We start from the raw sequence: 57,671 nt of genomic DNA, 5'->3' as shown, positions 1-57,671 counted from the left end.
TTTAATGCTGTAACCATCTATTTGTATATCTTCACGTGCTTGACGCCCAAATAGCCAAAGAGGCGGATACAGCCTCATGCTTTCAGCAATTATTTTGCGCATATAGGTCAAATTTTTGGTTGAAAGTGATTCACCGCTAGCATAGGCTTGAATTTCTTTATGCAGCTGAAGGTGCTCCCTAATATTTTGAGACAGTAAATGAATAGACCAGCTGCATACGTGCGTAATCATTTCATACATCGAAAGGAATATAGAATTTAGCTGTTCGTATATTTCTCTTTCATCGATGTCTTCCCCGTGAGAATTTAATACACACTGCAGTAAGTCATTTCCTTCGGTTTTGTTTTGAACACGCATTTGAACGCGTTCAAAAAGGAGTTGTTCTAGCTGCTCATCTGAGTCAGGCTGGTGCAAGGGTAGACGAATATAAATTTTGCCTAACTTTTCTTTTTTTCTCATAAGTGCTTGAACATAGTGAATTTTGTCTTTATCCTCAATCGAAATGCCAAATACAAGTTGAAGGAGTACAGCTACGACTATCTGTCTTATGTCTTTTACTATCGTTCGAAGCTGCCCTTCTTCCCACGTTTCCGTATGCTTTTCAATTATTTTTGCGATTGCTTCCTTATTATAAGTTAGATGTTGTTTAAGTTGTGAGGGTTGAATGGGGCTCATGTGTAATGCTTCATCTGTCCATAACATTTCTTCACCCAGCAGCGTTTTAAACATATGCGTTAGTTTAATTTTTTGAAACGCCTTGCTGTTTGTAATGACTACATCTTTAATAAGTTGAGGGTCTCTCGTTACATAAAAGCGTTTGTGCGCAACTCTAAATGTTGCAATTTCTCCATACTGAGTCAAGTTTTCCAAAAAACCCAATGGGTTCTCTCTAAACTTTTGCAGGTGACCGGTAAGCTTATACGACGAGGGGCCCTGTATAACCGGCAATGTTATCACTCCTTTTCTAAAAATGCGGGACTTAAACAAATAAAAGAGTAGTCCACTAAAGACTACTCTTTTTCACACAAAGATATGCTATTGATTTTCACAAAAAATCTTACTTATTATTCCATATTGATCCATACGCTTTTCACTTCAGTGTAATTATCAAGCGCATAGCTTCCCATTTCACGACCAATTCCCGACTGCTTATAACCTCCAAACGGGCTTGCTGCATCAAATACGTTGTAACAGTTCACCCAAACTGTACCCGCTTTAATACCATGAGCAATATAGTGTGCTTTCTTTAAATCCTGTGTCCAGACGCCTGCTGCTAGACCATATGCTGTATCATTTGCTTTGGCAATCAAATCATCAAGATCGTCAAACGGCATAGCAGCTACAACCGGACCAAAGATTTCTTCACGAGCAATCGTCATCGAATGATCGACATCTGCAAAGATAGTCGGTTCTACGAAATAGCCTTGATCAAACGGTATGTTTCCTCCTGCGAGTACTTCCGCTCCTTCTTCAATTCCTTTATCAATATAGGTTTTCACTCGTTTTTGCTGCTGCGCAGATACAAGCGGACCCATTGTTGTCTCATCAGCTAATCCATTTCCTTGTTTAATAGATTTCGTTTGAGAAACTAAATCAGCTACGACATTATCATATAAGCTTTTTTGGACATACAGACGACTTCCAGCACAACATACTTGTCCCTGGTTAAACATAATACCTGAAAGCGCACCAGGAACAGCTTTTGTTAAGTCTGCATCCGGGAGGATAATGTTTGGTGATTTTCCTCCAAGCTCTAACGTCACACGCTTTAAAGAGTCGCTAGCTTGTTTCATAATTGCTTTTCCGACAGCAGTAGATCCTGTAAAAGCAATTTTATCGACAAGATCATGATGAACGAGCGGTTCACCTGCTGTTTTCCCGTAGCCTGGCACAATGTTTAGCACGCCTTTTGGGAATCCTGCTTCATCGGCTAGTCGAGCTAAGTAAAGTGCAGAAAGAGGCGTTTGCTCGGCTGGCTTGAGCACAATTGTACATCCAGTTGCCAAAGCGGCTCCGAGCTTCCAAGCGGCCATTAAAAGCGGGAAGTTCCACGGAATAATTTGGCCAACAACTCCTACTGGTTCATATCTCGTATAGTTAAAATACGCTCCTTGCACAGGAATAGTTTGTCCAACCATTTTAGTTGACCACCCTGCAAAGTAGCGGAAATGTTCGATGGCTAATGGAATGTCTGCATTTGATGTTTCACGAATTGGTTTTCCGTTATCAAGCGTTTCAAGCTGCGCAAGTTCCAATTGATGTGTTTCCATTAAATCAGCTAATTTATAAATAAGTCGACTTCTTTCAGCTGCTGACATCTTTGTCCAAGGTCCATGATCAAAGGCTTCTCTAGCCGCTCTGACGGCGCGATCAATATCCTCTGGATTTGCTTCAGCTACATCTGCCAACTTTTCACCCGTTGCTGGATTTACTGTTTCAAACGTTTTTCCTGAAACAGAGTCTACCCATTCGCCATTAATGTATAGCTGTTTAACTCCTTTTAAAAACTCCACTACTTTCGGACTCATTTCAACTTTTTTCGCTCCAAGATTTTGCATCAAATACATACCTCCCCACGAATTTTGAAAACGCTAACAATGAATATTTTACCATGTTATCTAGTAAAATCAACAATTTTGCATACAATATTCTGAATTTTTCTACATGCATTCTAGCTATCTAAAACTTATCTTACTAGTACAAATGTCGAAAGAGGCGAAACGTTTATTGTATTTCCTTTCACCGTACGGAGCGGAGCGTTTTTGTTCCGGCCCGCTCGCCGTCAACAAGTAATCTCCACGTTCTGTTAGAAGGCAAATGAACCGTTTGAGCTTGTTTATTTGCATTATGAATCACCATTATTTCGTTTGCTTTATCTTTATTAGCTTTAGCATTTAACGTATAACCTACTACGTTTGCTGGTGCATCAACAAAGCGTAAATTTTGATGAATAGCCTGTGCACTCGTCATTCTAAATGACGAATATTGCTTTCGAAGCGCAATAAGTCCCTTCATGTAATTTACTTCTTGGCTGAAAGCTGCTCGGCGCTTCCAATCTAGCTGATTGACAGAATCGGGTGACTGATAGCTGTTATGGTCTCCGCCTTTTGTTCTCATAAACTCTTGACCTGCATGTATAAAGTTCATTCCTTGAGATGTTAAAATAATAGAAGAAGCAAGCTTGTGCATTTGCTTTTTCGTTTGCTCGGTGTCAGCAGGGTTCGTCAGCTGAAGCTTATCCCATAACGTATGGTTATCGTGCGCTTCTACATACGTAACAACTTGATCTGGATCTTCATACGTGGCAGTTGAACGATCATAATCAATTCCAGCTGCTATACTTTGCTGTATGAGTTTTTCTTGTCCTTGCTTTCCATTCACAAATCCGTTGTCATGATCAAAAAATACGCTGCCTTTAAGACCATCCCGCATACCGTCATTAAAGTGAGCGATGCGCTTCATATCCTGAGCGTTTTTCTGGTTAGCTTTGAGCTTAGCGTGAAGCTCGGTTCCTAGATCCCAGCCCTCTCCTAAGACGATAATGGAAGGATCAAGTTCATCTAATTTCTTTCTCACTTCATTCATTGTCTTTGTATCGTGAATCCCCATTAAATCAAACCGAAACCCGTCAATGTGGTACTCTTTTGCCCAATACGCAACAGAATCTACGATAAACTTCCGAACCATTTTCCGTTCAGACGCCGTGTCGTTTCCAACACCTGTTCCGTTGGATAGAGTTCCATCTTCTTTATAACGGAAGTAGTAGCCTGGAACTAGTTTATCAAAGCTATGCTCACTCACTGCATACACGTGATTATAAACAACGTCCATTACCATGCGAAGCTGCTTGTCATGAAGCGTTTGAATCATTTGTTTGAGCTCAATAATTCTAGTCTTAGGATTATATGGGTTTGTTGAATAGGAGCCTTCTGGGACGTTATAATTTTTCGGATCATATCCCCAGTTAAACTGCGGCTCGTTTAATTTCGTTTCATCCACCGTACGATAATCGTAAATAGGCAGGAACTGGACGTGCGTTACACCTAAATCTTTAATATGACTGAGTCCTGTTTTTACTCCATTTGGTCCTTTCGTATTCCACTCCGCTACGCCTAAATATTTTCCTTTGTTTTTGATACCGCTCTCTTTTTGAGACGATAAATCTCGTACGTGCAGTTCATAGATAATGGCATCTTCTGGATTTTTAAATTTCGGCTTATTTGTACTCCACTTTCTCGGATTTGTTTTAGCCAAATCTACGACGACTCCGCGATCTCCATTGACCGTTGTTGCTCGTACATATGGATCAACCGCTTCATTCCAGACGTTCCCAATTTTTACTTTGTACGTATAAATTAGTTCATCTTGATTTCCTTTTAACTCCGCTTTCCACGTTCCTTTTTCACTTTTAGTCATAGAAATTTCTTTTAAAGCTTTCGAGTTCCATGACGAATAAGTCACTAGCTTGGCTTCGCTTGCAGTTGGAGCCCATACGCGAAAATTTGTTTGTTTCTTAGAATATGTGTTTCCTAAATCGTTTCCGCTATATGCATACTTTTCGTCAAATTCTTTCGTACGCACGACACTTCCATTGACTACATCAGCTGATCCGTATCCTTTTTGCTTAACTCTATACGTTTGTGTAACGTCCAAAGGCCGTTTTGTTATGATTTTAATTTTAGTAGTAACAGCGTCTCCTCCCTCTTTATAAGGTGTCACTTTCTCAATTTGAGCTCCGTCAATTTCAATGTCTCCTAAACTCTTAGAAGAGTCAAACGGCACGTTTGTTTCTAAGGTGATTTGATTAAATGTATCCATCGTCGCCTTCATGATTTTCCGAGTGAGATCTACTCCAGCTCTATCGTAATAAATTCGATTTTGCCCTTGAACAATCCATACTTCTACATTCCCATCTTTACCAACCTTGGTAATAAAGCGGTTTCCTCCGTCTTTATTTTCCCAATCGCTATCACTAGTAGAATGGCGTACAATAAAACCAATTTTGTCAAATAAATTACCACTTCCACTGTTAATTGTGTAAGTTGCTTTCTTCCCAAAATTCGTGTCTTCCGTAAATTCGATTTGCTTGCCTTCTTTTTCATCACCTGGCCATGTCCAAATGTTCCACCCGCTATAATCTCCATCGTACCGATGATAGTTTAAGGTAACGTTTACTTTATCAAATTCCGGTAAATCTCGATATTCACCGTCAGGAGGAGACGTATATGTATGTTCATCTCCACTTTTTACCCATACTTCTCCTTCACCGTTCTCCACTGACACGAAGCGGTCTCCTCCATCTTTTTCCCACGACTCTGTTCGTACAATAAAACCTACTTTGTCATAAGTACCGGGTAGTTCAACTTCCGCTACTTTTCCAAATTGATCTTCCCCTGTAAATGCGTAAGGCTTCCCTTCTCCTCCTTCAGGAAAAACCCATAATCCCCATTCTTTTGTATCGTTTGAAGCAGGCTGATAGTGAATCGTGAGTTTTGTGGTATCCGCTGCAGATGCAAACGATTGCATAAACGGGCTAAAAAAAGAGCTTACTAGTAAGAGTAAAGCCGTCAGTACCATTGCATATTTAGTCCAACTACGTTTCAATTAAAACCCTCCCGTAAAATAAAGTACGTACACATTTTTCACTATAACCTTTTTTGAAAGCGTTATCATAAGTATTTTTTCCTATTTTATGCGGATAAAGAAAAAAAATCCATAGTTAACAATGTTAACTATGGATACCGTATCTCTTTTACACTTCTGCTGTTTCAGGTGAGATGGTTTGATCGTTGTATACGTTTGTATCTAACTCTTTTGTTAGTTTACTAGTTACGACTCCGGCTGTCATGCTTCCACTTACATTAAGTGCCGTACGTCCCATATCAATCAGTGGTTCTACTGAAATTAATAAGCCTGCTAGCGCTACGGGCAAATTCATAGAAGATAATACAAGTAAAGCCGCAAATGTCGCTCCTCCGCCAACCCCTGCTACGCCAAACGAACTAATTGCTACAATGGCAATCAACGTGAAAATAAATGAAGGCGTTAAAGGATCAATACCTACCGTTGGTGCAATCATAACGGCTAACATAGCTGGATATATTCCAGCACATCCGTTTTGACCGATTGTAAGACCAAATGAACCTGCAAAATTCGCAATTCCTTCTGGAACCCCTAACTGTCTTGTTTGTGTGTTAACATTCAAAGGCAATGCTCCAGCACTCGTACGAGAAGTAAAGGCAAACGCCAATACAGGAAATACTTTCTTAACATATGTGATCGGATTTACACCGATGATTGTTAGAATAACTAAGTGAACGATAAACATAGCTGCCAATGCGACATATGATGCTACAACAAATTTTCCAAGTTTAACAATTGCATCAATATCACTCGTTGCTACTGTTTTGGTCATAATTGCAAGTACCCCATAAGGAGTTAAACGAAGAATTAGCGTCACTACACGCATGACAATTGCATAAAGCGTATCAATAATTTTTGAAAATAACGCCGCTTCCTCAGCTTTTTTACGCTTCACGCCTAAATACGCAATTCCAACAAATGCGGCAAAGATGACAACGCCAATCGTGGAAGTTGATCGTGCGCCTGTTAAATCAAGAAACGGGTTAGCAGGTAATAATTCTACTACTTGCTGCGGAATTGTTTTTGCTTCTAAACTAGATAAATTGTTTTCCAAGTCCTCTCCGCGCTGAAGTTCCGCTTCCCCTTTTGTGATTTGGACAGATTCTAAATTAAAGCTCGTTGTTGTAAAAATACCAATTGCAGCTGCTATCGCTGTTGTGACAAGCAAAATCCCAATAATTAAACTACTAATCTTTCCAATATTGCTCGTCAATTTCAAACGAGTGAATGCCGCTACAATCGATACAAATACAAGCGGCATGACAATCATTTGAAGAAACTTCACATATCCGCTTCCTACAATGCTAAACCAATCGGCGGTCGCTATCGTTACTTCATGAGTCGGACCATACACCCACTGAAGAGCAAAACCAAAAATAATCCCTAGGCCAAGCGCCGTGAACACACGCTTTGAAAATGATACATGTTTTTTCTGCATCATAAACAGCCCCGCAAGCAGTGCCAGCATAATAAGGATGTTTAGAATGACTAATAAGTTATTCATAGATGTTCCCCCTGTAATTTTTCCATAATTTATGTCTCTATTACTTATAATACAACAATACCAATAAGTCAACTAGGTTTTATGTTTTTTCCTAAAGACAGTTTTTTTGAATAATTTTGACAAAACAAAAAAGCTAAGGATTTTCCTTAGCTTTCTATTTTACGCTTGTATGTACTTCAGTGGTCTTTTGCTCCGTTACCAGAGATGGCCTTTCTTTCATCAGACCGGATGTACTACAATTCATATATAGGATTACATTTCATATAATTCATTTAGCCATTTTACAAACAAATGTCTGGGTAATTCTAGTTCGTGAAGCTCGACATATTGAATATCAGATAGCGTCGTTCCTCTAGCCATATAAAAGTACCACTGCCAGCCAATATCTTTAGCAATGGCATAGGATTTAGCTAGATCTTGCCTATTATCTGTCTGCTGCATATCATTCATCCACTGCGTTTCATCCGCTTCATACTCATAATAATGGAGAGTATATTTATCACACCAATACGCAAGGTCTTGATGGGAAAACGGATTTTCTCCGTCACATACTTGAAGCAATAGCATTCTTAAATTTTCCGGTGTATACGGTAATATAATTTTTTGATCTGCACGTCTCATTTTGCTACCTTCCTGACATGTTCGTTTCTTTTATTACATCATGTACAGCTGCGTTTAGCAATAAGAAATGGATGACGTTTTCATTACTTTTCGTTTACAACATTTCATTTGCTTGCAAAAACCGCCGTATCTTCGATATACAGAGGCAGTCGGATTTTAACAATCGTCCCTTTTTTCTGTTCACTCTCAATCTGCAGGGTACCGTGATGATCATGAATAATTTTAGAGCTGATTGTTAATCCAAGCCCCATTCCTTTTTCTTTTAAAGTAAAAAACGGTTCTCCTATATGTTCTAGACGGTCTTTAGAAATTCCTACTCCTTCATCTCTAACTTCTATAAAAATATGGTCATCCTGCGCTGTTTTGATTGTGATATAAATATTTCCAGGCTTATCCATGGCTTCAATTGCGTTTTTAAAAACATTAAGTAATACTTGGATAAGGTGATTTTTATTTCCATATACACTAGCGTTATTTGTTTGTTCATCGTATAAGAAGTCAATATTTTTCAATAAAGCTTCATGGGAAGTTAGACTCATTACATACTTAACCGCTTCTGTAAGAGAAAACACGCGAAAATGTTCACTTTCAGGTTTTGACAACAGGAGCATTTCACTAACAATACCATTAATTCGTTCCAGCTCATCAAGCATGATATTAGCATACCCTACCGCGGATCGGTCTGTTTCTTTCATGAGCTGAACAAACCCTTTAATACTCGTAAGCGGATTTCTAATTTCATGGGCAATTCCAGCAGCTAATTCGCCTACTACAGAAAGCTTTTCCTTTTTTATCAGAAGCGCTTCTGCAAGCTTTTGCTGAGTGATATCTCGTCCAATCGTAATAAGAGCTTTTCTTGAGCCATCATCAAAAAACACAGGTACTTTAATGACGTCAAATGTTTTGACCTCGCCGTTTGGTATTTCAAATGCTTCTTCCATGCGTACCTTTTCCTTTTTTCTCCAAGCTTCTTCATCCGATGAAATACAGTGTAAGAAAGCCGCTTGAAAGAAAGGCACAAGCTCCCCAAGCTCTGCATCGGTTTTACCCCTGTAATCAATACCCTTTAAATGATAAAGTTCTCTTCCAAAATCGTTCACCGCCACCCATTTGCCAGCTCCATCTTTAAAACAAATAAAATCTGGCATTGAGTTTATTAATGTAGCAAGCTGATACTGTTCATCAGACACCTGGGTATAAACCGAACGCTTATGAAGTAAATAAAACGTGCCAGCCGTTATGCCCACTAGTAAACTATCTTTTATCAAACTGCTAAGAGCATATGCTCCTTTAAAAAATGCCATTGTTTGAAAGACGGTGTACACCCCTAAAAGCAGAAGACCCGTTACCGCCGCTGCTTTTCGTACACCCTCCCTATTTTTTATCAATATTTCCCACCAGCCTTTGTTTTTTATGTGAATACTCTCTATGTTTCATCAATTAAGTTCTGAATATTCTTCTTACTTTTAAACTAGTTTACCTTATTTTTTTATTCTTATCTAATACCTTTTCTTATTACTTTTGACACAGTTTCTTTTATCCTCTTTATTTGTTTCCGCATTTTCATTTTATTTGAATTATTTTCTCTATTAAAATAGGAATTTAGATACGGAATATCCTGGAACATTTAGGTAATAATACTCTTTTTTGTATTTTCTTAATATTGTAAATTCGAATAGTACCAACTACATCGATAAATTTAGGGGGATTTTAATGAAAAAAACCGTGATTTCTTTGGCTGTAGCCACAAGTTTGACTTTATCTTTTACAAGTGTACAAGCTTCTACTTCTGCAAATGCTTCTCACCATCAAAGTTCTGAACAAAAAGTATTAAAAAAAATCAATGCTGAGAAAATTTATCAAGACATTGCGTATCTCTCAAAAAAACCTCGTGTGGCAGGAACTGAAGCTGAACGCGAAGCTGCTACATTTGTTCAAAAGCGTTTGTCTAAACTAGGCTATGAGAGCGAAGTGGAACCTTTTACCTTTACCGGTTACACACCAGCAGCTAGTTTTTCACTAAGCGTAAACGGTACCGGCTACTCTCCAACAACTTTTACTTATAGCACCAATGGAAATGTCACAGCTGAAATTGTCGATGGAGGCCTGGGTACAAAAGATAATTTAGCAAACAAAGATGTGACAGGTAAAATTGTATTAGTTCAGCGAGGCACTATTACTTTTGGTGAAAAAGTATTAAATGCTGCTGAAAAAGGGGCTGCAGCCGTCATTATTTTTAATAATACAGACGGTGAGCTAAACGGAACGCTTGGCGGCGCTAATGATAACTACATTCCGTCTCTTGCTGTTACCAAAGAAGAAGGTGAAAAGATTCTTACTTCTATTCAAAAAGGCGAAAAGCCTTCAGGTACAGTAAAAATTGAAGGAGCTGTCGTAAGTGAGCGAACATCTTATAATGTAACCGCTGCTAAACCTTCTACTTTTAAGAAAAAAGGAACAAATGATATTATTGTAGTAGGTGCTCATCATGATTCTGTGGCCGGAGCACCTGGGGCAAATGACGATGCTTCTGGAACAGCAATGGTGCTTGAATTAGCTCGCGTATTTAAAACTCTTCCTACCGATACAGAACTGCGATTTGTTACATTCGGAGCTGAAGAAGTAGGCTTACTAGGATCCGAGCATTATGTTAGTGAGCTATCTGAAAATGAGAAAAATCGTATTGTTGGAATGTTTAATTTAGACATGGTAGGAAGTCGAGATGCGGGAGATTTGGTGATGAATACAGCTGATGGAACACCAAATCTTGTTACAGAATTAGCTCAAGCTTCAAGTACAAGATTAAATGGATCACCTACGCCATTCCAAGCTGGCGGCCGCAGTGATCACGTTCCTTTTGCAGAGGCAGGAATACCGGCTGCTCTATTTATTCACAGTCCGTCTGAACCTTGGTATCATACGCCTGAAGATACCCTTGATAAAATAAGCAAAGAAAAACTTCAAGATGTGGCTGAGATTGTTGGAACAGCTATTTACGATCGTTCCCGTCCAGACCAACAAGGTTCTTCCGTTAAAAAGAAAGCAACATTTAAAGCTCCTCATCTTTATCACGAGCAAGATGTTAAATAAGAATCTATCCCTGTTATTCATACATGACCAAAAAAGAGATGTTTATGCATCTCTTTTTTTGATAAGCAGATTTCTCAAGGTTTTAAATCCATTATGCTACAATTATTATAGAGGAACCTCACTTATTGCTTACATAAAAATTTTGAACAAAAGAGGTGTATTTTTTGGATTTTACGGTAGACCATTCAATTCTCTTATTATCCATTCTCCTTGTCATAGGGGTACTTACTGCAAAGTTCTCTACTCGCCTTGGGGTCCCTTCGCTTGTACTCTTTATTATTGTAGGAATGGTTGTTAGCCACTACATCTACTTTGACAATGCTCTTTTAACACAAGGATTCGGAATATTAGCGCTTATCATTATTCTTTTTGATGGAGGCGTGCAGACCAAATGGAAAGATGTTAAACGCGTTGTTCGCCCTTCCGTTTCATTAGCTACTTTCGGAGTCCTCATTACGACAGTTTTAACGGGTGTACTTGCCAAATATATTTTAGGTGTTACTTGGCTTGAAGGCTTTTTATTTGGGGCAATCGTTGGCTCTACAGATGCTGCAGCCGTGTTCTCTGTGCTAGGGACACAGAACATCCGCCAAAAACTAAACTCCACGCTAGAAGCAGAATCTGGTTCCAACGATCCGATGGCCATTTTCTTAACCGTTTCTATTATTGAATTAATTCAACATCCAGACTCTCCTATCCTCTCATTAATCTTTAATTTCTTTTGGCAAATGGGAATCGGGCTGGTACTTGGTTTAGTACTTGGAAAAGCATCCGTTTGGATTATTAATCGAATTAATTTGGATTCTTCTGGGCTTTACCCTGTGCTTACATTGTCATTGGCCGCCTTAACCTATGGAATTTCCACATTTGTAGAGGCAAGCGGTCTACTTGCTGTATACGTAATGGCAGTGGTAGTAGGAAATGCAGATCTAACTTATCGTCACACAATTGTTCGCTTTAACGAAGGTTTTGCATGGATGATGCAAATTTTAATGTTTATTTTACTCGGCCTCCTTGTCTTTCCTAATCAACTGCTAGATATCATTTGGCAGGGTATACTGTTATCTCTTTTACTTATGTTTGTCGCTCGTCCGCTCGGCGTATTTATTTCGATGATGTTTGCTAAATACTCATCCAAAGAAAAACTGTTTATTTCTTGGGCCGGTTTAAAAGGAGCTGTTCCAATTGTATTGGCTACTTATCCTATGATGGCAGGTTTGGAGAACAGCACGCTCATTTTTAACGTCGTTTTCTTTGTGGTCTTAACTTCCGCTCTTCTTCAAGGAGCAACAATCGCTCCTTTAGCCAAATTTCTAAACCTTTCTCAAGGTGAAAAAGAGACGGTTCCTCACAGTCTCGAGCTTGTTTCAATGGGCAAAACCAAAAATGAAATGATTGAGTTGAAGCTCGTGGAACATGCAGATATATCTGGAAAATCGCTTGAAGAACTTCACCTCCCTGAAGATATTTTAGTGACTGCTGTTATTCGAGATGATAAATTACTTACACCTAGAGGAAATACACAAATTTTTGCAGGTGATACATTATATATTCTTATTTCGAAGAAAAAACGAGATAAAGTAAAAGCATTTTTCCAAAAAAATACGTCTGATGGGGACGAAAGAGAAGGAAAAACCAGTTAAAAGATTGGCTAAAGCTTTTACTAGAAAAACAGCACCCGCTTATTGAACGGAGTGCTGTTTTTGCTGTTGCATCAAATAAAGAGATTTATAATTGGGATGATGTTTTAAAAGTTCTGAGACCGTTACAAATTTATACCCCTCTTCCTTTAACTTCGGTAAAATTTGTTTTAATGCTTCAATGGTTTGAGTTCGATCTCCTCCCGTATCATGAAACAATACAATATCTCCTGACCTGGCATGGTTAAGCACTTGACTTACAATTTTACCGACGCCTGGATTTCTCCAATCAAATGTATCTTGATGCCAAGACCAAAGAATAATCGTATACTGCTGATTTTTAGCAGCTTTTACTACCCGATCGTCATAATAACCAGTAGGTGGACGAAACAGGTAAGGTTTTATTCCTGTAATAGCTTGTATACGTTCATCCGCTTTTTCAATTTCTTGTTCAATTCTCTCTACTTCCTGGCCCCTTACTTTCAAATGGCTATATGTATGATTAGCAAGTTCATGACCTTCACGAACTTCTCTTTGAGCAAGCTTGGGAAATGACGTTATTCGATCGCCGACTACAAAAAAAGTTGCTTTGGCACCGTATTTTTGCAATAAATTTAAAATAGTCGGCGTATATTTAGGATCTGGTCCATCATCAAATGTAAGCGCAATTAACTTCTCATCTTTCATGGGAACTTCCCACACGATATCTCCTTTTCTTTCATAATAAAATCTGCTCTTCTTTGCAGCATCCACCTGAATACCGTAGAAATTAATGGAAACAATAATAATAATTGACAAGCACCATTTCACTCAATGACCTCCTTTTTTGTCTAGGTGTGATTCATGCGTATTGTCAATAAACGCTTTAATACCAACTGCAAATAATCGTTCATCACCCAAACACACGCGCTGTTGACGGCGATTAGCTGCAGAAGTTGATTTACGGTTTTTCATAGTCTTCTCTCCATTACTAATTGATTGTGTTTTTAGCTTTACCAAAAAGTCAAAAATAAACCTACGGGTTCTAACATGGCGAAAACATTTTTATATAGTAATTACACGCTGTCTAGCGTTTTGAATAGGAGATATATACATGCGAAAATTTTATTTAGCGCTTCTGTTAATGATAAGCGGAACCATGGTTATACTGCCTTCTGTTAAAGCAATCAGTGAAAGCAACGAGAAACATCAGCAGCTCACCGTAAGCGAACAAGGATATTCTCTTTCATTGCCCGGTGAATATACGCTTCAAAAAGAAGAAGATGGAAAAGATATTCTTTTTTCAACCAAGACTCCCTATACGTGGATGCGAATTGAAGTCCTTTCCGGGAAAGAAAGTACAAGCACACCATATCTAGATCGTTCAAAAGAATTGTTTGATGACCAGTTTGGAAAATCGTTAAAAATTTCTTCTACATCCCCATTTATTCAACCCGTTGTGTTTGCATCTATGTCTGGGAGTAAAAAAGAAACGGCAAAACTATATGTATTAAGAGAAACAAAGGGGCACCCTGCTTTAAAAATCACGATGGTTACGGCTAAAAATTCCGATGATGAAAAAAAGTTAATTTCAATTGTTAACTCAGTAAAAACGCATGAATGAAAATAGATAAGGAAGCCAGCTATGAAAAAAAAGATATTTCTTGTTTGTTTTATATGTTTGATGAGTGGCTGTTCAACTGCTTTTCGCGAAGAGCTTATCAACACACAAAAAGAAATTCCAAGAGAACGCTTGCCACAGCAAAACTTCACCTATCCTTACAAAGGAAGCAGCAGAACAGATGTAGGTTATCTTAAAAGAAGCAGTAATCAAAACTATACGCTTTACGTACTAGAAGGATACGAGTTTACAGAAGAAGAGCCCCGAAAAGATGTCATTTACAATAAAAAAAATGATGCTTTGTGGATGCGGATTGAAGTGTTTCCCTCAAATAAAAGTGTAGAGGAGCTGAAGAAAGAAACAAAAGAAATTTTAAGAGCTGGCTTTTCGGAAGTGGCTTCCCTTGACACGCACCTCATTCAATCTAGCTTAGAGATAGAAGCTGCGTACAAAGCGTCCGATGATAAAAGTAATGCATACGGCTTTCTTGTTCGAAAACAAAATCAACACCCTACTTTCCGATTAACGATCTTTGCTCCTAAATCCGAAAGGGATTTAACTCCGTTTTTGGAAATGGCGAAAACACTTCAAAATGCATAAAACAGAAAAAAAGTCGGTTTACAAAGTGTGTAAACCGACTTTTTCTTTATTTCATATCTAACAGTTTAGTTTTTAAATCTTTTTCCATTTGATACAGCTCTGATTCTGCCTCGGTACGCTTCGTACGCCCTTCTTCTTGTATCTTTAATACTTCTTCTAACGTAGTAATCAAGTCGGACTGCGTTTTTTTCAATGTTTCGATATCGACAATCCCCGCCTCGTTTTCACGAGCTACTTCAATTGTATTCTGCTTGAGCAGCTCTGAATTTTTAGTAAGCAAGTCGTTTGTTGTCTTAGATACTTGTTTTTGGGCTTCCATTACTTTCTTTTGGCGCAATAAAGTGGTTGCGATGACTACTTGATTTTTCCAAAGTGGAATAGCTGTTAAAATAGAGCTTTGAATTTTTTCCACAAGGGTCTGATTGACTTCTTGAATTAATCGAATCTGCGGTGCACTTTGAATGGCAATTTGACGGCTCAGCTTTAAATCATGCACTCGTTTTTCTAGCCTATTGATAAATTGATTTAAATCATTGACCTCCTGAGCCATCAAGTAGTCATTTTTTTGAGAGGCTGTTTGCTGCAGCTGGGGCAGCGTTTCATTCTGCAGCGCCACTAACTTGTATTCTGCCGCTGCAATGTAGACGTTAAGCGCCTCGTAAAACTGTTTGTTTTTATCATATAAGCTATCTAACATTGTAATGTCTCGATACAGCATTTGTTTTGAGCGCTCTAACTTATCTGCAATTTTATCAATTTCAACATTAATGCTTTGATATTTTGTTAATAAATTTTGAATAGGTCTAGAGACTCCTGAAAACAATCGACCGATGACTCCTTTTTTCTTTGAAGAAAAGTCATCGGGATTTACTTGGCGAATCTTACTCATCAAATCTCCTATAATGTCTCCTACTGGTCCCGTATCTTTCGTTTGAACATGCTGTAGTACAGATTGAGAAAACTGAGATAGTTCTGACTGAGCTGCTACCCCGTACTGTAAGATAGCCTGCTGATTTTTATAATCAATTTGATTTGCGATTTTCTGTGCTTTTTCCTGATATTCCGGTGTCAAATCATCGTATGTGCTTCTTTTTGCAGCGCGAGTATCCGATTGTAACTGCGGGGTAGGCGAAGCAAAAGGATCATCAAGCAGCGCATCTAACGATTTATTTTGATCATATTCTTTCATCATAAAATCCCATCCTTTGCATTTACATTACTTTGTGCGATTAGTAGCTGTCGGTATATACGGCTGCTCTTCTTCAAATGCTTGCTTTAGCACTTTAAGCTCTACATCTAATGTCAGCTTATCTTGTGAAAGAGCATTTGTTAATAAATGCTCATACTTCCCTGATAACCCGCGCAGCATGTCTTCCGCTTCATGAAGACTTTCTTTTACTTCTATGCTTTTCGTTGGTTTTGATAATAAAAACATATACCTTTCAATGACGGTAACCGTTGATTGTAAGTAGTTCGTAAAAAAGGGCTGAACATCTTTATATCGTGCGGGCTCTTTTTCTACCATTTCAATGATGCTTTTGCCTACTTTGTATAGTTTAGAAAGTTCTGTCCACATATGAACAGACCGAATTTTAAAACGATAGCTTCCAATGGTTCTTAATTGCTTTCTTGCCTCTTTTACTTGATGACGCACGTATGCAATTTCTTCTCTATATGGATTTTGATAATGACGTCGAGCACTGCTCATAATAAAAAACAGGCTCATCACGACCATTACTCCTATACTAATGCCAACGGATTGAATCATCGTGGTACTGAATCCAAAATAGCTGACCGGAACGGCTACTGCTCCTGTTACCCAAATGGCAAGAATCTTTTTTATGATTCGAACGACTTTCATCGCTTTCACTCCTATCTTAAATGTGACCGAACTTTTAAACGTATACATATTATACCATTGTCTTCCCATCTCTTAAAACGATTACTGTTATAATTTATATACGGATAAATCCCTTAAAAGTTTCACAAAACAAAAAAACAGGCAGCTTTTATAGCTGCCTGTTTTTTATTGATCTTCGCGTTTGTTGTAATCATACTTCGAACGTTCAATTGGTTTGAACCCTTCTGGTGTATGAAAGCGGAGTAAGTCTCCGTAAACAAGTTTATCTGATAGTTCTAGCTTTTTCTTAACTAGTTCATCATACTTATCATACTGTTTCGCTTCCTTATCTGAAAGCTGCTTGCCCGTTGCGTTGTCATACACTTTCTGATCAACTTTTGTTACCTTCGGTGTAACAAAGTCACCGTTACGGAAAGGTACAACTTGCTGATGTTCTTTTGATAATAAGTCTGTACCAAAGTCAATATAGTCTTTTGTATCAAGACCTAATAAATGCATCACTGTTGGACGAACATCTACATCTCCACCATACGTATGATTTACGCCGCCTTTAAGGCCTGGTGAAGTAATAAATAATGGTACGCGCTGCAGTTGAGCTTGTTCAAAATCATTGATGTTTTTACCCATTACTTTGCCCATTGCACGCTTATGGTTTTCAGAAATACCATAGTGGTCACCGTACATCACAACCATCGTATTGTCTGCTAAGCCAGAGGCCTGTAAGTCCTCAAAGAATTGCTTAATTGATTCATCTAAATAACGAGCCGTTTGGAAGTATTGGTCAACTGACTTATCTCCCGTATTATGAGGTCCAATCGTTTGGTCTTCCTTATCTAATGGATAAGGGAAGTGGTTTGATAACGTAATGAACTTCGCGCTAAATGGCTGCTTTAAGCCTTTTAGGTACGGCATTGATTCTTTAAAGAAAGGTTTATCTTTTAAACCATAGTTCAGCGTATCTTCGTCTGACATATTGTAATAAGCTGAATCAAAGAATTTTTCTACACCCATTGATTTATACATCTCATCACGGTTCCAGAACGATTTTCCATTTCCGTGGAACACAGATGTTGTATAGCCTTGCTGATCTAGAATACCAGATAGCGACTGATAGGTGTTATTTGCTTTTGTTGTAAATACAGAACCTTGAGGTAAGCCGAATAATGAGTTCTCCATCATGAATTCAGCATCTGACGTTTTACCTTGCCCTGTTTGATGGAAGAAGTTATCGAAATACATTGTGTTCTGATCTTTTAATAGTGAATTTAAGAATGGCGTTACTTCTTCACCATTTAACTTATAACCAATCATAAATGACTGAAGTGACTCTAATGATATATAGATAACGTTTTTGCCTTTTGCTTGACCGAAATATTCTTTGTTCGGCTCAGCATATGTTGCTTTTGCATAGTTCTCTACCTCAGCCACATCACTGCTATCTGCTAGCGCGCGCTGTGCTGAAGACTTCGAGCTCTGGATAATGTCATAGATCGTATAGTTATACGTTCCTAAATATTTTACTAAATAGTTGCGGTCAAATGTTCTTGTTAATAGTTGAGGACGATCCATTTCCGCTAGTGCGATGTTGGCACTTAAGAATAAAATCCCTGATAAAAATACACCTGTCACAGTACGTCGACTAATTGTTGCTGGTAAGTCAACTTTTTTCCATAATACTAAAACTAAAAGAATAAAGAAATCTGTGAAGTATAAAATATCAGTTGGGCTAATTAAAGCCATAGCACTGCCGCCTAATTGACCAAAGTTGTTTGACTGAGTCAATACAGGAACAGTAATAAAATCATTAAAGAAGCGATAGTATACTACATTTGCGTACAGGATGAATGAAAGTAAAAAATTCATTCCAAGCAGTGCTCGTACTTTTCCGCGCCCTTTAAATAGTAATGCAATGGCAAAAAAGAAAATTGCCGAACCAATTGGGTTTATGAAAAGTAAGAACTTTTGCATAAAATTATCTAGCCCTAAGTTAAATTCGATACGATAAACGGTATACGTTTTAATCCAAAACAACAAAACTGCAATTAGAAATAACGGCAGTTGTTTCGAAAAAATATTTTTACCGTTTGTCATGAGCTGTTTCATATTCCCACCTCTGTCTCTATTGAAATTTAAGCTCACTTTTATTTTTATAGTAAATGTAAAAAGAAATCTCCCTTACAAAAAATGTAAGAGAGCTAATCTGTTCTTTCACATTTTAACTCTTTAAAAAAAATTGTCAACACCGCTACGTATAATTTTCACCAAACGTGAGAAAATAACTACTTTCTTATTCCCAGCTCTATCGGCTTTCAAACACAAATATATCCTGCGCTTTTTTCTTCTCACTATTTAATACGGACAGCTTCTCTTTAGGTTTCACTATTTTATATTTATTTTTTATTTTGTCCACTATACATATAAATTTAACACTTGCCTTAGTTTTCCTTCTGCTTTACAAGAGAATGCATAAAAGCACTTGTGAATATTTGTTATATCAATGCCTCTTATTTTCTTTTCTTTCTACAGTAAACCACATATTCTGAGTTATTTCTTTCTTTAAATATGAAAAAAATGTGTCAGTTTGCATCGAAAATTTTTATTTTTTTACCTTTTTGTTTATAATATAAATTATAAATATTATTTGAAATTTCAGATCTCTTTAATATTTGATCTAGAAAGTGCATTTTTTATATAAAATTGGAATGAGTACGGGCTACGTATACTTGTATACCTAGAAGTTTAAACGTCTTACATTTTTATAAAGGAGAAAAAATGAAAGAATGTATTGTTTTCATTACAAATATTATTAATGTATTGCACGATGGATTAATTTATATTTTTTATTTACTAGGATTTTCTCTTTCAGATAAAGAACTTCACTTCTGGATTATTGGCATTATTGGACTGCTCACGTTTTTAAGCGTTTATATGATCTTTAAATTATTGTCAAAATGGAAATTTAGTATTACAGCTATTTCTTTTATCTACACTCTTACGGTTATGCTTGTCTTAGTTTTTGCTATTGAAATTCAGCAAGGAATTACCACTCGAGGCAACATGGAATTTGATGATGCCATAGCAGGCTTATGGGGATTTTTAGTGTTTTTTAGTATTTATATCGCCTTTGCTTCTTTTTTTCTTTTATCCAAGAAATTATTGTCTTCAAATAAGGAGAAAAAGATAAAAACCGAGGCCCCTACTCGGAGCCAAAGGCATGTTAATTAATTTCGTTTGAGTTTTAAAACGACTTGATGAATCCGTATTCGATTATATCGTTGAACCAAAATAAACGGTACGTTTGCAATAATCGCATAAATAACCATCCAAACACCTATAGAAGGAGAGTTCCATATAAAAAAAAGAATAGAAGGAAGTATGCTGATCCAGTGAGTTAACTCTGCTCGATTTGTTTCCATTAAAAAAAGCTGTGCATATTCCTTCGTTCTACTCTCCCATTTCTTTTTATAAAACCCTCGTTTAAATAGCTTTCCTGCATCAGGAAGCCACGTTTTCCATCGGTGTACCCCGAATTTTTTATATATTCCAACTGTTTCCCAGCTGTGAACCTTAAACAGCGCAAGGTCTTTTTTTAAATAAAAGGCAGAAATTTTTGTGCACCTGTAGGCGATGAACATGTGAATCACAAACCATGCCATGATATTAATTAAGAGCTGAGCGCCTGTCATTTTATCACTTTCTTCTTTTTTTCTTCTTCTATAGATATGTTGCGTTCTTTCCATTTAACTTGCTTTCTCACCGCTGTTTGGATGAAAGACCATACGAATAGGCCCAGAAAAAACAGCATGTGAATAGGAAATAAGCACAAAGAAAAAAAAGTAAACGAACCTATTTTTCTTAAGCTATTAAATAAGAGACTGACATAGCAAACATAACTGCTAATTGCCAAGCCTGCATGTTGATTCCATAGAGTAGGTAAAAAAAGAACATAATTAATCATGCTAGTAAGCCATAAACTTACTAGAAATAAATAAATGGCTTCCGTTTTCCCCGCACCTGAAGCAAAGCTTTTACTCCACCCTCTTATCAGGCTTTTCATACCATCTGGATACATGCGCATGGAAAGAGCTCCTTGTCCACTCATACACGTAATAAATTCACCTTGTTTGCTCATTTTCTCAACCAGTGCCATATTTTCAACCACTTCTTTTTTTATCCCTTCGTGGCCTCCGCTTTGAAAGTAGGAGGCTGCGCTGCAAAGCAAGCACTGCCCGAAACCGACGGAAGGACTTTTCCAATTTTTAAAGGGGTGAAAAGCGCCAATCGATGCAAACGTAACATAGTGAAATAAAGCAGAAAACATTTCATAAGGCCTCTTAACAAGATGATAAGGATGAACCGACAGCACCCCCCCTTGCTGTTGATAGTAGAAAAATACTTTTTCAATTCCGTCTTTCTCTACTGTAAGATCAGCATCTAAAAACAAAAGCACCGAGCCTTTTGCTTCTCTTGCTCCATTCCAGCATGCCCATGACTTTCCTAACCATCCAGCTGGAAGTGTCCCCGGGTGCACTACTTTCACGCCAAATGCTTTGGCTACCCGCTCAGTATGATCTGTTGAGTTGTCATCTACAACAATCACTTCAAAGTCAGCGTTCTGTAACTGGAGTGACTGCAATAAAAAGGTAAGGTTTTTTTCTTCATTTCTAGCTGGAATAATAATGGACAAACATGACATATCGTTTCTTACTATTTTTACACGTTTAAATGTAGGGATAGTGATGACAAGCGTACCTGTCAAGACAAGAGCAACCAGTAAAAAAGACATCTCTTTCTCCTTTCCTTCACGTATGAAAATTAGCGAACTGGACAAAATAAAAAGTTGTAGACCTATTTTTATTTTGCGTGAAGTCATTTTATACACATTGTTGACAACTCGCTTTTGTTTTATAAGGAGGAAAAAGATGAAAAAGAAAGTAATTGTTGTAGGCGCAGGTTTAGGTGGTCTGTCAGCTGCTATTCGTCTGTCAGCTGATGGATATGATGTAACAGTCGTTGAAAAAAGCGAGCGAATTGGCGGTAAGTTAAATATTCGCAGCGGCAAAGGGTTTTCTTTCGATACGGGACCTTCTATTTTAACAATGCCGTGGGTGCTAGAGCAGCTGTTTGACAGTGCAGGCCGCAATATCCACGACTACTTGACAATAGAACGAATTGAGCCTCAGTGGAGAACTTTTTTCCAAGATGGAACACAAATTGATTTGACCAGTGACCTTCCTCGCATGCTTCAGCAGCTTCAAGAACTTGCTCCAGAAGACATTGAAGGTTTTTTTGACTATTTATCTTATGCAAATAAAATGTACGAATCGAACTTAAAAAGTTTTTATAAAAAAAGTTTATCTGGACTGCACGATTTACGAACGATGCACACGGTAAAAGAACTGCTTCAAATGGATCCAATGAGATCTATGGATGCTACTACACGCAAATATTTTTCAAACAAACATTTGCGTCAATTGTTTAATTTTTTAATTATGTACATCGGCTCTTCTCCTTATCATGCACCGGCTGTATTAACACAGCTTGCTCACGTTCAGCTAGGATTAGGTATTTATTACGTAAAAGGCGGAATGTACAAAATTGCTGAAGCGATGGATAAGCTCCTTCAAGAACTTGGCGTCACTGTGCATCTAAATACGCCGGTAAAAGAAATCACAACAAGCGGAGCAAAGGCAACTGGAATTACACTAGAAAACGGTGAAAGCCTATCAGCAGATGTTGTGGTATCTAATCTAGAAGCCATTCCAACTTACCGCTATTTATTAAAAAATCATGCGCAAGCAGCTAAGCAAACTCAGCAGCTTGCAAAATTTGAACCTACTGTTTCTGGCCTTGTTCTTTTATTAGGGGTTAACAAACAGTACAAACAGCTTCAACATCATAATTTCTTCTTCTCAAAGGATCAGAAAGAAGAGTTTGATACAATCTTTAACAAAGGTCAAGTAGCCATGGATCCGACAATTTACATTGGCGTATCGTCTAAATCAGACCCTACGCAAGCTCCTGAAGGAAAAGAAAACCTGTTCGTTCTTACTCATGTACCTCCTTTAAAAGAAGGCGACGACTGGGCTGCATTAAAAGACCGCTACCGTGATGTCGTACTAAAAAAGCTTGAGGCAATGGGATTAGAAGACTTACGTTCCAGCATTGAGTTTGAATATACGTTTACTCCTAACGATATCCAAGAGCTTTACGGCGCTAACGGTGGGTCCATTTATGGCGTAGCAACTGACCGTAAGAAAAATGGAGGGTTTAAAATTCCGGCAAGAAGTCAGCTTCTTTCTAACCTTTATTTTGTAGGAGGCTCTACACACCCTGGAGGCGGCGTGCCGATGGTGACATTATCAGGTCAGCTTACAGCGGACGCGATTAATGAAGATTTTCAAATTCCTCGTATGCAAAAAGATATTGGATAATGAAAAAGTGCAGGAAATTCCTGCACTTTTTTTAAAAGTTCATTTTTGACTGTCCACCGTCTACGTTTAATGTCGCACCTACTATCCATGAAGCTTGAGAAGATGCTAAAAAAACAACGGCGTTTGCCACTTCTTCTGGCTCTCCAAAGCGCCCTGCGGGTATTTCATTTTCAACAAACTGCTTAATCTTTTCCGGATTTTCATCCATTCTTTTTTTCCAATTACCCGTTTCATGCAAGATGCTTCCAGGCGCTACTCCATTTACACGAATTCCTTTAGAAATCATTTCATCTGCAAACGACTTTGTAAAGCTGATAAGCGCTGCTTTTGCGTTATTGTACGTGACTTTCCCTCCACTTTCTCTCCCAAAAATAGACGTAACATTAACGATTGCCGCATCTTTTGTCATACGAGCTGCTGCTAGCTTGCTCAAGTGGACAGCTGAAAAGTAGTTTAGCTCCATTGCTTCCTGAAAAAGAGATAAATCTGTTTCCATTGCCGTGCTTCCATTACTTCCTCCAGCGTTATTAATTAAAATATCAATACTCCCAAAGTCGTTAATGAATTTCTTAATTAACGCAACTCTATCCGCTTCGTTTGTTAGATCTGCTGTATATGTACGTACGTTTTCTAATTCTGACTGTGCATGCTGTAATGCTTCCTCTCCTCTTGCAGCAATTCCAACGTTTGCTCCTTCTTGAATAAACAAAGCAGCTATAGCTTTCCCAATCCCTTTTGATCCACCGGTAATGAGTACATTTTTATTTTGCAACTGTAAATCCACACGTATCCCTCCACGTTAAATGATAACTACTATACTTTCTATCATATCCCACCGCGTCTCAAAATTAAAATCATATACTACTTTACCTTTTACTTCCTTTCAAAGTGTGTTCTTTATGGATACATTCTTTGAATTTATTGTCAGAACTCTTAGCAAAAACAAGCCTTTGCGTGATATAATGCTTTTTGGTGTAAATGTTTTCAAATTGGGGGTTTTTTAATGCAACAAACGTTTTCAACGTCTCAAAAAGTTAAGCAGTTCGTTTTTATTTTATTTCCGATATTGGTCACCCAGTTTGGAATGTTTTCAATGACTTTCTTTGATACGATGATGTCAGGAAGAGTTAGTGCAGATGACTTGGCAGGGGTAGCAATTGGTTCGAGCTTATGGGTGCCTGTTTTTACAGGGCTAAGCGGAATTTTAATGTCTATTACACCAATTGTTGCACAGCTGGTGGGAGCTAATCAAAAGAAAAAAGTTCCGTTCTCTGTCATTCAAGGGCTTTATGTCTCCATTTTAATGGCCGCTGTTATCATTTTAATCGGCTTTTTTGTTGTTAGTCCTATCTTAAAAGGAATGAATTTAGAAGCAAACGTGATGCGCATTGCCAAACAGTATTTAATCGCTTTATCTTTTGGTATTATTCCGCTTTTTATTTATACGGTTTTACGAAACTTTATTGATGCTTTAGGGCAAACTCGTACGTCTATGCTGGTCACCATTTTAGGGCTTCCGATTAATGTGGCTTTAAACTATGTATTAATCTTCGGTAAGCTGGGCTTCCCTCACTTGGGTGGCGTAGGCTCTGGTTATGCAACGGCCATCACATATTGGTGCATACTTGTCATATCGATTTTAATTATTCATAAAAAAGAGCCTTTTTCTAGCTTCGGTTTATTTAAAAAATTTCACCGTATCTCATTTTCTGCCTGGAAAGAAATATTAAAAATTGGTTTACCTATCGGTTTTTCCGTATTTTTCGAAACAAGTATTTTTTCAGCTGTCACGCTGTTTATGAGCTCATATAATACCATTACAATCGCTTCTCACCAAGCAGCTATTAATTTTGCCTCATTTCTCTATATGATTCCACTGAGTATTTCGATGGCTTTAACAATCGTTGTAGGATTTGAAGCGGGTGCTAAACGGAATCAAGATGCACGAAGCTATAGCAGAATTGGTATAACAATTGCTGTTGGCATGGCTTTTGTTTGCGCAGGTCTTTTATTTACTCTTCGAGAATCCGTAGCATCTTTATATACAAAAGATGCAGAGGTGCTCGCATTAACTTCTCACTTTTTGATTTATGCAATTTTCTTTCAGCTTTCTGATGCTCTTCAAGCTCCTATTCAAGGTGCGCTGCGAGGATATAAGGATGTAAATGTAACCTTTTTAATGTCCTTGGTATCTTATTGGGTAATTGGTCTACCTTTAGGCATTGTGTTAGCAAAATACACCGATTTGCAGGCGTTTGGCTATTGGGTTGGACTAATTGCTGGGCTCGCTGCAGGAGCAACAGGACTTGCGTATCGTTTGATAAAAATACAAAAAAAGCAGCTGCTAGAGGAGGATAAATCTTCTCGAACGGCTTAAACCAAAAAAGAACGTTCTCAAAAGAACGTTCTTTTTTGGTTTAAAGATGGATGGATATTCTTCCTTATACTAAGACCTAAAACTTCTTATTTATTTAAGGTACGCTCTAACTCTTGTAAAAGCTGTTCCGCACCTTTTTTACTTAACACAACGTTTCCATTACCAAAGGTTAAGTTTTCACGCGTAATTTCCCCAGTTACTAAGCAAGCACCATACGGGCTATACTTTTGTAAAATAATAATATCTTCATCAACATATATTTCTACTGGATCACCTGTGTTGATATTTAAAATACGGCGCAATTCAATAGGAATTACTACGCGACCCAATTCATCTACTTTTCTTACAATTCCTGTAGACTTCATAAAATCCATTCCTTTCATAGTAAACAAATAATATCTTCTCGATACAAATCTAGTCAAATTCGTCAGAGTTGCTAAAACCAAAATGCTTGAATGATGGTCTGATAACGGTTTATAAGTTCTTAAAATATGGCAAATAACGTATTAAATAGATTTATATACACTTTGTATCATATCAATTCGTACACTATTTATGAATAGTGCATAATCTTTAAAATCGAATTCATCCATATATGTTAAAAGTGTGTATTTTATCCATAATATAACTATATATCCATCTTTTACACTACTTTGTACCCATTTTATAACTTTTATTCCGACATAAGACGACAAAATCAGCTATAGAAAAAACGTGTCTTTTCTAACTAAAGACACGTTCATTTGGACCCGAAGTTGTCACGAATAGCTTTTTGAATCATAGCTTCACACCGCTCCAGCTCTACTTTTAATTGTTTTTTATATAATTTAGCTTTCTCTTCTCCCTCATTTGTAAATGTATAATAAACCACTTCTTGAAGCTTCATTCCTTCTTTTTTACGCTTCACCTGTTTGAGGACACCGTCTTCAATCAAGTCATGAAGAGCTTTGTATACCTCAGAATGATTAGGTTTGAATCCAAAAGGTCGAAATTCATCTCTCAACACATCTAATAACCGAAGGCCATACAGACGCTCTTGCTCCGTCATTGTAATCATATATAATTTTAAGAAAGCACGTTGTTTTAATAGAAAACCACTGGATGTACGCTTTTCTCTCATCTCAACTTCCCCCTTCACATACTTGCTTTCATTTAGAATAATAGAAAGCTCTATACGTAATTATACTTTTTTTATTCTACATAATCCTTCTTTTTCATTCAAAATCTCTTTTTTTCCTCACATTTTTTCACTTATTTACGCATTTTTCTCATTCTTTGTAAGCAGGCATTGAATTTTCTTTTTTTCATATATATAGAAGGAATTTACGTGAATATAAGGAGGGGTTCCTTTGAGTAAAAAATATGAAGAGATTGATTGGGGTTCAATTCAGCATAAGGTAGAAGATATGCTTGGAAATCACTTTTGGAGCGATTTAAATCACATCTTGCCAAAGCGATTTCCAAACGTCGATTTATATGAAACCGATAAAGAAGGCATTATCGTCGTTGAAGTTCCTGGACTACATTCCACTAACGACATTCAAATTAAGTTGGACGCAAATATATTAACCGTTGAAGGGAACGTTCCTTATGCTTATGAAGCATCTAAACAAAAGCTAAAACTGAACGAACGCCATACAGGCGTATTTTCTCGCACGGTCAAACTTCCTTTTCACTACACGGACGAACCAGTTCGCGCTAAGTACAAAAATGGTTTATTGGAAATTCGACTGAATAAGATAGAAAATGATCAAACCATTGCTATACAGTTTGAAGATGATTAACTGCACGTAACAAAAACCCTTCTGCTAGCAGAAGGGTTTTTGTTAGAGCGCTGAACTTAACACAACGTTTCCTTTTGGCGTCTTATTATTCGCGTTCGGTTCTAAAGTAATGGCCATAACATCCCACTTTTCACTCTGTTCTTTTTGGCTCATCGTATAGACCACTGTCCCATTTCCATTTTTATCTGTTACAAAAGCACCTGCCGGGTGAGGCTTATCACCTTTTATGAGCCATACCTGATAGACTTCATTCCCTTTTACATTTTTCAAGTTATTCGCTTGAATGACCACATTTAAATTTCCACCTTTTTTCGTCAGAGATGCTGTTGCTTCACCAGAAACATTCGGCTCTGCCTGCAGCTTCATCGTTTTCTCAGATGTAAGAGGTTCATTTTGAGGAGCAACCGAAACATTTGGTTCTTGTTTGCCTTTGTCTCCATCTTTCAACAGAAAGTAGCTGTTTCCTACAAGGGATAAAATAAGTGCCGCAGCTAATCCAATAATGACGGATTTTTTATTTGATTTCTTAGACGCAGCATATTGTTTTTCATTTTTTAAAGCTATTGATTCTCTCTTTGTCTCACCTTGATCTTCTTCGAATACATTTGCAAGTATTCGCTGTTTCATTTCTGGAGGAGGAGATTGCTCTGGTGTCAAATACGTTAGATCTCCAAGAACTTCCTCCAGTTCTTTTAGTTCATCCTGACAGCTTTGACAGTTTTTCAAGTGCATTTCAAACTCTTTTTTCTCATGGGAAGTCAACTGATCATTATAGTAATCAATTAGTTTATCGCACATACTCATGAATCAGCTCTCCCTTCTGCATCGGTACCTAAATATGTTTTTAATTTCCGCAACGCTAATCGCACCCTACCCTTTACTGTTCCTAATGGGATTTGCTGCTCTTCTGCTACTTTTTGCTGCGTTAATCCCTTAAAATAAACGGATTGAATAATCTTTTTTTGGTCTTCAGACAATTTTGATACAGCGTGCCGTACTCTCTGCTGTTCTTCTTTCCACTGAAGATGCTCGTCAATCTGAGGATGATCATCTTCAATAAAATCAAAAATTTCTTCTGAGAAAATAGGATCGTTTTTTCTTTTTCTCACCATATCAATCGCGGTGTTTCTTGTAATCGTAAACAGCCATGATGAAAACTTCCCTTTTTCATCGCTGTAAACTCCCTTTCCTCTCCACAGCTTAATAAATACTTCTTGAACAGCTTCTTCAGCAATATCAGAGCTATTTGTTAACCGGTATACAAACGAATAAAGAATTCGCTCGTACTTGTCATACAGCAGTTCAAGGGCTTTTTTGTCTTGTTCTTTTATTCTATTGTATAAGACAACGTCGTTTTGCTCTTTCATACCCTTCTCCTTTAACTCTTATGAGTCCTTATTATATAATCGAATTACCTTTGCATTTGGATCACTTTCACATCTTTTAAACGTACCTTTATTTTTCAAAAATGACAAGTAATTATACTTTTTTTATGGAATAGGAGCGAAATTGTCCAATGAAACATTTGATTCTTTTTGATGGCATATGTAATTTATGTAACAGCAGTGTTCAATTTATTATTAAACATGATGAACAAGCTTTGTTTTCTTTCGCCTCTCTTCAATCAGATTTCGGAAAGCAGCAGCTCGCCTCTCACGGCTTACTTCCTGAGCAATTAGACAGCATTGTATATATCCATGGAAAACAAAGATATATAAAATCAACGGCTGCTTTAAAAATCGCCAAGCGCTTAGATGGACCCGTTAAATTTTTATATGCACTTATTATCATTCCTGCGCCTATTCGAGATATCGTATACAACTGGATCGCTCGCAACCGATATAAGTGGTTTGGCAAACAGCAGCACTGCATGCTCCCAACTTCTGATACAAAAAAGCGATTTGTCGATGACTAAAAAAGCTCGGCACATAGAGAAAAAACGATTCCAAAGAGGCATATTTTTATGTTAAGAAAGTCTATTCATAAAAAAATCCGAACTGATTCAACATTCTAATGAAAGAATGCTGAACTATAGTTCGGATTTTTTATCTAACATATGGTTGTATGAGCTTTTTTAGCTTCCACCCATTGCTTTTTTATTCGTTGCTTCAATTGCCTGCTTCATTGTTAAGAAAAAGTCTTGTTCTTTCATCACTTTTAATCCTTCGGCAGTAGCGCCGCCTGGAGTTGTTACTTGCTCTCTTAAAGACGCAGGATCTTTGGTTTCATGCAGCATTTGTACAGAGCCATACATCATTTGAATAACTAAATCTTTGGCTGTTTTTTCGTCCACACCGTAAGCAGTCGTTGCATCAATTAACGATTCTGCAAAATAATATAAAAACGCAGGTGCACTGCCAGTTACAGCCGTTAGCTCATGTACTTCTTTTTCTGAACACTCATGCGCTTCACCAATTCCTTTTAAAATCATTTGAAGCACTTCTTTATGCTCTTTTGTTGCAGAAGTTCCAAGTGTATACAGGGACATCGATTGCCCAATCATAGCAGCTGTATTTGGCATAATCCAAGCGACAGGCGTTTCCTGAGGAAGGTGGTTTTCTAAATAACTCGGACCAATTCCTGCAGCTAACGTTACAACAAATTGCTGATTTAAATGAGTCGAAAGTTCCTTGAGAACGGAAGGATGCGCCTCGGGAGGCATCGCTAAAATAATAACATCCGAATTGTCAACTTCTTGGCGCCAATTTTGCGTCGTTTGTACGCCGTACGTTTTTTCAACTCGCTGTAACCGACCGATATCTCCGTTGTTTGACATCACCACTGCCTCAATACTATCAGCGCTGCTCGTAACCAAGCCAGCCGCTACGGCTTCAGCCATTCGTCCTGCTCCAATAAATAAAATTCGCTGTTTTTTCATCTGTTACTCCCAGTTATATGTCCAGAATTCTTCTCTTGTTAATAGACGTTCCATTTGCGGATAGTCAGATAAGCGATCGAAGTCAATTGCGTTCATCATTCCTTCTGTTTGAGAACGATGGGCTTTTAACGCTTCAATTTTTTTATCTTTCATCGCTGTTACATCAAAAATAACATCTGGTTCTCCAATATGTTCAATACGATCTTTTGAAAACGCATGACACCAAACAACCGGACGCTTTTCTTTTGGCATACGTTTTACCGCTTGGATCGTAGCTGCTCCCGTGGCATTATGATCAGGGTGTACTGCAAAGCCAGGGTAATGCGTTAAAATGTGAGTCGGCTTTACATCGTTAATAATTTCTTCAATTTTATCTGCAAAAACATCAATATCAAGAAATTCTAGCGTTTTATCACGAAGCCCTAGCATACGCAAGTCTTGAATGTCTAAAACGTTTGCTAAATCTAAAAGTTCTTTTTTTCGGATTTGAGGTAGAGTTTCACGGTTAGCAAACAGCGGTCTACCCATGTTTCGTCCCATTTCACCTAGCGTAACACAAGCATATGTAACGGGCGTTCCTTTTTGTCTAGCTTGCGTGATCATTCCTGCTGCTCCATATGCTTCATCGTCAGGATGCGGAAATACAATTAATAATCTTTCTTCCATGTTCTATTCTCCTCTCTTTTCTGTTATGAAAACGGATGTTCACTTAATTGAAGGGCAACTGCTAAACGACCTTCAAAGTCATGCCCTGCTAAAAGAAGTCTGCCTTCTTCATCAATTTCCCAATCTGTTAATCCCTCTGCATAAATCCATCCTAAATCAATTTGAAGACCTACACGATAAGGACCTTCTCCAGTTATCTTTCCGTTTGAAATAGTGACTTTACCATTGCGAATAAAAGCCCCAACTGTCATTACTTTTTCATTTACGTGTGAAGCATATGCACCGTTTGTCGTTTCAAGGTGTACATATACGTCTTTATTTAAAAATGTTTGTATTTTTTTTTGAACTGTTTCTTTATGAATTGGTTGCACGCTTGTTACTCCTTTCTCATGTTCATAAATTGTATTGTACTAAAAATCAGGAGCGAATCCTAATGTTTAGTTCTAGACTTTGAATTTCTTTATTCCATCGTTCATAATCATACATAAATGTTAATTCTTCCCAATTCAACATACTGATTTCTTGAATGTCTATAATAATCTCAGCGAGTTCACGGCTAAGCATACCTAGTTCTTTTCCTTCTGCTAGCTTTTTTTTGTAACGATTAAAAGCTGGATCTAATTGTTCAATTTGTGCATAAATTTCATGGATAGAGCCATATTGTTGAATAAGAGGCAGTGCGGCTTTTTCTCCTACACCTGGAACGCCCGGAATATTATCAGATTTGTCACCAAGCAATGCTTTTACGTCCACCCATTGACGAGGATGAATATTATATTCTTCTTGAAAGTGCTTAAAGCCATAAACAAGATCGCCAACCTGCTTTTTAGCAATAATTTGCGAAATATGTTGATCTAGGAGCTGAAGCAAGTCTCGGTCGTTGCTATAGATGTACCCTGGACTTTGCTTTTCCTTACTCCACTTGCTTGCAAGTGCTCCAATTAAATCATCTGCTTCATAAGAAGACAATGACATTTGATAAATGCCTACTGTATCAAAAAATTGCTTTAACGTTTCGTACTGCTGAATCAGCGGATCAGGCAGCTCTGCTCTTGTTTGCTTATATAAAGCGTATGTATCTTTACGTTTTGTATCCTCGCGTTTAACATCCCAAGCGACGAAAATATGGCTTGGCTCATATTGGTGAATCAATGCATGCATTTTTTGAATCGTTACTCTCAGGGCATTCGTAAATTGGCCCTTACTGTTTCTTGTCAACGCTGCTTCATCTCTTCCATAAGAAGTAGCAAAATAACAGCGGCTTAATAAATTAAATCCATCAATTACTAATAGTGTTTCGTTCACATAGTCACGTCCTTTGAAAACTTTGCTCCTTTAGCTTTTAGAGCAAACATACTATAGCACTTGTTCTTTGCACGCGTCAATGAAGTGCACAAAGCTCAAAACCCGCCCATTTTTTTCTCTCAATGTAAATGTAGTATAAAGATGTTAAATTGTTGTTATGATTTATTCGTTTGACTTTTAGAACTTTTGACTATCCTATAAAATGAGGATGAAAGATCAATCCTACAAATGAAGGTGAAAAAAGTGAATAAAAACACGATGATTAAAACATTAAAAGTTATATCTGTTGTGTCGCTTCTCGCTTTGTTATTTATCATTGCTTATGATCGTTCCATGTCTACATCCATGATTATTTTGTTCAGTTCGCTCATTTTCTTTGTATTTGTACTTAGCGACTTTTTTTTCGATCGCAAGCCGTGGGGATTAAAAGGCCTTCAATTATATATATCACTGATGTTATTCATCATTGCCATTTTTGAAATGCATCAAGTTGTCAGTTCACTTTGCGTTATTTCCATTATGGCTCTACCAAAAGTTATTGACGAATTAGCTTAAGCGCGAATGATAAATGATAAAATCCATGATCACAATGATCATGGATTTTATTACGTTTTGAGTAATTTTTCAGAGATGCGAAGAGCTTCTTCTATGCCAAATTTACGCACTAAACTGATGGCTTCCTTTATTTCTCTCTTTTTCAAATCATGAGTCGGATTTAAATTTAACAACACTTGAATAACAACTAAATCCCGCATCGTAAACATCATATTCTTTTTCATATCTCGCTGAAATGTATACTGTTCTTTTAAGAGCCGGTCACTTATTGCTAACACTTTCGACTCCGGAAGATGTAGCTGCGCTCCTGCTTCTTGACAAGACCACAATTTTTTCACTCGATCTTCAGCATTCATATTTGCGACTCGTGCATATGTAATATCGCTGTTTTCTTGACGAATCTCTATCTCTTTTAACGTTGGCTTTAGCACCGTTTTTCGCTTAGAGACTTTTTTCTTGTTAACTCCTGTATCCCTGAGGACTCTGCCGTGAACGGTGTAAATGTCGTATTCATTTTCTCTTTTTACATCTTGTTTATTGTATTTTGGAAAATAACCATTCACAAGCATCGTTCTCAACATATCTAATTCTTTTTTTAATCCATGAACTTCAATATATCCAACCGCATGAATTTCTTTGTGGAATTTTTTTGTATTGCTAACACCTTTTCCTGCAACGTGAGCTCTTACTCTTTCTGATAGAGAGCCCGTCGTGGTTCCGATATACAAAAGCCGGCCGGGTTCATCAAAGAAAAAATAAATGCCAGGAGCGGAAGGTAATTGTCCCATTTCTGCTGTACTTAGCAGCTTTTGCAATACTTGCATGACTGCTAAATCAATTTTTGCTGTCATTATTTTTGATAACCTTTTAACATTTCTTCATATACTTTTAGATGCGTATGTACAGTTTGAAGAAGCGGTACGTGTATAGACGATTTTTCAGCTAACTTCAGCAAATATCCTTGAAGGTGGTCTCCTTCAATTTGAGAGCTTTTTTCCATGTCGCGCTGCATCGATGACTTCATGTCATACGTCATTTTGTCCATCGTATTCATATGCTGTTCAATGATTCCTTCGGCTAATGGTGCATCGTAGGCCATCATAATATTTTCCACTTCTTTAAAAAGTTCTTGCACAAATTGACGCCCGCCTTTTGCTGCTAAAACTGGTCCAACAGGTGCGCGCATAAGAGTAGTCATGCCTGACATAACCGTAATAAACAAATACTTATGCCACATATCCTGTTCAATATATGAACTTTTCACAAACGAAGCTTTTGTACCACTGAACGCTTGCTCAATCAGTTGTAATCGTTCTGTGTCCTTCTGCTTAAATTCACCAAATACAAGTCTGTGAGCAGGACTCGTCTGGACGACCTCTCCATCTTGGTTTAAAGTAGTTTCAATAAAGCACAGCCCTCCAATGACTTTCTCTTCCCCAAAAGCTTCCTGCAATGGAGCGACATGAGCCATACCGTTTAACAAAGGTATTACAACGGTCTGATTCCCTACAAAAGGACGGACATCTTCAATTGCTTGTGTAAGATGATAAGCCTTCGTTGTGAACAAAATAACATCATAAGGTCCTTTTACCTCAGATTTTGTAATAGCTTGTACAGGTGAAGTGAAGTCACCGTGTGCACTTTTAATCACAAGTCCGTTTTGTTCCAGCTCTTTTTTTCTGCGTTCTCTGACAAGGAAAGTAACATCTTCTCCTTTTTCCACAAGCCTGCCTCCAAAATAACCGCCAACGCCGCCTGCGCCTAAAACTAATATTCGCATAACTTTTGCTCCCCTTTTCTTTTTCTTTTATTGTAGCACAGCTAGTTTGAAATTTTATAATATTCTTATTTCATTGTATTTTGAGTTTTCTACAAAAGATAGCCATAGCGCTTTTAAAGTTGTTATAATGAATACAAAAAAGCATAAAAATTTACGTTTAGACATTTATCCCCTCTTGGATATACGATTTACCAACCCTTAATCGGAAAAATTCCGATTTAAATAATGTTATTTACATAGGAGAGACTGAAATGAAAACAGAAATCTACATTTTATCTGGATTTTTAGGAAGCGGAAAAACAACGTTGCTTAAACAGCTGCTTCAGCAAGAAAAAGATCGTAATCGCAATATTGCTGTTGTGATGAATGAGCTTGGCCAAGTTTCGATTGACTCAAATGAAGTAGAAGAAGACACGCCGTTAAAAGAATTGCTAAATGGCTGCGTGTGCTGTACGATTCAAGGTCAATTTGAAACGCAGCTTCATTCACTTTTACAGGAGAACACATTGGATGCTATCTATATAGAAACAACGGGAGTTGCCCATCCCATTGAAGTATTAGATGCTTGTATGTCTCCTCTTTTTGCGCATCAAGTTACGATTAAAAGTATTATCACCACACTGGATGCGACAAGATGGAAAGAACGTGGTTCCTTAAGCATTCAACTTCAAAAACTTCTTCAAGAACAAGTAAAACATGGGGATGTAATTTTATTAAATAAAACGGACATGCTGTCTGAGTCAGAAAAGTCTTCCCTGCTTTTTGAGATTCAATCCATTAACGCTAGTGCAAGGACATTATTAACGACATTTTCCCGCGTGAAGCTTGATGTGATTCAAAAAGCTCAGCTGTCTCAAAAACAGCCGCACCATAAGGCTCATGTTGAAGATCATCTTCATTTGAAAACATTTGTATATGAGTTTACAAAAAAAGTGGATCTTGAATTATTTGAAAATTGGCTGCGCCAAATGCCAGATACCATTTATCGCATTAAAGGCTACATGCGCTTCACTCATTCGAATGATACGTATTCGTTTCAATATTCATACGGCATGCCTCTATATATGAAAGAAATGATGAAGCTGCCCACCACTCTTGTCTTTATAGGTGAAAACCTCGATCACGCTAAGATGAAACAAGAATTATTTAATCTTGAACAGCAATCTCATTAAAAATCCCGCTCTAGGCGGGATTTTTTTATTACTTATAAACAGGCATTTTGTACTCTGCGCAAAATTTCATATGCACGATTTCCGGCTAACTCTGTCAATTCTTCAAATTTTTCATCTCTTTTCAAATCGAGTTCAATAATTTCTTTTGCCAGCTCAATAATCTCTTCTTTTTTCAATTGTTGCACAGCCATGTAAAACGCCCTTCCCTTTTAGAATTTATGTATATTCTCACATTTATTTTCTATTCATCATTTTGAAAGCAAGTGATTAACCACAAGGCTTTATCCTGTATGGTTAACCACTTGGGATCGAGTTAATCATTAGTTTATAGGACTCTTTTCCCTATTTCATTATTTATGTCACTTTTTCTCACATAGTAATTCAAAAATATAACATATATATGTTAGAATGTATTACATGTTATAATTTTTTGTATTTTTTTCCTTTATAATAACATACTACTACGTACTCAGGGGTGAGGGAGATTGTCTACGAATGAAGCGTCATATCGAGATAAAAAAGTCATGTCTATTGGGATTGTAAAAGAATTAACCGGTTTATCAGAAAGACAAATTCGCTACTATGAGAAAAGAAGCCTGCTCTTTCCGGACCGAACCAATACGGGTATCCGGAAATATTCGTTTTCAGACGTCGAACGATTAATGGATATTGCCGATCGTATAGAAGAAGGAGTTCAAACGAGTGAAATACGCACAGAACTGGCTAAAAAAGATGAAGCGAGAAAAATGAAAGAAGTAAAAAACCAAATGCTTCAAGGTCAGTTGAACGCTCATTTCAAGCGGAAGCTATAAAGTATACATACGGTGACTTTTCCGTCTCCGTTTTTATTTCTTTACAGCAGACAAAAAAGCGCATATCTAAAGATATCCGCTTTTTTGTCCGTTAAGCTGAACGCCCTTTAAAGAATTTCGGCTGATGAGAGCTCATGAACTTAGTTTTAGATAAAATGAACATAACCGACCCGCCCCAAATGAACAAAAAGGCAATCATTTCCACGCTAGAAAACGGTTCGTGATACACGAATACCCCTAATAAAAGCGTCATGGTAGGAGCAATGTACTGCAAAAAACCGACCATCGATAGCGGAATAAGCGGGGCTCCTTTAGCGAAATACAATAGTGGCATAGCTGTAGCAACACCGCCTCCAATTAAAAGAGCACTCACATCAAGCGACTGAAGGGAAAAACTTGAAGATCCTTTCACTAAAAGAAAAATAAAATAAATAACTGCAATAGGTGCAACCATCATCGTTTCAATCGTTAATCCTACTTTTGCTTCTAACTGAATAGTCTTTTTTACAAGACCGTACAAACCAAAGCTAAACGCTAAGCTTAATGATACCCATGGGATATGTCCGTATGTAACTGTCATAACGATAACACCTATAGCAGCCAATCCAACAGAAGCACCTTGCCAAAAATTAAGCTTCTCTTTTAAAACGACTATGCCAAGCAAAATACTAACGAGCGGATTGATGTAGTAACCTAAACTTGTTTCAATAATATGATTATGGTTAACCGCCCAAATGTAAACGAACCAGTTGATGCTGATTAGCACTGAAGCCACAAATAAAATGACCGCTTGTTTCGTATTACGAAATAATAAACCAAGCGTCTTCTTTAAAGAACTCATTTGCTTTGTCACAAGCAAAAGTAAAAGCATAAAAATAAATGACCATATAACGCGGTGAGCGAGTATTTCATTCGCATTCACCTCGCCAAGAAGCTTCCAGTAAAGCGGAAAAAGCCCCCACATAACGTAAGCGCTGGCTGTATAAACAATACCTGCTCGTTTAGAATCTTGATTCATTTCTCAACCTCTTTTCTTTATCTCTCTGTCTCTTATCATTATAGATGCATTTACCTCTTTTTTATAGCTTTATTTTGCCTATCGAAATAGCTCAAAAAAAAAAAAAAAAAAACGATCGCTTTTAGCTCGACCGTTTTTTATACATTATTTTTTAGGTTGTTTAAATACTTTGGCACTGCGAATATACTCTACGTCTTGTACATTTTCTCGCGCGTTAGCGATTCGAGCCGCAGCAAAGAAATAATCGGATAAACGATTTAAATACTGAAGCACCGCCACATTAATTTTATGCTCACGCTGCACGCCAACAACAAGCCGTTCTGCGCGGCGTGTAATCGTCCGACAAATATGAAGCGTTGTCGCTGCAGGTGTGCCTCCAGGTAAAATAAAACGCTCAATGGCCGGCGCTTCTGACATATAGACATCAATGCGCTTTTCAAGTACTGCTATCATGTCATTCGTTACTTTGTACGGATGATCATCTTTTGCAAATGCTAAATCACTTCCACAGTCAAAAAGCTCATGCTGAATCGTAATTAGCTCTTCTTTTACATCTTTTAATGTTGCTTCATCCAGCTGATAAATCGCTTGACCTACAAAGCCATTTAGCTCATCAATCGTCCCGTATGCTTCCACTCGAATATCATCTTTATTTACTCTTCCTCCAATCAAGCTTGTCTGCCCTTTGTCCCCTGTTTTTGTGTAAATGTTCATTGTATTTCCTCCTTCAATCGATTAGCAATTCCGTACCAAATGTAATCTACTTTCTGGGCATGTGCCGCCAAATGCTGATACGCATACCCGCATTCATCTCTCCACTGCCGCTCTATTGGATCTAAAGGAACAATGCCTTTGCCGACTTCAGTTCCAATCACTATTAACTGTTCCCATACACCGCTGTCTCTCCACTTCTGTATGACCTTTTTAACAACAAGATGCGGAGCCTCCAGCTCGCTATGTATTAATTCCTTAACATAGTGCTCAAATCCTTCTAGCACAATGTAACTTTCTTCAAACTCAATGGCCGGTAAAACGGGGTCTTCATACAAACAATGCCATTTTATCGACTTACTGGCATACTGCTGCTTCACCCATTTTCTTTTGCCGGTAAATGCACCGCCGAATACGAAATGCATGCTCTTCTCTCCTTTGCCTGTTTGTATGTGCACGTTACTGAAAAACCTTCTCCATAAGAAAAAGAAACATCCCAAAGCGACGCTGTCTGTTTAAAATGGGACGCAAGTAAACGCAGTGGTCCGCCGTGTGAAACAATAGCAATGTGACGCAATTGCTGACTAGCCGCCAAATCGACCGCTTCTTCCCAAGCTTCCCAAACTCGGTTTGAAAACCCTGAGAAGCTTTCACCATTCGGAGGCGTATGTTCTGCCCAGTGATCGATCCAATTTCTATATGCCCGTATGTTTTTTAAATCTTCATACGTCTTCTCTTCCCAATCTCCAAAATGCAGCTCACGCCAACTTTCCCTTTTAATCACCTGAGATTTAGGAAAAACAATTGAACTTGTTTCTAGCGCTCTTTTTAAGTCACTGGAAATAACGAGCTCCGGCTCTAGAGAAAGCTCTTTTAATTCATTTTTCCCTTCTATACTTAAAGGCGGATCACTCCACCCTATATATTTTTTTTGTTGATTTTCAAGCGTCATGCCATGGCGAATACATGTGATAACCAAAGAATTATCCATAAAAACGTTTCTCCTCCTTCAATGGTTGCACCTATAACATCTCCTGTTACGCCACCAAACTGCGAACGATAAAACCGTATCCAGAGCCATAAAAAACCGGCAAAGAAAAAGATAATGAATTTATTGTCTATAAAAACAATGAAAATAGCAACTAAGAATAGGCTCATGACGATAAATGCATAAATAGACCATTTGGTGACTCCTTTTTGAAAATAAGCAGCAAGCCCCGTATCTTTAGCGGGCTTATCTCTCATAACTAAGAAAGCGGCTCCGATTCTTGGAAGTGTAAAGACGGTTATACATGCCCAAACTGATAAAGAAGAAAGAGACGTTAATTCATAGATTGCACTAAAGCGCAGCAGAAGCAGAACAATAAGAGAAAGAATAGCAAAAGACCCAACGTGCGGATCGCTTAAAATCTGCAGTTTCTTTTCCTTTGACTGATGGGAAAAATACGCATCACTTACATCCATCCACCCGTCTACATGAAGACCACCCGTTAAAACAAGCGGCAAAAGCAAAACTAAAATACTGCTAACAATAGCAGTGATAGGTGAATAGTGAAGCAGCTGTAAAAAGCTATAAAACATTAAACCTAGTAATATGCCAATCCAAGGCAGAACAAAAAGTGAGCGTGCCGTTCTTTTTTCAGTCCATTGAACGGTTTTAGCCAGTGGTAAGATCGTAAAAAACTGAAGAGAGATTCGTAGTATGGCTATCCATTCTTTCATTTGCTTACACATTCCTTTCCTTTTTTAAAACGGGAAAGTCCCGCTTCTACACAAATAGCCACATCTGCTTTTTCTACAATATACTGATGTAATTTCCCTAACATATGCATATAGCTATATGTCGGCTCCTCTAACACGCCCGCTTCAAACAGTTCATTAGATACTAGCACGACCGTCTGAGACTGCGCAAACAGCTTATCGAGCGCTTCTATCATCTGACGAAAAACCTCTTGTTTACCTTCTTTTGTTTGCCACCTTTTTTCGGTTAAAAAAAGCTCATTGGCAAGCCAGTTTGTGACACAGTCCAAGAGTATAGTATCATCACTTCGAAGGTTTGGAAGAATTTGTTGTAAATCTACAGACTGCTCGATCGTTGCCCAAGGCGTGTTCGCCGCTTGACGTTCTGTTTGATGAAGCTGGATACGTTTTTGCATTTCACTATCTGTTTGCCGGCTTGTGGCAATATAAACAGCGCGCTTTGTACAAAAAGTTTGAACCATGTTCTCCGCTGCACGTGATTTGCCGCTTCGAACCCCTCCGCTAATAAAGATGATCATATTTCATCGAGTCCTTGTTTGATTACGTTAAGTAAATAGTCATTTTCTTCTTTCGTTTTCACAGCCAAACGGATATAGCGTCCATTTAAAAATGGGAAGTTTTCAGTATGCCGAGCTACCACACCGCGGCTTGCTAAATAGATAAGCCAGTCGCGCGTTTTAATAGAAGACGGAACGCTGCAAAGATAATAGTTTGTTTGAGACGGAGAAACCAAAAGCCCCCATTCTTCTAGTTGACTCAAGATCCGTTTTCGTTCTTGTTTAATATAATGTACGGTTTTTTTCACAAAATCTTTTTCATCTACACATATCATCCCTACTTGCTGCGACAATCCGTTTACACTCCAAGGAGGTTGTTTTTTAGACATCTTGCTAATAATTTTTTCATTTGCCAAAATATAGCCAAGGCGAAGCCCCGCAATATTAAACATCTTTGTCATCGAACGCACAACAATGAGATGTTCATAGTTTAGAATAAGAGAATCAAATGAAGGCTGATGTTCGACAAAATCAATAAATGCTTCATCAATTATTAAGTATGTACCATGATGAGCAGCAGCTTTTACTACTTTCATCCATTCCTCGTGACTATACATAACGCCCGTTGGATTATTTGGGTGACAAATCCATAGTACTTTTATATCCGGAAGAATACTCATAATCAACTCTATATCCCAGCTCCAGCCATTTTCTTCAGCTAAAGGAACGTATGTCACTTCACATCCATACGCTTTACTTGCCTGTTCGTATTCGACAAACGTCGGCTGTACAATCCCCGCTTTCTCTCCTGAAAATAAAGAAGCAATAAGGAAAAAAGCTTCAGCGGCCCCATTTGTGGGCAGCACTTGGGCAGCGGAAACATGATGATGAGCTGCAAGTTTATTTTTTAGTTCTGTTACTTCAGGATCAGGGTAACTAAACGCAGCTTCCTTGAATTCGTTCCACTTTTCGTGAAGAACAAGGGGAGCCCCTAAAGGATTTGTGTTTACGCTAAAGTCTTTTAGATGCGACAAATTCTCGGCCCCTATTGCTTTTAAAAAGACATTGGGGTTAGCTCCATGTGTAGGTAATAGCACTAATAACTCCTCCTAACAAAAGATAGAATAACCACGTAGCATAGACCGTCCTTTTCATAATGAAAACAGCTTGTTCAATATGACCGGGTTGCAGGGGAATGAGTGGTTCGCCCATTTTTGCACGATTAGATTCTATGCCTTTATATGTATTAAGCCCGCCGAGTTGAATACCTAAAAGGGCAGCCACTGCACTTTCCCCGTATCCGCTATTTGGACTTGGATGCTTCTTAGCATCGCGCTTAATCAAACTCGTTACATGCCAAAGAGAATATTGGCTTTTTGCTACATTAACAGCGGTCATCACCACTGCAGTTAACCGACTTGGAATATAGTTTAATACGTCATCGGTTTTTGCACTAAAATAGCCGAACAGAAAGTAGCGGTCATTTTTATACCCAACCATTGAATCGCATGTGTTAATAGCTCGGTAAAAAAAGGCTAGGGCTCCCCCTCCTATAAATGCATAAAAAAGCGGAGCTGTAATACCATCACTTGTATTTTCAGCCACGGTCTCTACCGTCGCTCTGGCAATTTCTCCTTCTGATAAACGGTCCGTATCTCGTCCCACAATCATGCTTACTTCATATCTAGCTTTCTCCATATCTCCTAGCTGAAGCGGCTTTTGCACCTTATAAGCAGCTTCGCTTAAGGAACGAGTGGATATAGTAGTCGCAATCATTACGCCCTCTACTAAAACACCTAGTATAAAATGAACTCCGTACAAAGCATGAAGGAATAAAAAAGGAATAACTCCTGCGAGCACCACCATACTTATCACAAGAAGCAATCCTTTGAATCGTTTTCCTGCGCCTTTATTTAATCTGGAATCCATCCAATAAATCCACTTGCCAAACCAGCGAACGGGATGCGGCCAATTTTCTGGGTCACCTATGATTCGGTCAATGAGTAGAGCAATCGTCATGGCTGTCAGGTGTGCAATCATCGCTTGTGCAATACTCATTTCTTCACCTCTTTTCCTTAAGTGCCTGCTCTAAGCTTATTTTTACCAGCTTGGCTACCGCTTGACCTAAAGCGGTCATAGAGCCTGCATATTCATATAATGGTCCTTGCTGAGACGCTGCAACTGAGATACTGTCCGTAGATGTTCCCGTAGCAATCGTCTTTGTAGCTGGATCTATGACACCCAGCTGTGACAGCGTTTTTGTTTTGGCTTCTGTAGCGGCAATAAAAAGCTGTAAAAACGCCGCATCCGTAAGCCTGCCTTCCACGAAAAAAAACATATTAATTGTACCGGGAGAGGAATAGAAAGGGACAGCTTCGTCAGCTGTAATATCCACTGCGTTTCCTACTCCAGCCGTTATCACGGAAGCTACTCTTACTCCGTAGCCTTCATAACAGTAAATCGCTCTTTCTTTTAACCAAACCGCTGTCATCAACCCTACGATTTGCTCATGGCGCACATTTTCTTTCATCAAATATTGCTCATACTCTAAAGAAGGAGTATCTGAATAATAGTCTTTATGAACAAATCGATTGTAAAAGGTGTCCGTTTCCGTGATGCCTGTTCCTAAAACGCCTGAGCTGTATGTTTTATAAGAAGTCTCGGTTTTCATGATTAAAAGCTCAGGCCGTTCTTCAATTTTAAGATGTGAAAAGGGACCAATCCCCTTTTCAATTCGAACTGGAATATGGTCCCTCTTTTTATTTATTGTACACCTCAGGGTATACTGCTTTTGCTAAGTCCTCTAAGCCATCTACAATACGAGGTCCTAAGCGGTTGATTTTGTTTTGATCAACCTTTTCGATGTTCCCCTCTTTTACAGCAGTCATGCTGCTCCAAGCGGGACGCTTCATAATCTCATTTTTGTCTGCATCATACGTTGCGATAATAACGTCAGGGTTTAACTTAACAACTTGCTCTTCAGAAAACTTAACCCAACCCTTTTCACTAGCCGCTACGTTATCAGCACCGATCATAGTAAGCATTTCGTTCATGAACGTACCTTTTCCTGTTGTATAAATCTCAGGAGCTCCCGATACCTCTATCCATACTTTTTTACGATCTTCTTTTGAAATCGTTTTTGCTTTTTTCTCAATTGAAGCTACTTTTTCTTTCATGTCTTTAATTGTTTGATTAGCTTCTTTTGTTTTACCCGTTAATTTACCAATTTGCGTAATAGAATCATAAACCGTATCAAACGTTGTTGAATCTTTTACAACAAATACCGGAATACCCGCACTTTCAATTTGTTTAAATACTTCATCTGAAACGCCCATACTTGAAGCGTGTGCCAGCACTAAATCAGGATTTAAAGCAATAACTTTTTCTGCATTAACGTTCATATCTCCCACCTGCGCTTTTTTCTTTACGCTTTTAGGATAATCATCGTTGCTTGTGACACCGACTAATTCTTTTTCAAGGCCAAGGGCATATACAATCTCCGTATTACTTGGCATTAATGAAACAATTTTCTTAGGCTGTTTTTTCAACGTAATTTCTTTATCACGCGCGTCTTTTACCTTCACTGGAAACGCAGCTTGTGACGTTTGTTCTGTATCTTGCTTCGTTTTTTTATCACTGTTGCTTTGGCTGCCTGCACCGCATGCAGCAAGTACGATGACTAACAGCGCAATAATGGAATACGAAAGCCATTTTTTCATCTAAATACTCCCCCTATATATTGTTCATTGTGAATACGAAACCTCCACGTTAAAGAAAAAGCAAATGATCATGCAAAAAGCAGCGCTATCCCGTTTTTTCCGCTTTGACTATGTATACTGCTCGGCAGCAGCTTCAAAATAAAAAAGCTTTACTTTCAATTGAAAGCAAAGCAGGTAACGTCAAGATAAGCAGGAAAAGAATCCGTTCACTATACTTGATATGTATGTTCATTACCCTGCTTCACCCTTCCTCGAAGGTTTCACAGCTAACAATAAGGCAGGTCTCCTGACTTACGCACAAAGCGCTTACAGTGGCGGGACCGCGCTGGTTTTTCACCAGACTTCCCTTTTCACTCAATCTTTAAATTGAGACCTTATTGCTTTACGATTATTCACTTGTCCTAGTATACCCCACTCATCGAAAAATGGAAATAGCCATTCTCACAAAAAAAGCTGCGAGAATGCTCTCGCAGCTTAGGGAATTAAAGAGTTGCTAAAAATTCACGGACCGCTTCAGGCGTTTTAGCATTTGCACTGTGCAGGTGCGCAATTTTTTCACCGTTTTTATATACAAGAAGAGAAGGAATACCCATTACATTGTTTTCAGCAGAAAGTTCTTCAAACTCATCCTTGTCAATTTTAAACCATGCTTTATCTGTATTTTCGTCAACGATTTCATCAATAAACATATCCAAACGTTTGCAATCAGGACACCACGTTGTCGTAAAAATCCCAACGCTTAGTGTTTCATTCTTAATTTGTTCGCGAAATTGTTTTTCTTCCGTAAATTGTTTCATTGTGTTACCTCCAGCGTCTATTCGTTCCTTCCTACAATTCTATAGTAAGAAGTCTGACTTCATTATAAACGATTTTTTTATCGTTGTGCTAATGTTTCAGCTTATTTAGACCATAACGGTTTTAGACGTAAAAAAATGCTAGCTTAAAAAAGCTAACATTTCGAAATTGTAGAATGTTGTGTCTATTATCAGCTGAACCACTTAGGCGGCATGTTTCGGTTCCAATAAATTTTCCCTAAATCATAATGCTTTTGAAAATTATCTGCGGCCGCATGATAGTGAAAATTAAACCAGTATCCATCTTTTGGAGGATTTTCACGCCGTACATGAAACCGTATTAAGTCCTGACCGGTTTCCCGGTCATATACATGGAAAATCTTTTCACCGTAGCCAGCAGCAGGGTGCTCGCTTATCTCGAGATTCTGAATTGACTGTTCAAGTTCAGTGCCAATGTCGGTCAGCACTTCTTCAATTTTAGGTAACACTGCTTGACGAAATTCATCTTCAATGACAGGACCAATTTTTGTTCCGAATTTTTCCACTGACTGTTTTTCAGCTGATTCCATTGCATACGTAACAAATGATGAAACGTCTTCATATTTTGGTTCTTCATATGGCAAATGAATATCTTCTATAACAGCTGTGACAGGAGTTGTTTCTCTTACATACCCTGCTTTATGTTGCTTGTCCGCTTTTGCATCATCAACGTATAAATATTCTGGTGGAGTGACAAGCCCAAATGTAAATACTGTAATAAATACAATTAGCATTCTTTTTATCCATCTAGGCATTCGTATCTTTCCTTTCTCATCTTTTCCCATATGGTCTTTTCATATTGTAAAATTCATTATCATAACTCACTAGGTATTGTAACATACTTATTAATTTTTTACCTATATTTGCTTATTCATTTATGCTGTCTACGGGCATTTGACGACTTTTCAGTTACCACCTTCCTTCTTCTGTTTGAGGTTGTCACACCGAGCGGAAACCTATACAAGATATTCCTTTTTTGCTGGATGCTTAAACACAAAAGTATTTTTATGTTCAAAAATATATCATACTTTTATGAACTTTAGATGAAATTCATAAAAAAAACTTCCAAAACTTTTTAATTCCTAAAAGGTTTTGGAAGTCTTTTCAATGAGCGTAATTAATTTTACTTTTTTGGTTATTTTTGTATATCAATTGTCCCGTAATGAAATTTTGATGTTTTTCGTTTTTGCACAGTAAATCCATGCTCTTTAAAACGACTGCTTTTCCAATGATCTTTTAGCACGACCTTTTGTTTGGCTACTCTTTTTGCTTCTTGTATAGCCATTGGCGTCAGCGTGGTATACAGTGCTATTGCTTTAATACCGTTAATTCCATTCGATTCCTCAATTTGTTCTTGAAACATAGGATCAAAGTAGACAACATCAAAAGAATTATCTTCACAACACGCCAAAAACGATTCAAAATTTTGATGAACCACGTTTATACGCTTCATTGCATCATTCAACTCTTGTACGTCACTTTCCCAATTTAAAAGTCCTTGTTTGACTAAATAAGCTACATAGCGGTTGCCTTCTAGTCCGACAACTTTCCCACTTTTCCCTACCGCCACGCTCGCCATCATACTATCCGATGCAAGACCAAGTGTACAGTCAAGCACGCTCATTCCTTTTTCTAAACCAGCAGCTTCAATAAACGGATCACGTTCTCCCCGCAGCCATCTCTTCACTCTAAACATAGCGGAATTTGGATGAAAAAAAATAGGTTCCTCTTCACTTTGGACGTGCAATTCTACTCTATTTTTACCGACAACCAGCACGTCTGCCGCTTCAAGATTTTGAAGATCTGCAACAGATTTCTTCTCTCTTGTTACAAAAGGTATACTTAAATCAGCGGCTACTTGTTTGGCTTTTACAATCATCTGTTCATTTGTTCGACCAGCAGTCGTAACAATCACTTTCATAACTCCCCCTACACTGTTTGGCTATTTACATAAAGAAAAAGGATGCCGATAGACATCCTTTTTCTTATAAAGTATATGCGATTTTTCTTTAAAAATCTATATACTAGATGTGACAAAAGCAGGACATTTTATGAACAGTGCTGCTTAAAGCCATTTAAAATGTTTTCAAAAATAACTTCTAACGGCTGACCTTCAATTTCATGTCGAGGAATAAAATGAACAACTTCTTTTCCTTTTAAAAGTGCCATAGACGGTGATGAAGGCTCAATGTCCCCAAAATATTCACGCATTTTAGCTGTTGCTTCCTTATCTTGACCGGCAAAAACAGTTACCACTTGATCTGGTTTTTGCTCAGACTGTAAGTACGCTTGCGTTGCTGCAGGACGTGCTAAACCAGCAGCGCATCCACAAACTGAATTAACGACAACAAAAGTTGTTCCTTCTACGTTTTCCATAAAATCAACTACGGCTTCCTCTGTTGTTAATTCTTCATAACCGGCTTGAGTTAATTCTTGACGCATTGGTTTAACTAACTGACGCATATATTCTTCATATGCCATTGACATATTAACATTCCTCCTAACAATCATTCACGCTAAAAGCATACTATAAAAACCAGGAAAAATCTAGCTACTCACTCTTCAAATCCTTATCGCTGTCCCGTTCTCCTTTTTCATTTGACAAAAAAGATTAAAACCGGGTCATATCATCTAATTTTTTTCCATAAAAATGTCGATTTTTACTATTAATATTCCATTTTTTGTACTATAGTAGTAAATAGTAGTTTAGTAGAAAGGATTTTCAAATTGAACCAGCGATTTAAACCGAACAAACGATTTAAGCCAAACAAACGATTTTATGCATTTTTGTCTTTAGTGTTAGTGATTGTCGCTTCTTTATTTTTTATTACAGAAGCCAAAGGAAGTGAATCCGCTGCATCTCAGCAAGTCTTAGCATCTACTGCATTGCCGCTGAAAGAAGCTGCATCTTCAGCACAACCTGAGAAGCTGCTTAATACACTTCACCATAATATGTATGTAGGAAATACCGTGAACGATCAAAATCAAGCTCTTACACAGCCTGTTTACCTTACGTTTGACGATGGTCCAACGCCTGATACCCTTCACATTTTAGATGCTTTGCGTCAATATAACGTAAAAGCAACCTTCTTTATGTTAAAGTATCAAATTGACGCTCACCCTGAAATTGCTAAAAAAGTAGCACAGGAAGGACATGCCATCGGCTGTCACGGCGTCTCTCATGATATTCATGTCATGTATAGTGAAGACGGCGCCGCGTTAAAAGAAATGCAGGAGTGTCAAGCGACAGTTAAGAAAGTAACCGGTGTTGACAGTAAGTTAATCCGCGTTCCTTACGGCAGCGTTCCTTATTTAAAAGAGCCGCACCGTACAGAGTTGCTAAGCCACTTTAAATTATGGGACTGGAATGTAGACAGTGAAGACTGGGCACTTCGTTCTGCACCTAGAATTATTCAGGGCCTTGAACCTCATATTCAAGGGGTTAACTCCAACGGAAGAACACCCGTCATTTTATTTCATGACAAATCCTTTACGGCACAGTCTCTACCGACTATTTTGACTTACTTAAAACAGTCCGGTTATCAGCCTATTAAAATTGATAACACGATGCAGCCTATGCAGTTTCCAACTCCCGCTGCAAAACAGTCATAAAAAAAGATCATTCAAGTGAATGATCTTTTTTTATGCTTTTCTGCTTTCCGTCATTTGTTTCCAAACAGAACCTTTTGCTTCTTCTCCGCCTTCGATACGTTCAATCGCTAGCTTGATTTGTAAATCTACCTCAAATTCTTTGTCATTCTCTGCTGCTTTTAATGCAGGAAGAGCCGTCTCATCCCCTACCTCGTATAAATACATCGCTGCACGCCAGCGCACAAGCTTGTTTTTATCACCAAGGGCTTCACACATTGCCGGAATACCTTCTTCAAAACCTAAATCCGACATGCAGTCTCCAGCAGTACGGCGCACAGTGACTGATTTATCTTTTAATGCTTTGTATAAATAAGGCAGTACCGCTTTTGATTCAATCATTCCTAAGTAGACCGTAGCTAAGCGGCGAATAGATGCTTTTTCATCATCAAGCGCTTTATTTAAAACGTCTAAATCAGCTTCTGTTGGATCCATTTGTTCTAAATGGGCATAGCGCACTGACCAATCGTTGTCTTCTAGCATCTCTTCTGTAACTTTATAGGTTTTACGCGGCTGTACCGTTTTTCCGCCTTCTTTTTCTTCTTGTGCATTGGCTACAAGGCGAGTTAATCTTTCTTGCGGATATGCTGCTGCTAATTCTTCCACTACTTCGTCTCCGATAGCCGCTAACTCTCCGTAACGAACGCCTTGTTCTTTCCATTTCCGTTCTAACACTACATTATCTGAAAAGCTTTGAAGCTCTGCTACCGCTTTTGCGAATCGTTCAGGCAGACCAAATCGCTTTTCTTCATTTCCATCCGTTAGCTTAACTTGCATTGGTACGTTTTTGAACATTTGAACGGACACATTGACCTCACCAAAATGCTCATTCATTTTGTGCTGTTCGCTGTTACTCTGCAAATCTTCACCAAACGCTGCACGAACTTGCGGCAAAATTTGCTTCCAGTCATATTTAGCATTTCGCTCTACTGCTAAGAAGTCCGCTACGTGATAGACTCCTTTTACCCCTTCTACTTTCAAGATGTCTTGAACAACTTCAGGCGCTGCTTCAGCATTTTTTTCCGTATAGTTATTGCTTTTTCCGCCTGATAGCACTTCGTCTAAATTAATTTTCATTGTATTCGGACTTGGCGTTGGCTCAATTGATTTAATGTTCATATCGTATCGTACTCCTCTCATTAAAATTGTAGCATGTGGCTTATACTCAGTCTAACGACTTGTTTACGCGTTTTCAATTTCTTCAATCAGCTCTGAAAGCTCTGCCCAGCGATCAAGCAGTGCATTTAATTCTTCATTTGCTTTTTCTTGTTCTAACGATAGGTTATGCGCTTTTGTATAATCGCTGCCCACCTGTTCAATTTCACTTGTTAAGCGTTCAATTTCTTCTTCTTTTGCTGCAATATGATCTTCGATTTCTTCCCATTCTTTTTGTTCTTTATACGTTAAGCGACGCTTTTTCGTTTTCTCCGGCTGTTTTGGCTTTTCTTCTTTCACTTTAGCCTGCTGAGCCATTGCCTGCTTCTTTTTCACCGCTTCTTCTAATTGATCTGTATAAGCGCCAAAATAAGTCGAAATGTTTCCTTCTCCTTCAAAGACAAGTAAGTAATCTGCTACTTTATCTAAGAAATAGCGATCATGTGATACCGTGATAACAACACCTGGAAATTCTTCGAGGTAGTCTTCAAGCACCGTTAGCGTTTGAGTATCCAAATCATTAGTCGGCTCATCTAGCAGTAAAACATTTGGCGATGTCATCAACAATTTCAATAAATATAAACGACGGCGCTCTCCTCCGGACAACTTTTGAATCGGTGTTCCGTGCGTATGTGAAGGAAATAGAAATCTCTCAAGCATTTGCGATGCAGAGATCATTTTCCCATCCGTCGTATGAACAACTTCTGCCGATTCTTTAATATAATCAAGCATGCGTTGATTCAAGTCCATATCATCGCTTTCTTGAGTATAGTAAGCAATTTTAACCGTTTGTCCTCTGTCAATTTCACCGCTGTCCGGCTCAATGCGTCCTGCAATCATATTCAACAGGGTAGACTTTCCGCTTCCGTTCTTACCGACAATTCCAATTCGGTCTTGTTTTTTCACGATGTGCGTAAAGTCTGAAAGAATGATTTTATTTTCATACGTCTTAGACACATCTTTTAATTCAAACACTTTTTTCCCAAGGCGGCTGCCTGCTAAACTTAAATCTAGTGATTCTTTTTCAGAAGAATCGAGTTTTCCTTCTAATTCATCAAATCGCTGAATACGCGCTTTTTGTTTAGTCGTACGCGCTTTTGCTCCTCGGCGAATCCAAGCCAATTCATTGCGATATAAGTTACTTAATTTTGCTTGAGTTGCTTTTTCCTGCTCTTCTCGAATCGCTTTTCCTTCTAGAAAAGCAGCATAGTTTCCTTTATAGCTATATAAATTTCCACCGTCTAACTCAAAAATTCGGTTTGTAACAGCATCCAAGAAATAGCGATCATGAGTAACAAGCAATACGGCTCCTTGATATTTGGATAAATATTCTTCGAGCCATTTAACCGTCTCATAATCCAAGTGGTTAGTCGGCTCATCCAAAATTAATAAATCAGGTGTTTGAATTAGGCTTTGGGCAATTGACACGCGCTTTTTCTGTCCACCTGAAAGCTCACCAATTTTTGCACTCATATTTGAAATTCCCAGCTTCGTTAAGATCGACTGTGCGTTAGAATTGGCTTCCCACGCGTTCATCGCATCCATTTTCTGCTGTAAATCATACAGTGTCTGCTGGTTCTTCTCGTTTGCAGAATCTTGCTCTAACGCATACAGAGCCAGCTCATAGTTTTTTAATAAATTAAGAAGGGGCGTATCTCCGCTGAAAACTTGCTCTAAAACCGTTAAGTCTTCATCAAAATCCGGATGCTGAGGTAAATATGTCACGCTGTAGTCTTTAGCATGAATAATATCCCCTTCATCTCCCAGCTCTAGACCTGCGATAATTTTAAGAAGCGTCGATTTTCCTGTTCCATTTACACCAATTAAGCCGATTCGCTCATTTTCCGTAATTGTAAACGTTAGCTGATGAAACAGCTCTTTTTCTCCATATGTTTTTGTTAAGTTTTCAACAGTCAGCATTTTCATAATGATAATTCCACTCTTTCTTAAATTGAACTAAAAATTCTTTCATATATGTATGTCGCTCTTGCGCTAGAGACCGTGCTGTTTGAGTATTCATTAACGCAGTCAGCTTTAACAACTTTTCATAAAAATGAGCAATAGCCGTTGATTTTCCGTGTCTGTATTCTTCCTCTGTCATCTCACTTCGTACAGCAATGTTTTCGTCATACAGAGCCGTGCCTTTAGAACCTGCATACATAAACGTACGTGCGATACCAATCGCACCAATTGCATCTAAGCGATCTGCATCTTGAACAACTTGACCTTCAAGCGTGGCCATAGCCGGACGGTTGCCGCCTTTATATGACATCGTTTGTAAAATATGAACGATATGCTTGCAGTTCTCTTCTTCTACGCGCTGACTCTTCAGCCACTCCCGCACTTCTTCATACGCTTTTTCAACATCTTCCACTAGCTTATCATCTACCACATCGTGTAAAAGCGCGGCTAGTTCAATAACTTCCCGGTTGCCGCCTTCTTTTTTATATAAAAGCACTGCATTTCGACGCACGCGATCGATATGCTGCCAGTCATGTCCCGTCGTGTCATGCGCAAGCTTTGCTTGAACCCACTTTTCCGTCTTTTCTATTTTGTTCATTTGCTCACCTCAATTATATCCACCATTATTTTAGCACAAAGTAAGGCGCTCGTCTCACTGACAGCTGAGCACCCTTTGAAAACCCTGGCTGAAAAATAAAAAACAGATGGAGATCCACCTGCTTTTACAGCAATTCTTTTATATCTTTTTGAATATCTTTTGGTGCAGTTTGAGGTGCGTATCGCTTCACGACTTCACCTTGACGATTCACTAAAAACTTTGTGAAATTCCACTTTATCGCTTTAGAACCTAGCAGGCCAGGTGCTTGTTCCGTTAAGTATGCAAATAACGGATGTGCATGCTCACCTTTTACATCTACTTTTGCAAACATTGGAAACGAAACGCCGTAGTTTAACTCGCAAAATTGTTCAATATCATTTGAACTTCCTGGCTCTTGACCACCGAACTGATTGCAAGGAAAACCTAGAACCGTTAGACCGTTTTCTTTTTCTTCTTCATACAGCGCCTGTAAATCTTTATATTGAGGGGTGAAGCCGCATTTGCTAGCTGTATTCACAATCAACAGTACGTCACCTTGATAGTTAGATAGTGATACGTCTTCGTCTTTAATTGTTTTTGCAGAGTATTCATACACGCTCATTAAAACGCCTCCTTTTCTCTATTGTAATTCACTTTATTTCTAGAGTACAACTGAAACGCTCTTATGATTTGTCGTAAAGAACCTTTAGCTGGTCAGTCGTTTGCAGCATATAATCAATCATTTCGATTAAATCTCCCACTTGATCTTCGTAAATAAATCGGTTAAAGGTCACCTCAATATTGTTTTCATATTCGTTTGCTCCAACTTCATGAGTAATACGCTGCTTAACCACTCTTGTTGTTCCCCAGATCCTTTCACACATTTCCTGTATGTTTTGAAACTCAGCTTCTTCAAACGGTTTTTGTTTTTTCAGCTGAAAATGAATATAAACTGTACAACCTGGTTTTTCTACACGGGAAGGCGTTAATTCCGCATGAATATTATCTAAGTCGGTTGATAAAGTTAGCGACGCGGTACAGCAAAAATGCTGTTGAAAAGAAATGCGGTACGTTCGAGTAAACTGAGCTAAGTCTACAAAATCTTCGCGATTCGTAACAGATACTTGCCCAGATAAGTCAAGATCATAGATCTCTCCTTCTACAACTACTTTTAAATTATCAAATACAATTGGATCAAACATTTCAACTACTTCCTTTTTTATAAAATACGAACAGTCAACTCTTCTTCTTTCTTGCCAAATTAATTCATAACATACCTGTTATTTTGTTTTATATCATAAGAAAAGCGATGCCAAGGCATCGCTTTTCTCTTAAAAAATACCTAGTGCATGTCCATTCTCGTCAATATCCATATTGAGCGCAGCAGGTTTTTTTGGAAGTCCAGGCATTGTCATAATTGAACCTGTTAGCGCCACGAGAAAACCAGCGCCGAGCGAAGGACGGAATTCCCTCACTGTAATCTTAAAATCAGTTGGTCGCCCCAGCTTCGTCTGATCATCACTTAACGAATACTGCGTTTTGGCCATACAGATCGGCAGGTGATCCCATCCGTTTGCTTCAAATTGCTGTATTTGCTTTAACGCTTTTGGAGCAAAATCTACGCCTTGTGCTCCGTATACGGTTTTAGCAATAGCTTCTACTTTTTCTGGAATCGAAGCTGACACATCATAAAGAGGAGAAAACTGACTTTCTGTCTCGTTCATGACCTCAAGAATTTTTTCAGCAAGCATGACGCCGCCTTCTCCACCTTTTTCCCATACTTCTGTTAAAGCAACTGGAACATTCTTTGAAGCGCACCAATTCATAAGCGCTTCTACTTCACCTTTTGAATCTGTTACAAAACGGTTCACGGCTACCACATAAGGAACGCCGAATGCCTGAATCGTTTCAATATGTTTTTCAAGATTTTCAATTCCCGCTTCTAAAGCCTCAATGTTTTCTTCATTTAAACGCTCTTTAGGAACGCCCCCATGCATTTTCAGAGCACGAATTGTGGCAACGATTACCACCGTTTCTGGTTTAATATCTGCCATACGAGCTTTAATATTCAGGAATTTTTCTGCGCCTAAATCTGCCCCAAATCCCGCTTCTGTTACTACATAGTCGCCTAGTTTTGCAGCCATTTTTGTTGCAATGACGCTATTGCAGCCGTGGGCAATATTAGCAAAAGGACCTCCGTGAATGAGGGCTGGAGTATGTTCCAACGTCTGTACAAGGTTTGGTTTAATCGCATCTTTTAAAAGAAGAGTAAGCGCTCCTTGTGCACCTAAGTCCGCAACCGTTACAGGCTCATTGTCTATGTTATAAGCTACCACAATAGACGCTAAGCGACGCTTTAAGTCTTGTAAATCTGACGCTAAGCAGAAAATAGCCATAATTTCTGATGCAACCGTAATATCAAATCCATCTTCTCGAGGAACACCTTGCATCGGACCACCTAATCCAACGACAACCTGACGCAGCGCGCGGTCGTTTAAATCCACCACTCGTTTCCACGTAATTTTACGTGTATCAATACGCAGTTCATTACCTTGATGTATATGGTTATCTAAAATGGCTGCCAGCGCGTTGTTAGCTGTTGTGATGGCATGCAGGTCTCCAGTAAAGTGTAAATTAATATCCTCCATTGGTAGCACTTGAGCATAGCCACCTCCAGCGGCACCTCCTTTAATTCCCATTACCGGACCAAGAGAAGGTTCACGCATGGCGACAATCGCTTTTTTACCTAATCTATGTAATGCCTGAGCTAAGCCAACCGTCACTGTCGACTTCCCTTCTCCTGCTGGAGTTGGATTAATAGCTGTAACTAAAATCACTTTTCCATCTTGTTTTGTGTGTAAACGTTCCATAACGGACAAAGAAAGCTTGGCTTTATAATGTCCGTACGGCTCTAGCTCGGCCTCTAAAATATCGAGCTGCTCGGCAATCTCTTTAATCGGTTTAATCGTTGCCTCTTGTGCAATTTGCAAATCACTTTTTATTTGCTTCTTAGTTGTCATATAAAAACCCCTTTTCTGCTGAGAATTCTTTTTAAACACTTCATCAAAAAAGGATAAAATCCGTTTTCTGGGGGAGATATGAAGTTTAATAAATACAGGAACGACTGCTCTATAAATTTTACTGAGTTTCAGTCATGCTAAAAAAGCATAGCAATGCTCCAATTTAACCTTATTGTACCATTTCATTTTAGCCATTACGCATATTAATGCTCTTTTTTTTCAAAATTCAATTGCTTAATATTCTGTATATTCCTATAATAGTATATTGTACATAAATGTTGAACCTCATCTTCACGTGAGAAAGAACATTTATACGCGTCATTACTTCGAAATCGAATAGGAGGAATTTTATTGCCTATTAATATTCCACGTGATCTTCCGGCAAAAGAAATTTTAGAAAAAGAGAGAATTTTCATCATGGACGACGTGCGCGCTGTTAACCAAGAAATTCGCCCGCTTAATATTGTTATCCTAAACTTAATGCCGGAAAAAGAAAAAGCTGAAACGCAATTGTTACGTTTACTCGGGAACTCACCGCTGCAAGTGCATATTACACTTCTTTACACGGCAAGCCATAAAGCAAAAACAACGAGTAAAAATCACCTAGATCAGTTTTATAAAACGTTTGAACAAATTAAAGAACGAAAATATGACGGAATGATTATTACAGGAGCACCTGTAGAACATATACCATTTGAAGAAGTAAACTACTGGAAAGAACTTCAAGAAATTATGAATTGGTGTAAAACAAATGTGACTTCTACCCTTCATATCTGTTGGGGAGCTCAAGCCGGACTTTATCATCACTTTGGCATTGACAAGCGACCTCTTTCTGATAAATGCACGGGTGTATTTACACATGTTGTATCGAGTGAAGAACCCATTAAGCTGCTGCGAGGATTTGATGATGTCTTTTATTCTCCTCATTCCCGTCACACTGATGTAGACATGAATGAAGTAAAAAATCATCCTGACCTTGAGCTTCTTTCCTACTCTGAAGAAGCTGGTGTTTATATGGCGATGTCTAAAGACGAAAAGTTTGTTTTCGTGACAGGCCACCCAGAGTACGACGTTCAAACACTGCAAGAAGAATTTCTTCGAGATACAGAAAAAGGACTAGAACCAAAGCTTCCGGAACACTATTTCCCAAACAATGATCCTGACAAAAACCCTTTAAAAACATGGCGTTCTCATGCCAACCTGCTGTTTATGAATTGGTTAAACTATTATGTTTACCAAGAGACTCCATATCTGTGGGAATGAAAGAACCGATCTATCCCAGTGTTCAATTAAATTACGCATGCTCTTTTTCATGTTGAAACTGCAGCGGCCTAGAAATAAAATAGAAAACCTGTCGCTCGTTTAGAGCGCAGGTTTTCTATTTTATTTATTTCCTAATTAAAGCTTTTTTTTCAGAAATCCAGCTTCGACAACAATGATTTGAGAATCCAAAGTTTTTACTCTCTTCCTCATCCTTCTTCATCCTCGTCTAGCTTTGTTTCATCCATTTCCTTCTTTTGTTCTTCTATCATTGTGTCCAGCCATTCAGGCGGCTTTTCACCTTGGTTTTCATTGTATACTTCTGAAGCATCTTTTTCCTCTAAAGAGGATAAGATGTCATGTATATCATTTTGATTGCCCAAAATATTGCCAAATCCCTGACTCACTTTTTTATGACTTCTAAAATTTGTCGGAAAGTTATTACCAAAGTTTACAGCTGAAGCATCTTCGATTGTACCAATATGAATGTCACCTATGCTAAAGATTGATTCTAGAGCCTGATTAGACTCCCTCATTTTTTCTGTATGGATTAGTTTGTAAGGGACACTTCTTTCATTAATTTTAACTGATATTTCAGAAGGACCCTTTTCTTTATTTTTTGCTTTATTATTCTGACTACCCGATTTCCGATTAACATCAGAGTCATTTGTTGTTTTTTTACCTTTCTTTCTCGGCGCTTGATATTGATTCGTTTGCGCAGGAAAAGTATTACCAATATTCAAAGTTCCACTAAGTTCCTTTACATCAATATGTTCTAAATAATAAGACAGTTCGTCCAAGTTCAGTGTTTCAACGTTCTTTATATCTAAATGAAAAGATTGGACCTTTTCTTTTGAAAGTTCATTTACGTGTTTTTCTAAGCTTGCGAGCCTTTTTTCAATGTTTTTGAGTATATTCAACACCTTTTCATCCATAGAGTTTGACCCCTCATTTGTTTTAACACTTTTAGCCCATTTACAACATATAGTAGTGTATTAGATAACTTTAATTAATGTCTCATATGTATGGGGAGGAATTATGAAAATAGATCTCCGTTCTCCGCAAATCATTTTTGATGACCTCACCGTAAATACGGTTAAAAACAACGCAGGAATATTTATAGGAAAAAACATGCAAAAAAATTGGGAAACTACAATCAGCAGCAGCAATTCAGGTTTTGGCACAATT

General features: G+C 38.2%; 61 protein-coding genes and 1 riboswitch (2 of these 62 running past the window's edge). Of the genes, 15 read left to right on the top strand and 46 right to left on the bottom strand.

The features are described from left to right. The 6 genes from LJY09_RS09780 to LJY09_RS09755 form a co-directional block, all read right to left on the bottom strand. Positions 1-957: the 5' portion of a cytochrome P450 gene (locus LJY09_RS09780; protein WP_228307777.1), read on the bottom strand. The gene continues 330 nt to the left of window position 1, outside the view; 957 of the gene's 1,287 nt are visible here — the first part of the coding sequence; its start codon is at positions 955-957; the stop codon falls past the left edge of the window. A gap of 107 nt (positions 958-1,064) precedes the next feature. Continuing rightward, positions 1,065-2,558: an aldehyde dehydrogenase family protein gene (locus tag LJY09_RS09775; RefSeq protein WP_013082880.1), complete on the bottom strand. Its 1,494-nt coding sequence runs from the start codon at positions 2,556-2,558 to the stop codon at positions 1,065-1,067. Positions 2,559-2,739: 181 nt separating this feature from the next. Beyond that, the gene (gene pulA / locus LJY09_RS09770; RefSeq protein WP_323134976.1) at positions 2,740-5,577 is read right to left on the bottom strand and encodes a type I pullulanase; all 2,838 of its coding nucleotides are present in this window, start codon (positions 5,575-5,577) and stop codon (positions 2,740-2,742) included. Positions 5,578-5,752: 175 nt separating this feature from the next. After that, entirely contained in the window at positions 5,753-7,147 is a 1,395-nt protein-coding gene (locus tag LJY09_RS09765) for an L-cystine transporter (protein WP_034269283.1), read from the bottom strand. Between the two features lie 252 nt (positions 7,148-7,399). After that, positions 7,400-7,768: a hypothetical protein gene (locus LJY09_RS09760; protein ID WP_013056739.1), complete on the bottom strand. Its 369-nt coding sequence runs from the start codon at positions 7,766-7,768 to the stop codon at positions 7,400-7,402. A gap of 104 nt (positions 7,769-7,872) precedes the next feature. Next, positions 7,873-9,156, bottom strand: a complete 1,284-nt coding sequence (locus LJY09_RS09755) for an ATP-binding protein (RefSeq protein ID WP_034269286.1) — start codon at positions 9,154-9,156, stop codon at positions 7,873-7,875. A 325-nt stretch (positions 9,157-9,481) separates the two neighbouring features. On the opposite strand from LJY09_RS09755, the gene LJY09_RS09750 reads away from it, so the two are divergent. Both LJY09_RS09750 and LJY09_RS09745 read left to right on the top strand, forming a co-directional pair. Next, the gene (locus tag LJY09_RS09750; protein WP_034269289.1) at positions 9,482-10,858 is read left to right on the top strand and encodes a M28 family peptidase; all 1,377 of its coding nucleotides are present in this window, start codon (positions 9,482-9,484) and stop codon (positions 10,856-10,858) included. 164 nt (positions 10,859-11,022) lie between these two features. Next, complete coding sequence (locus LJY09_RS09745; protein ID WP_176344158.1) at positions 11,023-12,501, top strand: potassium/proton antiporter; 1,479 nt, start codon at positions 11,023-11,025, stop codon at positions 12,499-12,501. Between the two features lie 39 nt (positions 12,502-12,540). Here LJY09_RS09745 and LJY09_RS09740 read toward each other — a convergent pair whose 3' ends face one another. Both LJY09_RS09740 and LJY09_RS09735 read right to left on the bottom strand, forming a co-directional pair. Then, positions 12,541-13,308: a polysaccharide deacetylase family protein gene (locus tag LJY09_RS09740; protein ID WP_033578783.1), complete on the bottom strand. Its 768-nt coding sequence runs from the start codon at positions 13,306-13,308 to the stop codon at positions 12,541-12,543. Continuing rightward, positions 13,309-13,452, bottom strand: a complete 144-nt coding sequence (locus LJY09_RS09735) for a hypothetical protein (RefSeq protein ID WP_013056734.1) — start codon at positions 13,450-13,452, stop codon at positions 13,309-13,311. Positions 13,453-13,591: 139 nt separating this feature from the next. On the opposite strand from LJY09_RS09735, the gene LJY09_RS09730 reads away from it, so the two are divergent. Next, the gene (locus LJY09_RS09730; RefSeq protein WP_033578782.1) at positions 13,592-14,101 is read left to right on the top strand and encodes a hypothetical protein; all 510 of its coding nucleotides are present in this window, start codon (positions 13,592-13,594) and stop codon (positions 14,099-14,101) included. A 21-nt stretch (positions 14,102-14,122) separates the two neighbouring features. Further along, positions 14,123-14,698: a hypothetical protein gene (locus LJY09_RS09725; RefSeq protein WP_033578781.1), complete on the top strand. Its 576-nt coding sequence runs from the start codon at positions 14,123-14,125 to the stop codon at positions 14,696-14,698. 46 nt (positions 14,699-14,744) lie between these two features. Here the strand turns inward: LJY09_RS09725 and LJY09_RS09720 are convergent, their stop codons facing one another. The 3 genes from LJY09_RS09720 to LJY09_RS09710 form a co-directional block, all read right to left on the bottom strand. Then, a complete protein-coding gene (locus LJY09_RS09720; protein ID WP_228307694.1) occupies positions 14,745-15,890 on the bottom strand; it encodes a toxic anion resistance protein in 1,146 nt (381 codons plus the stop codon). A 24-nt stretch (positions 15,891-15,914) separates the two neighbouring features. After that, positions 15,915-16,559 carry a 5-bromo-4-chloroindolyl phosphate hydrolysis family protein gene (locus LJY09_RS09715; RefSeq protein ID WP_028413622.1) on the bottom strand — a complete coding sequence of 215 codons (645 nt, stop codon included), beginning with the start codon at positions 16,557-16,559 and terminating at the stop codon, positions 15,915-15,917. Positions 16,560-16,724: 165 nt separating this feature from the next. Continuing rightward, the gene (locus LJY09_RS09710; RefSeq protein ID WP_013056729.1) at positions 16,725-18,662 is read right to left on the bottom strand and encodes a lipoteichoic acid synthase; all 1,938 of its coding nucleotides are present in this window, start codon (positions 18,660-18,662) and stop codon (positions 16,725-16,727) included. 669 nt (positions 18,663-19,331) lie between these two features. On the opposite strand from LJY09_RS09710, the gene LJY09_RS09705 reads away from it, so the two are divergent. Then, positions 19,332-19,784 (top strand): hypothetical protein, encoded by a 453-nt coding sequence (locus LJY09_RS09705; RefSeq protein WP_013056728.1) that lies wholly within the window; start codon positions 19,332-19,334, stop codon positions 19,782-19,784. Here the strand turns inward: LJY09_RS09705 and LJY09_RS09700 are convergent. Further along, a complete protein-coding gene (locus tag LJY09_RS09700; protein ID WP_228307693.1) occupies positions 19,781-20,299 on the bottom strand; it encodes a glycosyl-4,4'-diaponeurosporenoate acyltransferase CrtO family protein in 519 nt (172 codons plus the stop codon). The two genes, LJY09_RS09705 and LJY09_RS09700, sit on opposite strands and share 4 nt — an antisense overlap. Beyond that, positions 20,242-21,345, bottom strand: a complete 1,104-nt coding sequence (locus LJY09_RS09695) for a glycosyltransferase family 2 protein (RefSeq protein ID WP_176344159.1) — start codon at positions 21,343-21,345, stop codon at positions 20,242-20,244. Before LJY09_RS09695 ends, LJY09_RS09700 begins: the two co-directional genes overlap by 58 nt. Positions 21,346-21,481: 136 nt before the next feature. On the opposite strand from LJY09_RS09695, the gene LJY09_RS09690 reads away from it, so the two are divergent. Next, positions 21,482-22,993: a phytoene desaturase family protein gene (locus LJY09_RS09690; RefSeq protein WP_028413625.1), complete on the top strand. Its 1,512-nt coding sequence runs from the start codon at positions 21,482-21,484 to the stop codon at positions 22,991-22,993. Between the two features lie 31 nt (positions 22,994-23,024). Here LJY09_RS09690 and LJY09_RS09685 read toward each other — a convergent pair whose 3' ends face one another. Next, positions 23,025-23,777, bottom strand: a complete 753-nt coding sequence (locus LJY09_RS09685; protein ID WP_176344160.1) for an SDR family NAD(P)-dependent oxidoreductase — start codon at positions 23,775-23,777, stop codon at positions 23,025-23,027. A 219-nt stretch (positions 23,778-23,996) separates the two neighbouring features. On the opposite strand from LJY09_RS09685, the gene LJY09_RS09680 reads away from it, so the two are divergent. Then, entirely contained in the window at positions 23,997-25,370 is a 1,374-nt protein-coding gene (locus tag LJY09_RS09680) for an MATE family efflux transporter (protein ID WP_028413627.1), read from the top strand. 86 nt (positions 25,371-25,456) lie between these two features. Here the strand turns inward: LJY09_RS09680 and LJY09_RS09675 are convergent, their stop codons facing one another. Next, positions 25,457-25,735: an AbrB/MazE/SpoVT family DNA-binding domain-containing protein gene (locus LJY09_RS09675; RefSeq protein WP_025752053.1), complete on the bottom strand. Its 279-nt coding sequence runs from the start codon at positions 25,733-25,735 to the stop codon at positions 25,457-25,459. 374 nt (positions 25,736-26,109) lie between these two features. Further along, complete coding sequence (locus tag LJY09_RS09670) at positions 26,110-26,490, bottom strand: replication termination protein (RefSeq protein ID WP_013056721.1); 381 nt, start codon at positions 26,488-26,490, stop codon at positions 26,110-26,112. Between the two features lie 229 nt (positions 26,491-26,719). Here LJY09_RS09670 and LJY09_RS09665 point away from each other — a divergent pair, with 229 nt between their 5' ends. Continuing rightward, positions 26,720-27,154 (top strand): Hsp20/alpha crystallin family protein, encoded by a 435-nt coding sequence (locus LJY09_RS09665; RefSeq protein WP_013082862.1) that lies wholly within the window; start codon positions 26,720-26,722, stop codon positions 27,152-27,154. Positions 27,155-27,196: 42 nt separating this feature from the next. Here LJY09_RS09665 and LJY09_RS09660 read toward each other — a convergent pair whose 3' ends face one another. After that, positions 27,197-27,958 carry an anti-sigma factor gene (locus LJY09_RS09660; RefSeq protein ID WP_028413628.1) on the bottom strand — a complete coding sequence of 254 codons (762 nt, stop codon included), beginning with the start codon at positions 27,956-27,958 and terminating at the stop codon, positions 27,197-27,199. After that, the gene (locus LJY09_RS09655) at positions 27,955-28,521 is read right to left on the bottom strand and encodes an RNA polymerase sigma factor (protein WP_028413629.1); all 567 of its coding nucleotides are present in this window, start codon (positions 28,519-28,521) and stop codon (positions 27,955-27,957) included. Before LJY09_RS09655 ends, LJY09_RS09660 begins: the two co-directional genes overlap by 4 nt. A gap of 149 nt (positions 28,522-28,670) precedes the next feature. Here LJY09_RS09655 and LJY09_RS09650 point away from each other — a divergent pair, with 149 nt between their 5' ends. Further along, complete coding sequence (locus tag LJY09_RS09650) at positions 28,671-29,069, top strand: thiol-disulfide oxidoreductase DCC family protein (RefSeq protein ID WP_028413630.1); 399 nt, start codon at positions 28,671-28,673, stop codon at positions 29,067-29,069. A 159-nt stretch (positions 29,070-29,228) separates the two neighbouring features. Here LJY09_RS09650 and proC read toward each other — a convergent pair whose 3' ends face one another. From proC to LJY09_RS09630, 4 genes are read right to left on the bottom strand one after another with little or no spacing between them, the layout of a single operon-like run. Further along, the gene (gene proC, locus LJY09_RS09645; protein ID WP_028413631.1) at positions 29,229-30,032 is read right to left on the bottom strand and encodes a pyrroline-5-carboxylate reductase; all 804 of its coding nucleotides are present in this window, start codon (positions 30,030-30,032) and stop codon (positions 29,229-29,231) included. 3 nt (positions 30,033-30,035) lie between these two features. Beyond that, the gene (bshB2, locus tag LJY09_RS09640) at positions 30,036-30,698 is read right to left on the bottom strand and encodes a bacillithiol biosynthesis deacetylase BshB2 (protein ID WP_013056715.1); all 663 of its coding nucleotides are present in this window, start codon (positions 30,696-30,698) and stop codon (positions 30,036-30,038) included. Positions 30,699-30,721: 23 nt separating this feature from the next. Then, a complete protein-coding gene (locus tag LJY09_RS09635) occupies positions 30,722-31,069 on the bottom strand; it encodes a YojF family protein (RefSeq protein ID WP_013056714.1) in 348 nt (115 codons plus the stop codon). Between the two features lie 46 nt (positions 31,070-31,115). Then, positions 31,116-32,003: a 5'-3' exonuclease gene (locus tag LJY09_RS09630; protein WP_028413632.1), complete on the bottom strand. Its 888-nt coding sequence runs from the start codon at positions 32,001-32,003 to the stop codon at positions 31,116-31,118. Between the two features lie 243 nt (positions 32,004-32,246). On the opposite strand from LJY09_RS09630, the gene LJY09_RS09625 reads away from it, so the two are divergent. Then, complete coding sequence (locus tag LJY09_RS09625; protein ID WP_016763842.1) at positions 32,247-32,558, top strand: hypothetical protein; 312 nt, start codon at positions 32,247-32,249, stop codon at positions 32,556-32,558. 50 nt (positions 32,559-32,608) lie between these two features. On the opposite strand, the gene LJY09_RS09620 is transcribed toward LJY09_RS09625, so the two are convergent. After that, complete coding sequence (locus tag LJY09_RS09620; RefSeq protein ID WP_028413633.1) at positions 32,609-33,409, bottom strand: GIY-YIG nuclease family protein; 801 nt, start codon at positions 33,407-33,409, stop codon at positions 32,609-32,611. Further along, positions 33,409-34,338 carry a 2-dehydropantoate 2-reductase gene (gene panE / locus LJY09_RS09615; RefSeq protein WP_028413634.1) on the bottom strand — a complete coding sequence of 310 codons (930 nt, stop codon included), beginning with the start codon at positions 34,336-34,338 and terminating at the stop codon, positions 33,409-33,411. The genes LJY09_RS09620 and panE overlap by 1 nt, the downstream gene beginning before the upstream one ends. A gap of 251 nt (positions 34,339-34,589) precedes the next feature. Between panE and LJY09_RS09610 the strand changes: the two genes are divergently transcribed. Next, positions 34,590-35,510: a CobW family GTP-binding protein gene (locus tag LJY09_RS09610; protein ID WP_014460454.1), complete on the top strand. Its 921-nt coding sequence runs from the start codon at positions 34,590-34,592 to the stop codon at positions 35,508-35,510. 32 nt (positions 35,511-35,542) lie between these two features. Here LJY09_RS09610 and LJY09_RS09605 read toward each other — a convergent pair whose 3' ends face one another. After that, positions 35,543-35,701 (bottom strand): hypothetical protein, encoded by a 159-nt coding sequence (locus LJY09_RS09605; RefSeq protein ID WP_013056708.1) that lies wholly within the window; start codon positions 35,699-35,701, stop codon positions 35,543-35,545. 294 nt (positions 35,702-35,995) lie between these two features. Here LJY09_RS09605 and LJY09_RS09600 point away from each other — a divergent pair, with 294 nt between their 5' ends. Beyond that, a complete protein-coding gene (locus tag LJY09_RS09600; protein WP_013082852.1) occupies positions 35,996-36,322 on the top strand; it encodes a MerR family transcriptional regulator in 327 nt (108 codons plus the stop codon). A gap of 91 nt (positions 36,323-36,413) precedes the next feature. On the opposite strand, the gene rarD is transcribed toward LJY09_RS09600, so the two are convergent. The 14 genes from rarD to LJY09_RS09530 all read right to left on the bottom strand — a co-directional run bounded on the left by rarD (position 36,414) and on the right by LJY09_RS09530 (position 47,348). Beyond that, complete coding sequence (gene rarD, locus LJY09_RS09595) at positions 36,414-37,340, bottom strand: EamA family transporter RarD (RefSeq protein WP_028413635.1); 927 nt, start codon at positions 37,338-37,340, stop codon at positions 36,414-36,416. Between the two features lie 144 nt (positions 37,341-37,484). Beyond that, complete coding sequence (locus tag LJY09_RS09590) at positions 37,485-38,054, bottom strand: cob(I)yrinic acid a,c-diamide adenosyltransferase (RefSeq protein WP_028413636.1); 570 nt, start codon at positions 38,052-38,054, stop codon at positions 37,485-37,487. Beyond that, complete coding sequence (locus LJY09_RS09585) at positions 38,051-38,476, bottom strand: bifunctional adenosylcobinamide kinase/adenosylcobinamide-phosphate guanylyltransferase (protein ID WP_155010192.1); 426 nt, start codon at positions 38,474-38,476, stop codon at positions 38,051-38,053. Before LJY09_RS09585 ends, LJY09_RS09590 begins: the two co-directional genes overlap by 4 nt. Continuing rightward, positions 38,428-39,042, bottom strand: coding sequence for a histidine phosphatase family protein (locus LJY09_RS09580; protein ID WP_028413638.1), 615 nt, complete (start codon positions 39,040-39,042; stop codon positions 38,428-38,430). Before LJY09_RS09580 ends, LJY09_RS09585 begins: the two co-directional genes overlap by 49 nt. Beyond that, entirely contained in the window at positions 39,000-39,773 is a 774-nt protein-coding gene (gene cobS, locus LJY09_RS09575) for an adenosylcobinamide-GDP ribazoletransferase (protein WP_028413639.1), read from the bottom strand. The genes LJY09_RS09580 and cobS overlap by 43 nt, the downstream gene beginning before the upstream one ends. Then, complete coding sequence (locus LJY09_RS09570) at positions 39,770-40,330, bottom strand: bifunctional adenosylcobinamide kinase/adenosylcobinamide-phosphate guanylyltransferase (RefSeq protein WP_028413640.1); 561 nt, start codon at positions 40,328-40,330, stop codon at positions 39,770-39,772. Before LJY09_RS09570 ends, cobS begins: the two co-directional genes overlap by 4 nt. After that, positions 40,327-41,406 carry a threonine-phosphate decarboxylase CobD gene (gene cobD / locus LJY09_RS09565; RefSeq protein ID WP_028413641.1) on the bottom strand — a complete coding sequence of 360 codons (1,080 nt, stop codon included), beginning with the start codon at positions 41,404-41,406 and terminating at the stop codon, positions 40,327-40,329. Before cobD ends, LJY09_RS09570 begins: the two co-directional genes overlap by 4 nt. Further along, positions 41,381-42,367, bottom strand: a complete 987-nt coding sequence (cbiB, locus tag LJY09_RS09560; RefSeq protein ID WP_028413642.1) for an adenosylcobinamide-phosphate synthase CbiB — start codon at positions 42,365-42,367, stop codon at positions 41,381-41,383. The genes cobD and cbiB overlap by 26 nt, the downstream gene beginning before the upstream one ends. Positions 42,368-42,371: 4 nt before the next feature. Then, the gene (locus LJY09_RS09555) at positions 42,372-42,980 is read right to left on the bottom strand and encodes an adenosylcobinamide amidohydrolase (RefSeq protein WP_028413643.1); all 609 of its coding nucleotides are present in this window, start codon (positions 42,978-42,980) and stop codon (positions 42,372-42,374) included. 88 nt (positions 42,981-43,068) lie between these two features. Further along, positions 43,069-44,028, bottom strand: a complete 960-nt coding sequence (locus LJY09_RS09550; protein WP_028413644.1) for an ABC transporter substrate-binding protein — start codon at positions 44,026-44,028, stop codon at positions 43,069-43,071. A gap of 258 nt (positions 44,029-44,286) precedes the next feature. Continuing rightward, a riboswitch (cobalamin riboswitch) is annotated at positions 44,287-44,420 on the bottom strand. A gap of 90 nt (positions 44,421-44,510) precedes the next feature. Next, a complete protein-coding gene (locus tag LJY09_RS09545) occupies positions 44,511-44,825 on the bottom strand; it encodes a thioredoxin family protein (RefSeq protein WP_013056696.1) in 315 nt (104 codons plus the stop codon). Positions 44,826-45,013: 188 nt separating this feature from the next. Beyond that, the gene (locus LJY09_RS09540) at positions 45,014-45,616 is read right to left on the bottom strand and encodes a YpjP family protein (protein ID WP_186819731.1); all 603 of its coding nucleotides are present in this window, start codon (positions 45,614-45,616) and stop codon (positions 45,014-45,016) included. Between the two features lie 380 nt (positions 45,617-45,996). Continuing rightward, positions 45,997-46,776: a class I SAM-dependent methyltransferase gene (locus LJY09_RS09535; RefSeq protein WP_028413646.1), complete on the bottom strand. Its 780-nt coding sequence runs from the start codon at positions 46,774-46,776 to the stop codon at positions 45,997-45,999. A 134-nt stretch (positions 46,777-46,910) separates the two neighbouring features. Beyond that, positions 46,911-47,348, bottom strand: coding sequence for a BrxA/BrxB family bacilliredoxin (locus LJY09_RS09530; protein ID WP_013056693.1), 438 nt, complete (start codon positions 47,346-47,348; stop codon positions 46,911-46,913). A 240-nt stretch (positions 47,349-47,588) separates the two neighbouring features. Here LJY09_RS09530 and LJY09_RS09525 point away from each other — a divergent pair, with 240 nt between their 5' ends. Then, on the top strand, positions 47,589-48,473 hold the full coding sequence (locus LJY09_RS09525) for a polysaccharide deacetylase family protein (protein ID WP_028413647.1): 885 nt from the start codon (positions 47,589-47,591) through the stop codon (positions 48,471-48,473). Between the two features lie 30 nt (positions 48,474-48,503). Here the strand turns inward: LJY09_RS09525 and LJY09_RS09520 are convergent, their stop codons facing one another. The 6 genes from LJY09_RS09520 to LJY09_RS09495 all read right to left on the bottom strand — a co-directional run bounded on the left by LJY09_RS09520 (position 48,504) and on the right by LJY09_RS09495 (position 55,223). Next, positions 48,504-49,628, bottom strand: coding sequence for a conserved virulence factor C family protein (locus LJY09_RS09520; RefSeq protein ID WP_028413648.1), 1,125 nt, complete (start codon positions 49,626-49,628; stop codon positions 48,504-48,506). 63 nt (positions 49,629-49,691) lie between these two features. After that, a complete protein-coding gene (locus LJY09_RS09515; RefSeq protein WP_028413649.1) occupies positions 49,692-51,590 on the bottom strand; it encodes an ABC-F family ATP-binding cassette domain-containing protein in 1,899 nt (632 codons plus the stop codon). Further along, positions 51,571-52,224 carry an HD domain-containing protein gene (locus tag LJY09_RS09510; protein WP_028413650.1) on the bottom strand — a complete coding sequence of 218 codons (654 nt, stop codon included), beginning with the start codon at positions 52,222-52,224 and terminating at the stop codon, positions 51,571-51,573. The genes LJY09_RS09515 and LJY09_RS09510 overlap by 20 nt, the downstream gene beginning before the upstream one ends. Positions 52,225-52,348: 124 nt before the next feature. Further along, complete coding sequence (locus LJY09_RS09505) at positions 52,349-52,825, bottom strand: glutathione peroxidase (protein ID WP_028413651.1); 477 nt, start codon at positions 52,823-52,825, stop codon at positions 52,349-52,351. 61 nt (positions 52,826-52,886) lie between these two features. After that, positions 52,887-53,405: a hypothetical protein gene (locus LJY09_RS09500; RefSeq protein ID WP_028413652.1), complete on the bottom strand. Its 519-nt coding sequence runs from the start codon at positions 53,403-53,405 to the stop codon at positions 52,887-52,889. 129 nt (positions 53,406-53,534) lie between these two features. Next, a complete protein-coding gene (locus LJY09_RS09495) occupies positions 53,535-55,223 on the bottom strand; it encodes a formate--tetrahydrofolate ligase (protein ID WP_028413653.1) in 1,689 nt (562 codons plus the stop codon). 351 nt (positions 55,224-55,574) lie between these two features. On the opposite strand from LJY09_RS09495, the gene metA reads away from it, so the two are divergent. Next, a complete protein-coding gene (gene metA, locus LJY09_RS09490; RefSeq protein WP_028413654.1) occupies positions 55,575-56,486 on the top strand; it encodes a homoserine O-acetyltransferase MetA in 912 nt (303 codons plus the stop codon). Positions 56,487-56,692: 206 nt separating this feature from the next. On the opposite strand, the gene LJY09_RS09485 is transcribed toward metA, so the two are convergent. Next, on the bottom strand, positions 56,693-57,418 hold the full coding sequence (locus LJY09_RS09485; protein WP_028413655.1) for a hypothetical protein: 726 nt from the start codon (positions 57,416-57,418) through the stop codon (positions 56,693-56,695). Positions 57,419-57,521: 103 nt separating this feature from the next. On the opposite strand from LJY09_RS09485, the gene LJY09_RS09480 reads away from it, so the two are divergent. Next, on the top strand, positions 57,522-57,671 hold the 5' portion of the coding sequence (locus LJY09_RS09480) for a hypothetical protein (protein WP_228307692.1). Its footprint extends 96 nt past the window's final position; the window shows 150 of its 246 coding nt (coding positions 1-150); it begins with the start codon at positions 57,522-57,524; the stop codon falls past the right edge of the window.

This window comes from Priestia sp. J2 (assembly GCF_020790095.1).
GTDB classification, from domain to species: Bacteria; Bacillota; Bacilli; order Bacillales; family Bacillaceae_H; genus Priestia; species Priestia zanthoxyli.
Note: the sequence above shows the minus strand (reverse complement) of the source record. Positions and strands in the feature narration are given on the sequence as shown.

Coding starts and splice junctions, on each gene's coding strand:
- LJY09_RS09705 (WP_013056728.1), top strand. CDS start 19,332: ATGAAAGAATGTATTGTTTTCATTACAAATATTATTAATGTATTGCAC.
- bshB2 (WP_013056715.1), bottom strand. CDS start 30,698: ATGGAAGAAAGATTATTAATTGTATTTCCGCATCCTGACGATGAAGCA.
- LJY09_RS09505 (WP_028413651.1), bottom strand. CDS start 52,825: ATGAGCGTGTATGAATACTCTGCAAAAACAATTAAAGACGAAGACGTA.
- LJY09_RS09485 (WP_028413655.1), bottom strand. CDS start 57,418: ATGGATGAAAAGGTGTTGAATATACTCAAAAACATTGAAAAAAGGCTC.
- LJY09_RS09735 (WP_013056734.1), bottom strand. CDS start 13,452: ATGAAAAACCGTAAATCAACTTCTGCAGCTAATCGCCGTCAACAGCGC.
- LJY09_RS09515 (WP_028413649.1), bottom strand. CDS start 51,590: ATGAAAATGCTGACTGTTGAAAACTTAACAAAAACATATGGAGAAAAA.
- LJY09_RS09530 (WP_013056693.1), bottom strand. CDS start 47,348: ATGTCAATGGCATATGAAGAATATATGCGTCAGTTAGTTAAACCAATG.
- LJY09_RS09570 (WP_028413640.1), bottom strand. CDS start 40,330: ATGATCATCTTTATTAGCGGAGGGGTTCGAAGCGGCAAATCACGTGCA.
- cobS (WP_028413639.1), bottom strand. CDS start 39,773: ATGAAAGAATGGATAGCCATACTACGAATCTCTCTTCAGTTTTTTACG.
- LJY09_RS09720 (WP_228307694.1), bottom strand. CDS start 15,890: ATGATGAAAGAATATGATCAAAATAAATCGTTAGATGCGCTGCTTGAT.
- LJY09_RS09680 (WP_028413627.1), top strand. CDS start 23,997: ATGCAACAAACGTTTTCAACGTCTCAAAAAGTTAAGCAGTTCGTTTTT.
- LJY09_RS09500 (WP_028413652.1), bottom strand. CDS start 53,405: ATGTTTGATCCAATTGTATTTGATAATTTAAAAGTAGTTGTAGAAGGA.
- LJY09_RS09690 (WP_028413625.1), top strand. CDS start 21,482: ATGAAAAAGAAAGTAATTGTTGTAGGCGCAGGTTTAGGTGGTCTGTCA.
- LJY09_RS09760 (WP_013056739.1), bottom strand. CDS start 7,768: ATGAGACGTGCAGATCAAAAAATTATATTACCGTATACACCGGAAAAT.
- LJY09_RS09620 (WP_028413633.1), bottom strand. CDS start 33,409: ATGACAGCAAAAATTGATTTAGCAGTCATGCAAGTATTGCAAAAGCTG.
- LJY09_RS09495 (WP_028413653.1), bottom strand. CDS start 55,223: ATGACAACTAAGAAGCAAATAAAAAGTGATTTGCAAATTGCACAAGAG.
- proC (WP_028413631.1), bottom strand. CDS start 30,032: ATGAAAAAACAGCGAATTTTATTTATTGGAGCAGGACGAATGGCTGAA.
- LJY09_RS09520 (WP_028413648.1), bottom strand. CDS start 49,628: ATGAACATTAAATCAATTGAGCCAACGCCAAGTCCGAATACAATGAAA.
- LJY09_RS09580 (WP_028413638.1), bottom strand. CDS start 39,042: ATGGATAATTCTTTGGTTATCACATGTATTCGCCATGGCATGACGCTT.
- LJY09_RS09550 (WP_028413644.1), bottom strand. CDS start 44,028: ATGAAAAAATGGCTTTCGTATTCCATTATTGCGCTGTTAGTCATCGTA.
- LJY09_RS09775 (WP_013082880.1), bottom strand. CDS start 2,558: ATGCAAAATCTTGGAGCGAAAAAAGTTGAAATGAGTCCGAAAGTAGTG.
- LJY09_RS09730 (WP_033578782.1), top strand. CDS start 13,592: ATGCGAAAATTTTATTTAGCGCTTCTGTTAATGATAAGCGGAACCATG.
- LJY09_RS09540 (WP_186819731.1), bottom strand. CDS start 45,616: ATGCCTAGATGGATAAAAAGAATGCTAATTGTATTTATTACAGTATTT.
- LJY09_RS09750 (WP_034269289.1), top strand. CDS start 9,482: ATGAAAAAAACCGTGATTTCTTTGGCTGTAGCCACAAGTTTGACTTTA.
- rarD (WP_028413635.1), bottom strand. CDS start 37,340: ATGAATCAAGATTCTAAACGAGCAGGTATTGTTTATACAGCCAGCGCT.
- pulA (WP_323134976.1), bottom strand. CDS start 5,577: ATGGTACTGACGGCTTTACTCTTACTAGTAAGCTCTTTTTTTAGCCCG.
- LJY09_RS09555 (WP_028413643.1), bottom strand. CDS start 42,980: ATGAAAACCGAGACTTCTTATAAAACATACAGCTCAGGCGTTTTAGGA.
- LJY09_RS09660 (WP_028413628.1), bottom strand. CDS start 27,958: ATGAGTATGTGCGATAAACTAATTGATTACTATAATGATCAGTTGACT.
- LJY09_RS09700 (WP_228307693.1), bottom strand. CDS start 20,299: ATGGAAAGAACGCAACATATCTATAGAAGAAGAAAAAAAGAAGAAAGT.
- LJY09_RS09610 (WP_014460454.1), top strand. CDS start 34,590: ATGAAAACAGAAATCTACATTTTATCTGGATTTTTAGGAAGCGGAAAA.
- LJY09_RS09510 (WP_028413650.1), bottom strand. CDS start 52,224: ATGAACAAAATAGAAAAGACGGAAAAGTGGGTTCAAGCAAAGCTTGCG.
- LJY09_RS09670 (WP_013056721.1), bottom strand. CDS start 26,490: ATGAGAGAAAAGCGTACATCCAGTGGTTTTCTATTAAAACAACGTGCT.
- cbiB (WP_028413642.1), bottom strand. CDS start 42,367: ATGAGTATTGCACAAGCGATGATTGCACACCTGACAGCCATGACGATT.
- LJY09_RS09605 (WP_013056708.1), bottom strand. CDS start 35,701: ATGGCTGTGCAACAATTGAAAAAAGAAGAGATTATTGAGCTGGCAAAA.
- LJY09_RS09590 (WP_028413636.1), bottom strand. CDS start 38,054: ATGAACATTTACACAAAAACAGGGGACAAAGGGCAGACAAGCTTGATT.
- LJY09_RS09765 (WP_034269283.1), bottom strand. CDS start 7,147: ATGAATAACTTATTAGTCATTCTAAACATCCTTATTATGCTGGCACTG.
- LJY09_RS09650 (WP_028413630.1), top strand. CDS start 28,671: ATGAAACATTTGATTCTTTTTGATGGCATATGTAATTTATGTAACAGC.
- LJY09_RS09675 (WP_025752053.1), bottom strand. CDS start 25,735: ATGAAGTCTACAGGAATTGTAAGAAAAGTAGATGAATTGGGTCGCGTA.
- LJY09_RS09710 (WP_013056729.1), bottom strand. CDS start 18,662: ATGAAACAGCTCATGACAAACGGTAAAAATATTTTTTCGAAACAACTG.
- LJY09_RS09585 (WP_155010192.1), bottom strand. CDS start 38,476: ATGCATTTCGTATTCGGCGGTGCATTTACCGGCAAAAGAAAATGGGTG.
- LJY09_RS09545 (WP_013056696.1), bottom strand. CDS start 44,825: ATGAAACAATTTACGGAAGAAAAACAATTTCGCGAACAAATTAAGAAT.
- LJY09_RS09725 (WP_033578781.1), top strand. CDS start 14,123: ATGAAAAAAAAGATATTTCTTGTTTGTTTTATATGTTTGATGAGTGGC.
- LJY09_RS09695 (WP_176344159.1), bottom strand. CDS start 21,345: ATGTCTTTTTTACTGGTTGCTCTTGTCTTGACAGGTACGCTTGTCATC.
- panE (WP_028413634.1), bottom strand. CDS start 34,338: ATGCGAATATTAGTTTTAGGCGCAGGCGGCGTTGGCGGTTATTTTGGA.
- LJY09_RS09715 (WP_028413622.1), bottom strand. CDS start 16,559: ATGAAAGTCGTTCGAATCATAAAAAAGATTCTTGCCATTTGGGTAACA.
- LJY09_RS09655 (WP_028413629.1), bottom strand. CDS start 28,521: ATGAAAGAGCAAAACGACGTTGTCTTATACAATAGAATAAAAGAACAA.